Origin of the sequence: Alishewanella sp. WH16-1 (assembly GCF_001441695.1) — a bacterium.
Taxonomy (GTDB): domain Bacteria; phylum Pseudomonadota; class Gammaproteobacteria; order Enterobacterales; family Alteromonadaceae; genus Alishewanella; species Alishewanella agri.
Window position 1 is genome coordinate 1 of the sequence record NZ_LCWL01000075.1, and the last position, 46,435, is coordinate 46,435.

The 46,435-nt window shown below is 51.5% G+C and carries 41 protein-coding genes and 1 pseudogene; 21 read left to right on the forward strand and 21 right to left on the reverse strand.

Features of this window, described 5'->3' with window-relative positions; translation table 11 throughout:
• Positions 1–55: 55 nt before the first annotated feature.
• From argH to metB, 8 genes are all read right to left on the reverse strand, one after another.
• Entirely contained in the window at positions 56–1,441 is a 1,386-nt protein-coding gene (gene argH / locus AAY72_RS06500) for an argininosuccinate lyase (RefSeq protein WP_057786203.1), read from the reverse strand.
• Between the two features lie 3 nt (positions 1,442–1,444).
• Positions 1,445–2,659, reverse strand: a complete 1,215-nt coding sequence (locus AAY72_RS06505; protein ID WP_008609020.1) for an argininosuccinate synthase — start codon at positions 2,657–2,659, stop codon at positions 1,445–1,447.
• An 8-nt stretch (positions 2,660–2,667) separates the two neighbouring features.
• Positions 2,668–3,582: an ornithine carbamoyltransferase gene (locus AAY72_RS06510; protein WP_008985595.1), complete on the reverse strand. Its 915-nt coding sequence runs from the start codon at positions 3,580–3,582 to the stop codon at positions 2,668–2,670.
• Positions 3,583–3,642: 60 nt separating this feature from the next.
• Positions 3,643–4,407 (reverse strand): acetylglutamate kinase, encoded by a 765-nt coding sequence (gene argB, locus AAY72_RS06515; RefSeq protein ID WP_057786205.1) that lies wholly within the window; start codon positions 4,405–4,407, stop codon positions 3,643–3,645.
• Positions 4,404–5,432: an N-acetyl-gamma-glutamyl-phosphate reductase gene (gene argC / locus AAY72_RS06520; protein WP_057786207.1), complete on the reverse strand. Its 1,029-nt coding sequence runs from the start codon at positions 5,430–5,432 to the stop codon at positions 4,404–4,406. The genes argB and argC overlap by 4 nt, the downstream gene beginning before the upstream one ends.
• Before the next feature lie 113 nt (positions 5,433–5,545).
• Positions 5,546–8,452, reverse strand: coding sequence for a diguanylate cyclase (locus tag AAY72_RS06525; RefSeq protein ID WP_156411295.1), 2,907 nt, complete (start codon positions 8,450–8,452; stop codon positions 5,546–5,548).
• Between the two features lie 102 nt (positions 8,453–8,554).
• Positions 8,555–9,667, reverse strand: coding sequence for an aspartate kinase (locus AAY72_RS06530; RefSeq protein WP_057786209.1), 1,113 nt, complete (start codon positions 9,665–9,667; stop codon positions 8,555–8,557).
• On the reverse strand, positions 9,667–10,851 hold the full coding sequence (gene metB, locus AAY72_RS06535; RefSeq protein WP_008985590.1) for a cystathionine gamma-synthase: 1,185 nt from the start codon (positions 10,849–10,851) through the stop codon (positions 9,667–9,669). The genes AAY72_RS06530 and metB overlap by 1 nt, the downstream gene beginning before the upstream one ends.
• A 181-nt stretch (positions 10,852–11,032) precedes the next feature.
• Here metB and metJ point away from each other — a divergent pair, with 181 nt between their 5' ends.
• A complete protein-coding gene (metJ, locus tag AAY72_RS06540) occupies positions 11,033–11,368 on the forward strand; it encodes a met regulon transcriptional regulator MetJ (protein WP_008985589.1) in 336 nt (111 codons plus the stop codon).
• Between the two features lie 30 nt (positions 11,369–11,398).
• Here metJ and AAY72_RS06545 read toward each other — a convergent pair whose 3' ends face one another.
• Positions 11,399–12,643 carry a malic enzyme-like NAD(P)-binding protein gene (locus AAY72_RS06545; protein ID WP_057786211.1) on the reverse strand — a complete coding sequence of 415 codons (1,245 nt, stop codon included), beginning with the start codon at positions 12,641–12,643 and terminating at the stop codon, positions 11,399–11,401.
• A 414-nt stretch (positions 12,644–13,057) separates the two neighbouring features.
• Here AAY72_RS06545 and AAY72_RS06550 point away from each other — a divergent pair, with 414 nt between their 5' ends.
• Positions 13,058–13,963, forward strand: coding sequence for a tetratricopeptide repeat protein (locus AAY72_RS06550; protein ID WP_057786260.1), 906 nt, complete (start codon positions 13,058–13,060; stop codon positions 13,961–13,963).
• Positions 13,964–14,051: 88 nt separating this feature from the next.
• Here AAY72_RS06550 and rpmE read toward each other — a convergent pair whose 3' ends face one another.
• Entirely contained in the window at positions 14,052–14,264 is a 213-nt protein-coding gene (gene rpmE, locus AAY72_RS16510; protein WP_008985586.1) for a 50S ribosomal protein L31, read from the reverse strand.
• 198 nt (positions 14,265–14,462) lie between these two features.
• Here rpmE and priA point away from each other — a divergent pair, with 198 nt between their 5' ends.
• The 7 genes from priA to AAY72_RS06585 all read left to right on the forward strand — a co-directional run bounded on the left by priA (position 14,463) and on the right by AAY72_RS06585 (position 21,235).
• Positions 14,463–16,649 (forward strand): primosomal protein N', encoded by a 2,187-nt coding sequence (gene priA / locus AAY72_RS06555; protein ID WP_057786213.1) that lies wholly within the window; start codon positions 14,463–14,465, stop codon positions 16,647–16,649.
• 89 nt (positions 16,650–16,738) lie between these two features.
• Entirely contained in the window at positions 16,739–17,302 is a 564-nt protein-coding gene (locus AAY72_RS06560; RefSeq protein WP_057786215.1) for an SPOR domain-containing protein, read from the forward strand.
• A gap of 56 nt (positions 17,303–17,358) precedes the next feature.
• Entirely contained in the window at positions 17,359–17,877 is a 519-nt protein-coding gene (hslV, locus tag AAY72_RS06565) for an ATP-dependent protease subunit HslV (RefSeq protein WP_057786217.1), read from the forward strand.
• Between the two features lie 11 nt (positions 17,878–17,888).
• Positions 17,889–19,220, forward strand: coding sequence for an HslU--HslV peptidase ATPase subunit (hslU, locus tag AAY72_RS06570; RefSeq protein WP_057786219.1), 1,332 nt, complete (start codon positions 17,889–17,891; stop codon positions 19,218–19,220).
• Complete coding sequence (locus AAY72_RS06575) at positions 19,220–19,591, forward strand: gamma-butyrobetaine hydroxylase-like domain-containing protein (protein WP_057786221.1); 372 nt, start codon at positions 19,220–19,222, stop codon at positions 19,589–19,591. The genes hslU and AAY72_RS06575 overlap by 1 nt, the downstream gene beginning before the upstream one ends.
• 87 nt (positions 19,592–19,678) lie before the next feature.
• Positions 19,679–20,164, forward strand: coding sequence for a ribonuclease E activity regulator RraA (gene rraA, locus AAY72_RS06580; RefSeq protein WP_008985581.1), 486 nt, complete (start codon positions 19,679–19,681; stop codon positions 20,162–20,164).
• Positions 20,165–20,167: 3 nt separating this feature from the next.
• Positions 20,168–21,235, forward strand: coding sequence for a formimidoylglutamase (locus AAY72_RS06585; protein ID WP_057786223.1), 1,068 nt, complete (start codon positions 20,168–20,170; stop codon positions 21,233–21,235).
• A 10-nt stretch (positions 21,236–21,245) separates the two neighbouring features.
• On the opposite strand, the gene hutI is transcribed toward AAY72_RS06585, so the two are convergent.
• The gene (gene hutI / locus AAY72_RS06590; protein ID WP_057786225.1) at positions 21,246–22,469 is read right to left on the reverse strand and encodes an imidazolonepropionase; all 1,224 of its coding nucleotides are present in this window, start codon (positions 22,467–22,469) and stop codon (positions 21,246–21,248) included.
• A gap of 157 nt (positions 22,470–22,626) precedes the next feature.
• Here hutI and hutC point away from each other — a divergent pair, with 157 nt between their 5' ends.
• The 4 genes from hutC to AAY72_RS06610 all read left to right on the forward strand — a co-directional run bounded on the left by hutC (position 22,627) and on the right by AAY72_RS06610 (position 28,738).
• Positions 22,627–23,334: a histidine utilization repressor gene (hutC, locus tag AAY72_RS06595; RefSeq protein WP_008951163.1), complete on the forward strand. Its 708-nt coding sequence runs from the start codon at positions 22,627–22,629 to the stop codon at positions 23,332–23,334.
• An 11-nt stretch (positions 23,335–23,345) separates the two neighbouring features.
• Positions 23,346–25,022: a urocanate hydratase gene (gene hutU / locus AAY72_RS06600; RefSeq protein ID WP_057786227.1), complete on the forward strand. Its 1,677-nt coding sequence runs from the start codon at positions 23,346–23,348 to the stop codon at positions 25,020–25,022.
• 3 nt (positions 25,023–25,025) lie between these two features.
• Positions 25,026–26,561, forward strand: coding sequence for a histidine ammonia-lyase (gene hutH / locus AAY72_RS06605; protein WP_057786229.1), 1,536 nt, complete (start codon positions 25,026–25,028; stop codon positions 26,559–26,561).
• Between the two features lie 155 nt (positions 26,562–26,716).
• The gene (locus AAY72_RS06610; RefSeq protein WP_057786231.1) at positions 26,717–28,738 is read left to right on the forward strand and encodes a methyl-accepting chemotaxis protein; all 2,022 of its coding nucleotides are present in this window, start codon (positions 26,717–26,719) and stop codon (positions 28,736–28,738) included.
• Here the strand turns inward: AAY72_RS06610 and AAY72_RS06615 are convergent.
• The 4 genes from AAY72_RS06615 to AAY72_RS06630 are packed head-to-tail and all read right to left on the reverse strand — an operon-like array spanning position 28,735 to position 31,812.
• Positions 28,735–29,559 carry an NAD(P)H-binding protein gene (locus AAY72_RS06615; protein WP_057786233.1) on the reverse strand — a complete coding sequence of 275 codons (825 nt, stop codon included), beginning with the start codon at positions 29,557–29,559 and terminating at the stop codon, positions 28,735–28,737. The genes AAY72_RS06610 and AAY72_RS06615 overlap by 4 nt on opposite strands.
• A 4-nt stretch (positions 29,560–29,563) precedes the next feature.
• On the reverse strand, positions 29,564–30,466 hold the full coding sequence (locus tag AAY72_RS06620; protein WP_057786235.1) for a bifunctional GNAT family N-acetyltransferase/hotdog fold thioesterase: 903 nt from the start codon (positions 30,464–30,466) through the stop codon (positions 29,564–29,566).
• The gene (gene dtd, locus AAY72_RS06625; RefSeq protein ID WP_008985571.1) at positions 30,451–30,906 is read right to left on the reverse strand and encodes a D-aminoacyl-tRNA deacylase; all 456 of its coding nucleotides are present in this window, start codon (positions 30,904–30,906) and stop codon (positions 30,451–30,453) included. The genes AAY72_RS06620 and dtd overlap by 16 nt, the downstream gene beginning before the upstream one ends.
• Positions 30,907–30,909: 3 nt before the next feature.
• Complete coding sequence (locus tag AAY72_RS06630; protein WP_057786238.1) at positions 30,910–31,812, reverse strand: virulence factor BrkB family protein; 903 nt, start codon at positions 31,810–31,812, stop codon at positions 30,910–30,912.
• A 192-nt stretch (positions 31,813–32,004) separates the two neighbouring features.
• On the opposite strand from AAY72_RS06630, the gene AAY72_RS06635 reads away from it, so the two are divergent.
• Positions 32,005–32,286, forward strand: a complete 282-nt coding sequence (locus tag AAY72_RS06635; protein ID WP_008985569.1) for a hypothetical protein — start codon at positions 32,005–32,007, stop codon at positions 32,284–32,286.
• A 37-nt stretch (positions 32,287–32,323) separates the two neighbouring features.
• Here AAY72_RS06635 and AAY72_RS06640 read toward each other — a convergent pair whose 3' ends face one another.
• On the reverse strand, positions 32,324–33,172 hold the full coding sequence (locus AAY72_RS06640; protein WP_197408378.1) for a DMT family transporter: 849 nt from the start codon (positions 33,170–33,172) through the stop codon (positions 32,324–32,326).
• A 140-nt stretch (positions 33,173–33,312) separates the two neighbouring features.
• Here AAY72_RS06640 and AAY72_RS06645 point away from each other — a divergent pair, with 140 nt between their 5' ends.
• Positions 33,313–34,008 carry a pirin family protein gene (locus tag AAY72_RS06645; protein WP_057786242.1) on the forward strand — a complete coding sequence of 232 codons (696 nt, stop codon included), beginning with the start codon at positions 33,313–33,315 and terminating at the stop codon, positions 34,006–34,008.
• Positions 34,009–34,087: 79 nt separating this feature from the next.
• Here the strand turns inward: AAY72_RS06645 and AAY72_RS06650 are convergent, their stop codons facing one another.
• Positions 34,088–34,756 carry a PilZ domain-containing protein gene (locus AAY72_RS06650; protein ID WP_057786244.1) on the reverse strand — a complete coding sequence of 223 codons (669 nt, stop codon included), beginning with the start codon at positions 34,754–34,756 and terminating at the stop codon, positions 34,088–34,090.
• A gap of 220 nt (positions 34,757–34,976) precedes the next feature.
• Here AAY72_RS06650 and AAY72_RS06655 point away from each other — a divergent pair, with 220 nt between their 5' ends.
• The 3 genes from AAY72_RS06655 to AAY72_RS06665 are packed head-to-tail and all read left to right on the forward strand — an operon-like array spanning position 34,977 to position 37,298.
• Positions 34,977–35,426, forward strand: coding sequence for a DoxX family protein (locus AAY72_RS06655; protein WP_008985565.1), 450 nt, complete (start codon positions 34,977–34,979; stop codon positions 35,424–35,426).
• Between the two features lie 55 nt (positions 35,427–35,481).
• On the forward strand, positions 35,482–36,363 hold the full coding sequence (locus AAY72_RS06660; protein ID WP_008985564.1) for a LysR family transcriptional regulator: 882 nt from the start codon (positions 35,482–35,484) through the stop codon (positions 36,361–36,363).
• 20 nt (positions 36,364–36,383) lie between these two features.
• Positions 36,384–37,298, forward strand: coding sequence for a pirin family protein (locus AAY72_RS06665; protein ID WP_057786246.1), 915 nt, complete (start codon positions 36,384–36,386; stop codon positions 37,296–37,298).
• On the opposite strand, the gene AAY72_RS06670 is transcribed toward AAY72_RS06665, so the two are convergent.
• From AAY72_RS06670 to AAY72_RS06685, 4 genes are all read right to left on the reverse strand, one after another.
• Positions 37,287–38,669 carry an ATP-binding protein gene (locus tag AAY72_RS06670; RefSeq protein ID WP_057786248.1) on the reverse strand — a complete coding sequence of 461 codons (1,383 nt, stop codon included), beginning with the start codon at positions 38,667–38,669 and terminating at the stop codon, positions 37,287–37,289. The two genes, AAY72_RS06665 and AAY72_RS06670, sit on opposite strands and share 12 nt — an antisense overlap.
• A 6-nt stretch (positions 38,670–38,675) precedes the next feature.
• The gene (locus tag AAY72_RS06675) at positions 38,676–40,253 is read right to left on the reverse strand and encodes a methyl-accepting chemotaxis protein (RefSeq protein ID WP_057786250.1); all 1,578 of its coding nucleotides are present in this window, start codon (positions 40,251–40,253) and stop codon (positions 38,676–38,678) included.
• 113 nt (positions 40,254–40,366) lie between these two features.
• Entirely contained in the window at positions 40,367–42,274 is a 1,908-nt protein-coding gene (locus AAY72_RS06680) for an alkaline phosphatase D family protein (RefSeq protein WP_057786252.1), read from the reverse strand.
• On the reverse strand, positions 42,261–43,364 hold the full coding sequence (locus tag AAY72_RS06685) for an AI-2E family transporter (protein WP_057786254.1): 1,104 nt from the start codon (positions 43,362–43,364) through the stop codon (positions 42,261–42,263). The genes AAY72_RS06680 and AAY72_RS06685 overlap by 14 nt, the downstream gene beginning before the upstream one ends.
• A gap of 179 nt (positions 43,365–43,543) precedes the next feature.
• Here AAY72_RS06685 and AAY72_RS06690 point away from each other — a divergent pair, with 179 nt between their 5' ends.
• The 3 genes and pseudogenes from AAY72_RS06690 to AAY72_RS06700 all read left to right on the forward strand — a co-directional run.
• Positions 43,544–44,908, forward strand: coding sequence for a family 14 glycosylhydrolase (locus AAY72_RS06690; RefSeq protein WP_057786256.1), 1,365 nt, complete (start codon positions 43,544–43,546; stop codon positions 44,906–44,908).
• Positions 44,909–45,006: 98 nt separating this feature from the next.
• Positions 45,007–45,759, forward strand: coding sequence for an ABC transporter substrate-binding protein (locus tag AAY72_RS06695; RefSeq protein WP_057786262.1), 753 nt, complete (start codon positions 45,007–45,009; stop codon positions 45,757–45,759).
• Positions 45,760–46,007: 248 nt separating this feature from the next.
• Positions 46,008–46,435: pseudogene (locus tag AAY72_RS06700) on the forward strand (site-specific integrase); the annotation flags it as partial.

Genomic DNA, 46,435 nt, shown 5'->3' on the forward strand with positions numbered 1-46,435 from the left:
GCTTAACTGACCGGCATTACGGCTTTGCCGGTTTTTTTATTTAGTTGCGCTTTATTTAGTCGCTCAGCGCATCAAACCATTGTTGTGCCTGCTTTAACTGCCAGAGCACCTGCTGTGGTGCCGTGCCCCCCAGAGCGGCACGTTTGGCCAAACCGGCTTCAATGGTCAGCGCAGCGAAGACATCATCGGTAATCAGCGGGCTGACCTGCTGCATCTCAGTCAGTGGTAATGCTTCGAGCGCGACCTTGGCCGCTGAAGCTTTTAACACCAGCGCTCCCGACAGCTCATGCGCGTCACGGAACGGCACGCCCTTGGCTACCAGATAATCAGCCAGATCCGTCGCATTGCTATAACCCAGCTCGGCGGCCCGCCGGCATTGCTCTGTATTCACCGCTAAATGGGGTAATACCGTTGCTAACACCAGCAGAGATTGCTGCCAGGTTGCCATCAGGTCAAAAAAGCCCTGTTTATCTTCCTGCATATCTTTGTTATAGGCCAAAGGTAAGCCTTTCAGCACATGCAAAATCGCGACCAAATGTCCGAGTACACGGCCGGTTTTACCGCGCAGTAGCTCAAACACATCCGGGTTTTTCTTTTGCGGCATCAGCGAAGAACCGCTACTGATGGCGTCACCCAATTTAAAGAACGCCGCCTCACCCGAACAGAAGAAGATCACATCTTCCGACAACCGTGATAAGTGCGTCATACACAAGCTGGCGGCAGCAGAAAGCTCCACCACATAGTCACGATCTGATACCGCATCCAGACTATTGGCTGCTGCCTGGGCAAATCCCAGACGCTGTGCCAGTGTATGCCGATCCATCGCCACACCAGTACCGGCCAGTGCACCACAGCCCAGCGGGCACACATCTAAGCGTGCAACAGCGTCATCTAAGCGACTCAGGTCACGTTTAAACATCTCGACATAAGCCAGTGCCCAATGCGCGACTAAAACCGGCTGGGCGCGCTGTAGATGGGTAAAACCCGGCATCACGTCAGTACCGGCTCGCTCGGCAAATACCAGCAAGGCTCTTAGTACCGATAGTAGCGCCTGTCGCACATAGCCAGCATTTAGCCGGGTCCATAACCGTAGATCGGTGGCGACCAAATCATTACGGCTGCGTCCGGTATGTAACTTCTTCGCCACCGCGCCCAGTTTAGCGGTAAGCTGGGCTTCCACCCAGCTGTGAATATCCTCTTCCTGGGTTTGCAACGGTAATGTCGGATCCGCCTCAATCGCCACCGCTAAGTCAGCCAAACCGGCATCCAGCTGCTGTGCTTCCTGCTGATTGATAATACCGGCTTGCAACAAACCGGCGGCCCAGGCGCGCGACGCTGCGATATCCTGCAGCGCCAGTTGATAATCAAAACTCAGCGAATCGTTAAAATCGCGGAACTCAGCCAGTGTCGCTTCGGTAAAGCGACCACCCCACATCGCCATAACTTAATCCTTCTTCGCGTGCAGCGCCCGGATCCGGCTGGCCAGACTGTACAACCGGATAAAGCCTTCAGCGTCTTTCTGGTTATAGACTTCATCACCTTCAAAGGTGGCAAAGGCTTCAGAGTACAAACTATTCGGCGAGCGACGCTTGGCCACAGTGACATTACCTTTATACAGCTTGACCACTACATCACCGGTCAGCTGCGCGGCTAATGAGGTGGCGGCTGCCAGCAAGGCGTCTTTCAACGGTGTAAACCAACGGCCATCATAGACCAGCTGGGCAAACTCTAAACCTACTTCTTCCCGATATTTCAGTGAGGTGCGGTCATAAACCAGCGCTTCCAGGCCTTTTAGTGCCGCCAGAATAATGGTACCGCCCGGCGTTTCATAACAGCCACGGGACTTCATGCCAACTAACCGGTTTTCGACGATATCAATCCGGCCAACACCATGCTCAGAGCCAACGGCATTTAGCAGTTCAATGGCTGCCACACCATTCATGGCCTGACCATTGACCTTTTTCAGCTCACCGGCTTCGAAGCTCAGCTCAACATATTCGGCTTTGTCCGGCGCTTGCTCCGGAGATTTGGTCCACATCCAGATCTGGTCAGATGGTTCATTCCATGGATTTTCAATTTCGCCGCCTTCATGCGAAATATGCCACAGGTTAGCATCGCGGCTGTAGATTTTGGTGGCAGAAGCCGTGGTTGGGATCTTCTTCTCGGCCAGATAATTTAACAGCGATTGCCGGGAGTTAAACTCCCACTCCCGCCAGGGCGCGATAACTTTTAACTGCGGTGCCAGAGCAGCAAAAGCACCTTCAAACCGCACCTGATCATTACCTTTACCGGTACAACCATGACAGAGCGCATCGGCGCCCAGCTCCAGTGCCAGTTTGACCTGAGCACGGGCAATCACTGGCCGCGCCATTGAGGTGCCAAGCAAATACTGGCCTTCATAGACGGCGCCGGTTTTTAAAGTTGGGAAAATCACTTCGTTTACCAGCTCTTCGCGCAAGTCAACAACATAGCAGCTGCTGGCGCCAGAGTTAATGGCCTTCTGCTCTACGCCAGCCAGCTCTTCGTCGCCTTGGCCAACATTAGCGACGAAAGCGATGACTTCACAGTCATAGTTATCTTTTAACCAAGGTACAATGGCCGAGGTATCTAAACCGCCAGAATAAGCCAGTACCACTTTTTTTACGTTCTTTACGCTCATTACCAACCTCAACTAAATAAACTGACTAACACAGCATTTTGCGCATGCATCCGGTTTTCCGCCTGCTGCAATGCCAGAGAAAATTCACTGTCCAGCACTTCACTGGTCACTTCCTGACCACGATGTGCCGGCAAACAGTGCATAAAATGTTTTACTGCCAACCGTTGCATGGCAGCGGTATTAATTTGATAAGGTGCAAAAATACGTTGTACCTGCGCCGGATCGGCTTTATTCCCCATCGACACCCAGGTATCGGTATAGATCGCATCCGCACCTGCGGCTGACGACAAATGCTGACTGAGTGTCAGCTTGGCGCCACTGTGCTGCGCCAACTCCTGTGCTTTTAATAGCACATGAGCATCAGGACCAAAGCCCTGTGGCGTCACGACTGTCAGATCCATGCCCATAATGGCGGCGCCCAACATCAACGAATGACAGACATTATTGCCATCGCCAACAAAGGCCAGATGCACTTTATTCAGGTCACCATATTGCTCTTTTAAAGTCAGTAAATCGGCCAGTGCCTGGCATGGATGGTAAAGGTCACTTAGTGCGTTAATCACCGGTTTTTTACTGCTTAGCGCCAGCTGTACCAGCGTTTTTTGCGAGTAAACCCGTGCCACTATCGCATCGGTCCAGCACGCCAAATTGCTGCCAAAATCCTCTACCGACTCACGCACGCCCATAGCGCCGTTTTGCAAATCCAGATAGACACTGTGGCCACCGAGTTTGTAAATACCAACATCGAAACTGACGCGGGTGCGCAGCGAGGGCTTTTCAAACAACAGCGCAATGCTGCGGCCCTTTAATGCCTGCTGGTAATCCTGCGGGTTTTGTTTGATATTCAGCGCTAACTCGAGCAGCGCCTTAAGTTGTGTCTGATCCAGTTCAGCTAAACACAGCAGCTGGGTTAATTTACTCATAAAACACACGTATCCGCTAAGCGGTTTCCTTATATTTTGGCGCTAAGCTGCGCCCTGAGGTTAATACATAATGCAGGTGCCAACAGGCTTATCCTGCATCAGGTTTTGCAAATCTTCCGGATTCTGCCAGCCGGCAACGACGATATTACTTTGCAGTGCGGCAGCCGTTTCCAGCGCGGCATCCAGTTTGACTTTCATGCCGCCCTTGATCACTCCCTGCGTCACCAGCTCTGCCGCTTGTGCAGTGCTTAAGGTTGGGATCAGCTGCATCTGGGCATCTAAAATGCCCGGCACATCAGTCAGTAATACCAGTTGGCCCTTGACCAGCTGACAAATCGCCGCTGCAGCCAGATCCGCATTCACATTTAACAACTGCCCCTCTGCACCTATACCAATAGAGCTAAATACCGGGGTAAAACCTTGTTCTAATAACAGGTTAAGTAAGGTCGGCTCAGCCGGCTTTGCGATACCTACCGCGCCCAGTTTAGTGTTCACGCTAAACTGACAGCTATTACCTGCTGACAGATTCAGACCAACGGGGTTTAAACCCGCTAATATCGCCCGGCTGACCATTTCGGCATTGACCGCGCCGTCCAGCGCACCGGTTATCACTGGCATTTGCTCAGCCGGTGACACCCGCTGACCATCAATTTTTTCGGTATTAAAGCCAAATTTTGCCAGCCACTGGTCAACCTGGTCACCGCCGCCATGCACCAGTACCACTGGTCGCTGCTGTTTAATGTTGGCACACACTGCTAACAAGGCATCCAGCGCCGCTCTGTCTTGCAACAGGCGGCCGCCCATTTTTAATACCACTGGTTTCATGCGACGACTCCTGCAAATAAACCAGCCGTTTCCGGTTTGCCAAAACGTACGTTCGCAGCTTGCATAGCCTGCGCTGCCGCGCCTTTTAACAGGTTGTCGATCGCCGACATAATCACCAATTGCTCGCCATCCTGTTGCCAGTAAAGGTCACAGAACGGGGTGCCGGCAACGTCAGCGACATTAGGGGATTTATCAGTAAAACGGATCAGCGGCTTACCGGTATAGGCCTGGCTAAAAGCCGACTTGACCTGCTCCGCGCTGACACCAGGCTTCAGGTTCACCACACAGGTGGCCAGAATGCCACGTTTAAAATTACCCAGGTGAGGCGTGAATACCACTTTACGGCCAAGGTTCTGCTCAATCTCCGGCCGGTGCCGATGCTTGAAGAAACCATAGGCATTCAGACCCACTTCGCAGAAAGAGGTGGTCAGGCTGGCTTTACGGCCTGCGCCCGATACACCGCTGGTCGCACTGATCACCGGGATACAATCCGCCGCAACCAGACCGGCCTTTAACACCGGTAATAATGCCAGTGAACAGGCGGTAGGATAACAGCCGGGTACCGAGACCAGATCGCCCAGCGGCTCAGTTTGCCATTCCATTAACGAATAGACGGCTTGCTCGAGTAATTCCGGATGTTGATGGGCATAGCCATAGTACTGCGGATACAGCTCTGGCTGCTTTAAGCGAAAGGCGCCGGACAGGTCAAACACCTTAATCCCTTTGGCCAACAGTTTAGGCGCCACCTCTTCACTGGCCTCATGCGGCAGCGCCAGAAATGCCACCTCGATATCCAGCTCAGGGATCAGGCTGTCCTGCCAGGGCTCCACCAGAATATCGACTTGCCGGGCAAAACGCGGATATAAGCTAGCCAGCGGCTCAGGATCACGACCACCAGAGGCAAAAGCATAACTGAGTTCAAAATAAGGGTTTGCGCTTAACAAGGCGCAAAGCTCTGCGCCGCTGTAACCGGCAGCGCCTAATACCGCGCTACGAATTTTTGAGGATTTTGAAATATCAGACATGAAATACTCTTACTAACAAAAAACACAGGCTACCAGTTATAGCACAAACTGGCGCCTAGTGTAGTGGGAAGGACATGCACAATCAAGAATTATTATGCTGTTTTTTTGAATTATTATCCATTTTTATTTGGCTGACCCGCAATGACCAGCAGGTTACGACCATCTCGCTTGGCCTGATACAACGCCTGGTCGGCATGCAACAGCAATTGTGATAAATCGAGTTTATAGTTAGTCGTTAGGCCAATACTGATCGTGATGCGTAGATCCGGAGCAATATCGTTCAGGTCGAGCCGCTCTACTTTGTGTCTTAGTCGTTCACAAACTTCGGTCGCATCCTCAAGTGAGGTATCGGGTAACAGAATTGCAAACTCCTCTCCACCCCAGCGGGCTAACAAATCGATACTGCGGCTTTGTTGTTTTAGTACCGCCGCTACCCGCTTCAATACCTCATCACCGACGGCATGCGATAACTGATCATTGACCCGTTTAAAATGATCGACATCCAGTAAAGCCAGACACAGTGTCGTATGATAGCGCTGTGCCCGCTGATATTCATGCTGCAGGGCCTCATCAAATGCCCGCCGGTTAGCCAGACCGGTCAACGCATCTTGCCGGGCTAACAGTTGCAATTCTGCGGTTTGTTCGGCGACCAGCTTGCGCAGCCGCAATTCACTGCGCTGTAAACTGCCTAACCGCCAACGAATACCGAGAATTAACGAGCCAGCCAATATTGCCAGTAACAGTAACTGAAACCAGCCGCGTTGCCATAAATGCGGTAGCACAGTAAAGGTCAGCACAGCTTCATTTTTACTCCAATCGCCGCCCGGATAGGCAGCGGCGACCCGGAAGCGATAATCACCCGGCGGTAAGTTGGTATATTCAGCTAAAATGGACGAGCCACGATTTACCCATTGTAAATCGAAACCCTCCAGCAAGGTTCGATATTGGATGCGCTGCGACATCACGTAACCGAGCCCAGCATAGTGAATTTCTATCCGGTTGGTGCCTGCGGCCAGCACATACTCGTCCCCTAACGTCAGTTCATGGTCATCTGCCACAAACTTCTCAACTACCACTGGTGGGTTAATTCGGGAAAAGCGTTCCAATCGTTTAGGTTTCACATTACTTACGCCCATAGACGTTGCCACCCAAACCGAACCATCATGATGTAAAGTCGCCGCTTTCATCGAGCCTCCGTTAGCTTGAGCACTAGACATCCCATCACTTTCACCATAAAGCTCAATATCTACCCAACCGCGACGACCAGCAATCAAATCTAAAGCCACTTGCCGCTCTAGCCGTAACACGCCTCGGTTACTGCTAATCCAAAAGTGACCTTGTTGATCGAGTACCAACTGAAATAGCTTATCAAACGGCATCCCCTGTGCCCGGCCAATCATCCGGATTTGCTCACTCGCTAAATCATACGCGAGTAAACCACGGTCGGTGGTCATCCAAAGCAAACCTGCTTCGGCATCTTCGGCAAAACCAAAGGCATAGTCCGCATCGTCGAATGGTTGTAAGTTAAGTCGTTGTAAGCTTCCATCAGGCTTCAGCACTGCCACGCCCGCGCCACTGCCAATAAAGATCCGCTGATCGGCGCTTTGGTATAACGCCATAATAAAGGGGCTGGGCAGACCCTGCTCCCGGCTGAAATATTGCACGGTTCCGTTGTCGATATAAGCTGCACCAAGGGCGGTGCCGACCCAAATTTTGCCGTCAGCCAGTGGCAAAATGGCGCGAACCTCATTTGCCGGTAACAAATTCCCAGCATGGTAGTGCTGCACAACCTGTCCTTGTTTTAATTGAATCAAACCGTCTGCATAGGTACCGGCCCATAAACTGCCATCAGGTCCTTCAGCCAAGCTCAATACTGATTGACCGACACTGGCGGCACTCATGTCCAATCGCTTAAACTGGCCATTACAGAACTGATCTAAGCCTCGGCCACTACCTACGTAGATGCAACCGTCGGAGTGCGATAGCACGGCGCGAACAAAATTTCCAGCTAGCCCTTGTTCAGTTGTGTAAGTAGTAAAAGGAGCATCTCGTAATCGGAATACGCCACCGTTAGTACCAACCCATAAGCTTTTCTCGTTATCTTGCAATAATGCCAAAATACGATTATTTGGTAATCCTCTCCGTATATCCAACTGCTCAGTAACGCCGTGATATTGCCGCAATAATCCGCGATCGACAGTACCAATCCAAAGCAGATCACGACTTTCCTGCAGTAAGGCTGAAACCGGGACATTAGCAAGTAAGGTCTCTACTGCACTCGTCGGCGTTGCTATGCTGAACAGACCGCGCTCTGTGCCAACCAATAACTCATTTTCCCGCTCAGTTAATGCAAATACCGGGGTGCGGTGCAACTCCACCGCGGTGGGTTGCTGCAGCTGTAATTGCTGATCGAGAAATACCAAGCCATCGGACGTACCAATCCAAATCCGTCCTGCCTGGTCTTCAAGTAAGCTATGTACCTGATCTGAGGGCAGACCATCTGTTTGCTGCAGGACGATGCGGCTGCCATCAGGGTTTTGCCGATACAGCCCCTTGCCTTCGGTGGCTAGCCACAACCGATCCTGACTATCCAGTAACACCCGGTTAATCAGCACCCCTAACGGGGGGTGTGCTTGCCAGATACCGTCTTTGATTTTTACTAAACCACCACGAGAGCCTGCAACCCATAGCGCCTGATGCCGGTCCAGATGAAATGTTCTGACGCCAACATCTGGCAGACCAGTAAGCGGGCTGCGATCGTAAACTTGAAATTCGCGACCATTGTAGCGGGCAACGCCTTCCCAGGTGCCAAACCATAGGTAGCCATCTGGAGTTTGGGCAATGGCATTAATGGTGTTGTGCGGCAGACCATCACGGGTGTTCAGGCTTTCTTTGAAGTAGTTTTCTAAAGCTGGGATCGGCGCAGCGGCTTCTGCCAGGTGGCTATCTTGGGCCAACAGCGCAAGCGGAGTATAGAGACAACAGCACAGTATTAAGCGAAACCACGGCAACAATGACATGCAGATAATCCGTTAACCTCAGCAGCCAACAGGCTGCATATTAGATGCAGATTAACCGAGTTAACCGGCTTTTGCCAATATCCCGCTTAGTAAAAGCTCAACCTACCCAGCCAGCTTTGCGACCAGCTGTGCCAAATCGGCATGTAAGCCGCCGGCAGTAACAATGCTGCCGGCTCCCGGACCTTTTAGCACCAGCGGGTTATCACGATACCAGTTCGATTCAATCACAAAGATATTATCGCACGGCGCCAGTGCAGCTAAAGGTGCATCCAATGCCACCGCCTGTAAACTGACCTCAGCTTTAATTTCACCTGCTTGCAGTGACAGACTAGCCGAATAGCGCAGTACTTGCTGGTTAGCTTTAGCTTGTTGATAGAGCGCCAGCAATTGGCTGTCTAACCGCTCACGCTGTTGCCAGAAATCCTGCCACTCTCCTATTGCTAATTCGCTGGGTAGTAACGGGCTTAAACGGATATCGGCTAAATCCAATTTCAGTCCCAGCTCGCGTGCCAACACTAGTAACTTGCGTTGTACGTCTTTGCCGGATAAATCATCACGAGGATCCGGCTCGGTGTAACCCAGCTGCTGCGCTTCAAGTACAAACTCAGAAAACGGCTTACTGCCATCATATTGGCATAGTAGCCAGGATAAGGTACCGGAGAACACACCACTGATCCGTTGGATCTGATCACCACTTTGTAGTAATTCCTGGATAATCCGTTGTACCGGCAAACCGGCACCGACGGTAGTATTACTTAACCAGCACAACTTGTGCTGACGCAACTGCTGACGTAGTGCCTGATATTCTGCGTCCGGTAAGGTTACCCCTTGCTTATTAGCACTGATGATATGGCAACCAGCCTGAATCAAGGCCGGATACTGCCGGGCAAAACTCTGACTGGGCGTAATATCGATGACAACTTTAGGTCCTGCGAGGTCTTGCAGATACGCGACCAAGTCAGCCGCAGCATAACCTTTGCCAAACTGTTGAAAGTCGCGCTGCCAACTATCCGCCGCTAAATTCGACGCCAAAAGCGCATGCCGCGAGTTAACAATCCCCGCCAGTTGTAATGCAATTTTCCCGCTAAAGCGTTGTTGCTGTTTACTAAAACGGGTTAAAAATTCAGATCCCACATTGCCAGTTCCGGCGACGATTACTTGCAGCTCAGGTATAGCTTTGCTCTCTGCCAGCAGAGAATACGCCTTTGCGGTCATTATTCATCTCCCTGAGCAGCCAGGGCCGCTGCGACAACCGCCAGCGCCTGCGCTAAGTCAGCCAGCAGATCAGAAACCTCTTCGATACCTACGGATAACCGAATCAAGGTGTCGGTAATTCCGGCTGTCTTTTGCGCTGCGGCATCCATCGAGGCATGCGTCATACTCGCCGGGTGACAAATCAAGCTTTCGGTGCCACCTAACGACTGTGCCAAGGTAAAGTATCGTAGCGCGGCAAAAAAATCGGCCAGTAAGGCTGCCGGGGCTTTTAATTCAAAACTACACATTGCGCCAAAACCGGCTTGCTGGGCTTTTGCAACCTGATGACCGGGATGATCGGCTAAACCCGGATAGTAGACCCGGGCCACAAGCGGATGCTTAACCAAAAAGTCCACCACTGCTGCGGTATTGGCTTGCTGCGCCTTAAGCCGTAAGGGCAAAGTTCTTAACCCGCGCAGCGTTAAATAGGAATCCAGGGCACCGGCGGTTAAACCAAGACAATTCCCCCACCATTTCAGCTCATCGGCCACGCTTTGCTGTTTCGCAATCACCGCGCCACCAATAATATCACTATGACCGTTGATAAATTTGGTGGTGGAGTGCACCACGATATCCGCGCCAAGCGCCAGCGGCTGCTGTAACACTGGCGATAGAAAGGTGTTATCCACTACAACCAGCGCACCAAACTGCTGTGCCCGCTGGCATACACTAGCGATGTCAGTAATTTGCAGTAGCGGATTACTGGGCGTTTCCAGCCAAATCATCCTTGGGGTAGCGCCTTGCAACTGACTAACCCAGTCTGCTTGCTGAAAGTTAACGATAATCAACTTAAACGCCTGCTTTTTATAGGCTAAATTAGTAAACAGCCGATAACTGCCACCATAACAGTCGTGCGGAATAACCAGCGTATCTGCTGGCGTCAGCAGCTGCAACGCCAGTAAACAGGCTGACATACCGGTATTAGTGATGATCGCTTTAGCCCCACCTTCCAACTCGGCCAAGGCTTCGCCCAGAATATCCCGGGTTGGATTATTCGAGCGCGAATAATCATAAGCGCCGGCTTGACGAAAGGCCGGCAGCTGGTAAGTTGAGCTAAGATAAATCGGTGGAGTGACAGCCGCAAAGGCAGGATCTTCAGCTATACCGGCACGAACGGCGATGGTGGCAGAATGGCGCTTGGTCATAAATAAATTTCTTTTGGATGTTTAGACGTCTAAAAGTATAATCATTAAAAACTGGAAGTCAAACCATTTAGCCGTCTATAATCTTTATTTATTGCACACTATTTGACTGCCCGACAGAAAGCAGTAGAATTCGGGGTTTGCGCTAAATAGCAAAATTATAATTAACGACAAGGGATCCCCTATGGCTAAGTGGAATGGTGAATATATTCACCCCTACGCAGAACACGGTAAAAAGTCAGAACAAGTAAAAAAAATTACCGTTTCAATACCGCTGAATGTATTAAAAGTGTTAACTGACGAACGTACCCGCCGCCAGGTAAACAATTTACGGCACGCAACCAACAGTGAATTACTGTGTGAAGCTTTCCTGCATGCCTTTACCGGTCAGCCTTTGCCTGCCGATGAAGACTTGCGCAAAGACAATCCACACCAGATCCCGGCTGAGGTCAGACAAATCCTGACCAGCATGGGTAAAGAAATCCCGGTAATTATCGAAGCTGATAGCGACGAAGAATAAAAAAACCGCCTTTCGGCGGTTTTTTTATGATCAAGGCTGGAAGTAAGCCTCTGGCATCGGGATCCGGGCAACGCCGGATGCCACTGCTGCTTCCGCAACCGCGCGGGCAACCCGTGATAACAATCTGGGATCCATCGGTTTTGGAATGATATAGGCTTTACCAAACTCCAGGCTCGAAACCTTTGCGGCTTGCAGCACTTCCTGGGGAACTGGCTCTTTTGCAATCGCCCGAATCGCCTGTACCGCCGCCAGTTTCATGTCATCATTAATCACACTGGCCCGCACATCTAAAGCACCGCGGAAAATAAACGGAAAACACAGCACATTATTCACTTGATTCGGATAGTCGGAACGGCCGGTGGCCATAATTAAATCACTACGCTCAGCATGTGCTAATTCCGGTTTAATTTCCGGATCCGGATTCGAACAAGCAAAAATTACCGGCTTATCCGCCATCAGTTTTAGTGCTTCCGGTGGCAGCACGTCTGGGCCGGAAACACCAACAAACACATCCGCTCCGGCCAAGGCATCTTCCAGAGTGCGTTTATCGGTATTGTTAGCGAATAGTTGCTTATACTGATTTAAATCTTCACGCCGGGTATGAATAACGCCTTTGGTATCTAACATATAAATATGCTCACGCATGGCGCCACATTTAATCAGTAATTCCATACAGGCAATAGCGGCCGCGCCAGCGCCCATACAGACGATAATGGCTTTACTGATATCTTTGCCCTGGATCTCCAATGCATTCAGCAAACCAGCCGCTGTGACGATGGCAGTGCCATGCTGATCATCATGAAATACCGGGATATTGCAGCGTTTAATCAGTTCCTGTTCAATCTCAAAACACTCAGGCGCTTTGATATCCTCCAGATTAATGCCGCCAAAAGTATCAGCAATATTGGCTACGGTATTAATAAACTCTTCGGTAGTACGATGGCTGACTTCGATATCAATCGAGTCCAGATTAGCAAAACGCTTGAACAACAACGCCTTGCCTTCCATTACCGGTTTTGATGCCAAATGACCGAGATTACCCAGGCCCAAGATGGCGGTGCCATTAGAAATAACCGCCACTAAGTTGCCCTTAGCGGTATATTTGTAAATGTTTGTCGCATCCGCTGCTATTTCACGCACGGGTTCAGCTACACCCGGACTATAGGCCAGAGCCAGGTCGGTAACGGTTTCTGCTGGCTTGCTGATTTCGATACTGATTTTTCCAGGGCGAGGTTCTGCGTGATAACGCAGGGCTTGTTCTCTGAAATCGGACATTATTAAAGTTTCCTGATAATTTGAGCAGGTACAGAGTAAGGCTCGGGTTTAGGCTTTGTAGTTATACGTTTGGCCCGGTGTTGGCTCATTTTAATGAGCTCTGTTCTGGAAAAACACTGAAATCATGCTGGACGTACCAGAGCAGTGCTAATCCGTCTTTACGACTTTAGTAGGATTCGTATCTGTTATAACAAAGTTCCAAACAGACGCCAAGAGTGCTGGACATCTGTTTTGGCCAAAAATGTGGAATCTTTGCACGGCGCATTAATCGCACCCAGTTATAGTTAGTTATAACTCAGTTAACCATTTACAACAAAGAAACACTTTTTTACAGAATAAACGAGCTGATCACTTGACCAAAAGCAGTCATTGGCTAAAATCGGCACAATTAACTATTTTTTAACCAGAGGCGATATGAAAATTATTTCTGTAGCACTTATTATCGGCAGTCTGCTGACCTATCCTGTTACCGCTGAGGCCAATAGTAATAGTGAGCTACAGGCTGCTGAACGTATTTGTAGTGATAACGATTGTACTAAAGAGTTACGGCGCCTGATCAGATTAGCCCGAGGCGGTAGCGGCGATGCTGCCGCTTTCGTCGCGATGGCTTACGCCACAGGAGATGGTTTAGAACAAAATCACCAGCAAGCATTACGCTACCTGAGAATGGGTGTACGTCAACGTAACGCGATGGCGGTTTATCTGATGTCTGACTGGTTACGTAATGGCTTTGTTGCAGAGCAGGATGTCGCTGAAGCAGATCGCTTACTGCAGCTCGCGGTAGAATTAAACTATGGTCCGGCACAATATGCCCGGGCACTGCAATTGCTGCAGCAAGAGCAACCAGAGAGTTTGTCTCTTGCCATTGATTTGTTAGAACAGGCCTCAGCGCAACGCTTAGCCAGCGCCATGCTATTACTGGGGCAACTGAAACAACATGGCGTAGGTATGGAGCCGGATTTACCTGGCGCAGCAGAGCTATATAAAAGGCTAGTGTTATCCGGACAAACGTCAGCCCGAGCTTATTTACAACAGATCACTGAGCAGTTAGCTGAGGACCAACAACATCAATCGCTGGTAGCGGACCTGCGTGAAGTCGACAATATCGAAGTGATTCGGGTTTCAGGTCAGCAGCTGCAAGCGAGTAATATGCTGGAAGGCTTGGTGCGTCGCTTGTCACAATCCGGGCAGTACGATAGTCGTTCAGTGGGCACCCGGATCCGGGGCCTAAGCTGTGAGCAAACCGGCAGTAACTGTTCCAGTACCCGACCGGAGCGCGGTGCCAGCTCATTGAATGAAGTGCTTACAGGTAATCAGTAGTCGCCGATATAACAGCAAATGTCAGACCCAGACTAAAGCGCATAAAAAAACCGGAGGAAACTCCGGTTTTTTTAGTACAGACAGCAGATTAACGGCTGCCCAGTACCGAGAAACGCTTCTTGAAGCGGTCAACACGACCACCTACGTCTAACACTTTTTGCTTACCAGTGTAGAATGGGTGGCAAGCTGAGCACACGTCCAAGTGGATGTCTTTGCACAGTGCTGAACTGGTTTTGAATGAATTACCGCAAGTACAGGTTGCAGTAATTTCTTTGTATTCCGGGTGGATACCTGGTTTCATGGGTTACCTCGTTAGGCCGCATCGCTATCTGGTCGCATTTTTATCGCCAGACACCATACGTAATTACAGTTAATTTAGGGCGCGTAGCTTAATAGATAGCCATTAAAGTTGCAACCGTAAAACCGAAAAAGCCGACATTTTTGTTTTACTTGGCAAGCCGCTATCGCTTCCTTAAACTTGAGTCTTGTTTCTCTTGCTATGGAAGCTGTTGTGACCGCAATTCGCGTTGCCCTGCCCGTCCCTTTACGTCAGCATTTTGATTATCTGTTACCTGCTAACATGCAGGTACAGATCGGCTGTCGTGTCCGGGTGCCTTTTGGTAAACGTGAACTGATAGGTATTGTCTGGCAACTGGACGTTACTCCAGAGGTCGCGGCGGAGCAATTAAAACCGGTATTGGCCGTCATCGACCAAACAGCCGTGCTACCTAAGCTGCTGCGACAATTACTCAGTTTTGCTGCCGATTATTATCATCATCCGCTGGGCGAAGTCTTAACCGCGGCCTTGCCAGCATTGCTGCGTGAAGGTCGCGAGCTTAGCGCCTATCAGCCGACCAGCTATCGCTTAACGGCCGAAGGCGCTGCGGCTAAACTCAGTGATTTTAGTCGCTCTCCAAAACAAGCAGCACTGTGGCAGGCATTATCTGAGCAAGCCTTGTCAGAAACCACGCTAAAAACGCAATTTAGCAGTAGCACGCTAAAGCAATTAATCGATAAGGGCTTGATAACCCGCTTCCAAACCACACCAGAACCTTACCAGTTTCAAGGGTTGGCAGAACCCGCTTTGCAACTGACCGCAGATCAGGCGCTGGCTGTGACGGCACTCAATCAGGCACAGGGCAGTTTCAAATCTTTCTTACTCGAGGGGGTAACCGGCTCGGGTAAAACCGAGGTCTACCTGCAGTGTATTGCCCCGTTACTGCAAGCCGGCAAACAAGTGTTAGTGTTGTTACCAGAAATTGGTTTAACCCCGCAAACACTGTCCCGCTTTGCCCAGCGTTTTCAGGCGCCGATTCTGGTGTGGCATTCCAATCTCAGTGATGGTGAGCGATTACAATGCTGGCTGCAGGCAGCCAGTGGCGCAGCGGCAGTGATCATCGGCACCCGCTCGGCGCTGTTTCTGCCGTTTCGTCAGTTGGGGCTGATTATTATCGATGAGGAACATGATCTATCACTGAAACAACAGGATGGCTTTCGTTACCATGCCCGTGATCTGGCCATCAAGCGTGCCGCATTAGAGATATGCCCGATCCTGCTTGGTTCCGCAACACCCAGCCTGGAGTCACTGTACAATTGTCAGCAAGGCCGTTTTATTCATCTGCAACTCACTGCGCGTGCCAGTGGCCAGGCGTTACCCAAGGTAGAACTGATTGATTTAAAACAACAGGTACTACAGTACGGCCTGGCACAGCAAACCCTGCAGCAAATGCAACAACAGTTGCAGGCCGGCAAACAGGTGATGTTGTTTTTAAATCGCCGCGGTTTTGCGCCCGCTCTTAGCTGTCAGGAATGTGGCTGGTTAACTGAATGTCAGCGTTGTAGTGCCTTTACTACGTATCACAAGCATAGCCGACAGCTGGTGTGTCACCACTGTGGTGCGACCCGTGCCGTGCCGCGCCAATGTGGCGGCTGTGGCAGCCCACGGCTGGCACCCGTTGGTCAGGGAACCGAACAACTGGAAGAACATCTGACCACCCTATTTCCGGATATTCCGGTCACCAGACTGGATCGCGACAGCACCCGCCGCAAAGGTGCTTTTGCCAGCTTGTTATCCGAAATTGAACAAGCTGGCCCCAGATTGATTCTGGGTACCCAGATGTTGGCAAAAGGCCATCATTTTCCTTTTGTTACGCTAGTGGTCATCGTCGATGTAGACGGCGCTTTGTACAGTGCCGATTTTCGTGCACCCGAGCAACTCGGCCAACTGCTAACCCAAGTCGCCGGCCGTGCTGGTCGTGGCCATGATAAAGGTAAGGTGCTACTGCAAACCCAGCACCCGGAACATGCATTACTGCAGGATATTATTTTAAACGGTTATGCTGCCTTTGCCCGCAGTGCCTTGCTAGAGCGCCAGCAAACTTTTTTACCGCCTTGCCAGCATCTGGCGTTATTTCGGGCCGAGGCGCATCAGAGCGAGCCGTGTCAGCAACTATTACAGCAACTGGCCACGTTTTGTCAGCAATACCCCAGTGTACAATTGCTTGGCCCCTTGTTATCACCGTTAGAGCGCAAAGCGGGTAAATATCGCTGGCAGCTCCATTTATACGCCAAACATCGGCCGCAACTGCACCAGTTACTGAGCGCGTTATTAATTGAAATCCCGAAATGGCCGCTGAGTCGGAAAATAAAGTGGCAACTGGATGTCGATGCGCTAGATCTGAGCTAAGTCGCGGCAGATCGGCGCTGTGTGGTTTCCTTTTCTGTCGATCCGGGTAGAATACGGGTTGATCTAAAAACAGGTAATTAATTCGTCGTATGCCACAAAGAGATTATGTACGCGCCAGCCGTCCGAAAGCGCCAGCCAAAAAAGCCGGTGCAGCCAGGGGCGGTCGTGGTAAAGCGCCAGCAGCTGCGTCTAAACCCTGGCTGCTGATTGCCCTGACTTTACTGACGCTGAGCGTCTTTATTTACGGCTTATGGTTTTTACGGCAACAACCGGTCGTCACACCTGAGCCGGTCGCGGCGCCGGTGAAGGTTGCCCCAAAGGACGAATTACCACCCAAGCCACAAGCTGAGCCTTATCAGTATATTAAAGAGCTCGAAAATAAAGAGATTACCGTCGAGGTACCGCAGCAGCAACGTAGCGTACCAGCGGTATTGCAATGTGGCTCGTTCCGGCAGCAAAACCAGGCCGAACAAATGAAAGCGCAGATCGCCTTTGCTGGCATTGCAACTGATGTGCGCCGCACCGAGGGCAGCAATGGCGTTTGGTTTAGAGTTGTTGCCGGGCCCTATGAGTCGCGACGTGCCGCCACCGCCGATATGAACCGTTTACGCCAAATGGGGATAAATACTTGTCAGGTACGCAACGTCACTTGAAAAATGTGAGTTGCCCCCTTACTTAAGCCTTATGTTTCTGCCATAGGGCTTTTTTTATGACTACGATCGTCTCTGTTCGCCGCAATGGCCATGTTGCCATTGGTGGTGATGGCCAGGTTTCACTGGGCAATACCGTAATGAAGGGTAATGCCCGCAAGGTTCGCCGCCTTTATCATAATAAGGTACTGGCCGGTTTTGCCGGCGGCACCGCTGATGCCTTTACGCTGTTCGAACGCTTCGAAGCCAAGCTGGAAATGCATCAGGGCCACTTAATGCGCGCCGCCGTTGAACTGGCGAAAGACTGGCGTACCGATCGTATGCTGCGTAAGCTGGAAGCCCTGTTGGCGGTGGCCGATGCTAATACCTCACTGATTATCACCGGTAATGGTGATGTGCTGCAGCCAGAACATGATTTGATTGCCATTGGCAGTGGCGGCCCCTTTGCCCAGGCTGCCGCCACCGCTTTGTTACAAAATACTGAGCTCAGCGCCCGCGATATCGTGGAAAAAAGCCTGAAAATTGCCGGTGATATCTGTGTCTACACCAATCACCACCAGACTATTGAAGAATTGTAAGCAGGTAGCCCATGTCTGATATGACCCCAAGAGAAATAGTCCACGAACTGGATCGCCATATTATTGGCCAGAACAAAGCCAAACGGGCTGTCGCCATCGCGCTGCGTAATCGTTGGCGCCGCATGCAATTAGATCCGGCGCTGCGCCAGGAAGTGACGCCAAAAAATATTCTGATGATTGGCCCAACCGGTGTCGGTAAAACCGAAATTGCCCGCCGCCTGGCCAAGCTGGCGAACGCGCCCTTTATTAAAGTCGAAGCGACCAAGTTTACCGAAGTCGGCTATGTCGGTAAGGAAGTGGAAAGCATTATCCGTGATCTGACAGACAGCGCGGTGAAGATGTTTCGCGAACAGGCCATTGCCAAAAACCGCTTTCGGGCCGAAGAAGCCGCTGAAGAGCGGATCCTCGATGCGCTGTTACCCAAACCCAAAGACGCCTGGGGCGAGCCGGAAAAAGCCAGCACCGACTCCAATACCCGGCAGATCTTCCGTAAAAAACTGCGTGAAGGCCAGTTAGATGACAAAGAAATCGAACTGGAACTGTCGCAAGGGCCCATTGGCGTAGAAATTATGGCGCCGCCGGGGATGGAAGAGATGACCTCGCAATTGCAGAGCATGTTCCAGAGCCTGGGCAGTGAGAAAAAGAAAAAACGTAAGCTGAAAATTAAAGATGCTTTCAAGCAGCTGATTGAAGAGGAAGCCGCCAAACTGGTCAATCCGGAAGAGCTGAAAGCCGAAGCACTGGATGCGGTAGAGCAAAATGGCATCGTGTTTCTGGATGAAATTGACAAAATCTGTAAGCGCGGCGAAACCAGCGGCCCTGACGTATCGCGCGAAGGCGTACAGCGTGATCTGCTGCCATTAATCGAAGGCTGCACAGTAAATACCAAGCATGGTATGGTCAAGACCGACCATATCCTGTTTATCGCCTCAGGAGCCTTCCAGATGAGCAAGCCGTCGGATCTGGTGCCTGAACTACAGGGCCGGTTACCGATCCGCGTTGAGCTGGAAGCCTTAACCGCCGCCGATTTTGAGCGAATTCTGACGGAGCCTAAGGCGTCATTAACCGAGCAGGCGCGTGCCATGCTGGCGACTGAAGGTGTGAAAATTCAGTTTACCGAAGATGGCATTAAACGTATCGCTGCCGCGGCGTTTCAGGTTAATGAAACCACCGAAAATATCGGTGCCCGGCGGCTGTATACGGTGATGGAACGCTTACTGGAAGAGATTTCCTATGATGCCGCCGATCATGCCGGACAACAGATTGCGATTGATGCCGCCTATGTTGAGCAGCATCTGGGCAGCTTGGTGCAGGATGAAGATCTGAGCCGGTTTATCCTGTAATGACCACAGCTTTGGTAAAATTGCACTACCACCGGCAGCGCCGGATCCTGGATCTGGTGGCTGCCAATGGTGACTGTCGCAGCCTCAGCGCAGAATTTCTGCGGGTGCATTCACCATCCGCCGAAGTGCGTGGCCATGGTAACCCCAAATTAGTTGCCAATAAACGGGATGTTGCCATTACCGCCATTACCCCGGTAGGTCACTATGCGGTCAAACTCAGCTTTGATGACGGCCACGATACCGGTTTGTATAGTTTTGCCTATCTGCAACAACTCGCCAGTCAGCAAGAACCGTTATGGCAAGCTTATCTGGCAAAGCTTAAAGCGGCTAATGCCAGCCGAGAGCCTTTGATTAACATTAAATCGCTGTAATCTCAGCTTACAGACCGAACTTAAGCTTGAGGTTAAATGACAGCGGGTTATACTGATGGCAACCCTTAACATGGTATGGAGTTAACCGTGGAATATAATACTTCTGAGCTTTGCGATCTGTATGCCGATCAGGTTGATGTCGTGGAACCGATTTTTGCCAATTACGGCGGCCGGCGTTCTTTTGGTGGACAAATCCATACCGTAAAGTGTTTTGAAGACAATGGTTTGGTGCGTCAGGTACTGGCAGACAGTGGCATTGGCAAAGTATTGCTGATTGATGGCGGTGGCTCCTCACGCCGGGCACTGATTGATGCCGAACTGGCCTCGCTGGCGGCCACCAACGGTTGGGAAGGTATTGTTTGCTACGGCAGTGTACGCGATCTGGATGCCCTGGAAGACTTTGATATCGGTATTCAGGCAGTGAACGCCATTCCGATTGGCGCTGACGATAATGGCTTTGGTGAAACTGAGGTGCCTGTCAATTTTGCCGGCGTGACGTTTTTACCTGGCGATCATCTGTATGCCGACAGTACCGGCATTATTTTATCGCCGGAAGCGCTGGATATTGAGTAAGTGATGCCTGCGATTCAGTATCTTACAAAGGCGCAGTTAAGCGCCTTTTTTCAACCCCGTCCGGGTGAAAGCCGTCTGGCCGAACAATGCCAACTGCCGGATCCAGCATTGGACTTAGGTGCGAATTTAGCCCGCCATGCCGCAACGGGCGGCCAGTTTGTGTTGCTGGGGATTCCTGAGGATATCGGCCCGCGGGCCAACTGTGGCTTGCCCGGTACCACCTTGGGCTGGCAGGCATTTTTAAGCAAATTTCTCAATCTGCAGGCAAACAGCTTACTGGATGCGCAGCAGCTGTTAGTGCTGGGTGAAGTCAACTGTGCCGATTTACAGCAGCAGAGCAGCAACCTGAACGCCGCTCATGCCGCGGAGCTGATGCAGCTCCGGCAACTCTGTGCTGAGCTGGATGAGCGGGTTGATGCGGCGGTCGCGCCCATTTTTGCTGCCGGTCTTACCCCCATAGTGATCGGTGGCGGTCATAATAATGCGCTGCCGCTGTTGCAGGCGCTACACCGCCATACCGGTCAGGCTGTCAACTGTATCAATATTGATCCCCATGCCGATTTTCGTGCGCTGGAAGGTCGCCATAGCGGTAATGGTTTTAGCTATGCGATGGAGAAGCAGCTACTGCAGCATTATCTGGTACTGGGCCTACACCAGCAAAAAAATAATGCCGCCAGCCTGGCAGCATTGTCGGCCGCCGGTGCCGAGTTTATCAGCTACCAGCAGATTTTTGTGCGCCAACAACTTAGCTGGCAGCAAGCGCTGGATCTGGCTTGCGATAAAGTACTTAGCGCCCATACGCCGCTGGCACTGGAGCTGGATACTGATGCCATTACCGCCATGCCGGCCAGTGCGCTCAATTACAGTGGTATCAGCGTGGCGCAGGCAGAGCAGGCGGTGTATCAGCTTGCCCGCTTCCCTGCGACCGCCTACCTGCACCTGGCCGAAGCCGCGCCGGCGCAGCATCCGTCAGGCGTTAGTGCCGGCCTGAATCATTGTGGTCAGGTACTGAGCCAGCTGGTGCAGGCCTTTATTCTCGGCAAGCAACGCCAGGCCGCCATGGTAGAGTAATAAATACCTGTTATGGTAGCCGGCAAAGGCTGCCGGCTATCACCAGTTGTTTTAACGGCGATACCCCAAACTGATAGCACAGCTCAGCCGGCTGAGTTATCGCATAACAGCCAAAGTCTGCCCGCATACCCGCTTGCAGTTGCCCCCGATCTTTCAGCCCCAGCGCTGTTGCAGCATGGCGGGTGACGCCGAGCAGGGCTTCTTCCGGGGTTAAACGAAACAGCGTGCAGGCCATATTCAGCATCAACTGCAAAGAACAAAACGGTGAGGTGCCGGGATTCAGATCGCTGGCAACCGCCATCGGTACCTGATATTGCCGCAGCAGCGCCAGCGGCGGCAGCTGGGTTTCACGCAGAAAATAATAGGCCCCCGGCAACAATACCGCGACAGTACCGGCTTTCGCCATCGCCGCCACACCGGCTTCATCCAGATATTCAACATGATCGGCCGATAAACCGCCAAACTCAGCCACCAGCGCACTGCCACCCAAATTCGATAACTGCTCGGCATGGGCTTTTACCGGCAGACCTAACGCCGTTGCCGCTGCGAACACCTTGCGACTTTGCGCCACACTAAAACCAATGCCCTCACAGAAGATATCTACGGCATCTACTAAGCCGAGCTGCTGCAAAGTCGGCAACATCTGACACACCGCCTCGATATAGCCATCGGCATTATCTTTAAATTCCGGCGGTAACGCATGCGCGCCCAAAAAGGTTTTGATAATACTGGCCGGATGATGCTGCTCTAGCAAAGCCGCCACTTCTAACAGCTTTTGTTCACTGGCTAAATCCAGACCATAGCCGGATTTGATTTCAACCGTAGTCACCCCTTCACGCAGCAGCGCATTTAAACGATCTTTACCCAGCTTAAACAATTCTTCTTCACTGGCGTCGCGGGTTGCTCGAACGGTACTGGCAATGCCGCCGCCGGCCGCGGCAATTTGCTGATAACTGGCACCTTGCAGACGTAGTTCAAACTCATTGGCACGGTTACCGGCATACAGCAAATGGGTATGGCAATCGATCAGGCCAGGCAGCAGCCACTGCCCCTGCGCATCATAAAGTGGCGTCGTCAGGCTATCAAAAGGCGGCAGCTCGGCCTGAGGCCCGGCATAGGCAATCAGCCCATCCTTAACCGCCAATGCCCCCTGCTCAATAGCACCATAGGGGCTGCCGTTATCTGTCATCGTCGCCAGCTTCGCATTTAGCCATACCGCATCAAAGTCTGCCATTCTGTGCTCCTGTTTACCGCGGCTGTGTTCCATAGCCGGGGTGTTATGCTGTTTAACCACTTTGCAAATAGTCTAACTGAAAAACTTGTATATACAACTAAGATCCGCTATTTTTAGCACATCACTGTGTAACCCTTGCTAACAGGTCAGCCTCGCTATGGCAAAATTTGCCGAAATTAAAGAATTTATGCTGCGCCAGATCGAAAGCGGCGCCTGGCCGGAGCACAGCCGGGTGCCGTCCGAAAATGAGTTGGCAGAGCAGTTCTCCGTCAGCCGGATGACGGCCCGGCGCGCGTTACAGGAACTGACCGAACAGGGTATCCTGTACCGCACCCAGGGCGTCGGTAGCTTTGTCGCCGCGTTAAAATCGCAATCCTCGTTGCTGGAAATCCGCAATATTGCCGATGAGGTGCAAAGCAGTGGCCATGCCTACCGCGCTAAGTTGTTACAGCTCACCGAGCTGCCTTGCCCGACTATCGTGGCGACGGCTTTGGGGTTAAAACGCAATGAGCCGGTATTCTTCTCGCTGATCGTGCATTACTCCGATGCTCTGCCACTGCAACTGGAAGCGCGTTATGTCAACCCGAAACAGGTGCCGCTGTATACCCAACAGGATTTTCAGGAAATCACCCCGCATCTGTATTTAAGTCAGATCGCACCGCTGACCGAAGCCGAGCATATTGTTGAAGCTATCTGGCCGGATGATTTTACCTGTCAGCAGTTGCTGCTGAAAAAACCCGAACCCTGCCTGCGTCTGACCCGCCGCACCTTTAGCCGTGACGGCGCGGTCAGCCTGGCCTATTTAACCTCTCCCGGCAGTCGTTACCGGCTGGGAGGCCACCTTAACTTTGCCCTACCCCGCTAACCGAGGTTGCTATGAACGATAACCGCATTGATAAAAGCCGGGTGATCCGCGCCCCCCGAGGCAGCCAAATCACCGCTAAGAGCTGGCAAACCGAAGCCGCCAAACGCATGCTGATGAATAATCTGGATCCGGAAGTGGCCGAACATCCCCAAGCGCTGGTGGTGTACGGCGGTATTGGCCGTGCCGCCCGCAACTGGGCCTGCTTTGATAAAATCGTCGAAGTACTGGACCGGCTGGAAGATAACCAAACCCTGCTGGTACAAAGCGGGAAACCGGTTGGCGTGTTTCCGACGCATCCGGATGCGCCACGGGTACTGATCGCCAACTCGAATCTGGTGCCGGCCTGGGCCAACTGGCAGCACTTTAACGAGCTGGACCGCAAAGGCCTGATGATGTACGGCCAGATGACGGCCGGCTCCTGGATCTATATCGGTACTCAGGGCATTGTGCAGGGTACTTATGAGACCTTTGTCGCTATTGCCAAGCAACACTTTGCCGGCAAGGCAGCAGGCAAGTGGATCCTGACCGGCGGCCTCGGTGGCATGGGCGGCGCCCAGCCACTGGCCGCGACGATGGCGGGCTTTCATATGCTGGCCTGTGAAGTGGATGAGAGCCGCATCGATTTCCGGCTCAAGACCCGCTATCTGGATCAAAAAGCCTACTCGCTGGATGAAGCTTTGGCTATGTTAGAACAAGCCAAAGCCAGCGGTAAACCGACCTCAATCGGCTTGCTGGCCAATGCGGCCGATGTGTTTAGCGAGCTGGTGGCCCGCGGTATCACGCCGGATGTGGTCACCGATCAAACCTCGGCGCACGATCCACTGAATGGCTATCTGCCACAGGGCTGGACGCTGGAGCAGGCGAAAGCCAAACGTACGGAGGATGAAGATACCGTGGTCGCGGCCGCTAAAGCCTCAATGGCCGTACAGGTAAAAGCCATTTTGGCCATGCAGCAGCGCGGTGCAGTAGCAACGGACTATGGTAATAATATCCGCCAGATGGCAAAGGATGTCGGTGTAGCCAATGCCTTTGATTTCCCTGGCTTTGTACCCGCCTATATCCGGCCACTGTTTTGTCAGGGCATTGGCCCTTTCCGTTGGGTAGCACTGTCTGGCGATCCGCAAGATATCTATAAAACCGACGCCAAGGTAAAAGAGCTGATCCCGGACGATCCGCACCTGCATAACTGGCTGGATATGGCGCGTGAACGCATTCAGTTTCAGGGCTTGCCAGCACGGATTTGCTGGATCGGCTTAAAAGATCGCGCCCGCATTTCGCTGGCCTTTAATGAGATGGTGAAAAACGGCGAACTCTCAGCCCCCATTATTATTGGCCGCGATCATCTGGACTCCGGCTCCGTTGCCAGCCCGAACCGCGAAACCGAAGCCATGCTGGATGGCTCAGATGCAGTATCGGATTGGCCATTACTGAACGCCCTGCTTAATACCGCCGGTGGCGCCACCTGGGTATCGCTGCATCATGGGGGTGGTGTGGGCATGGGTTACAGCCAACACAGTGGTGTGGTGATCCTGGCTGATGGTACCGAGCAGGCTGCCGCCCGCTTAAGCCGGGTGCTGTGGAATGATCCGGGCACCGGTGTAATGCGCCATGCCGATGCCGGCTATCAGATTGCGGTGGACTGTGCTCACGAGCAGGGTCTTGACCTCCCTATGTTAAACAGAGACTAATTTATGCACTACGCCCTACAACTTACTCCCGGCCAACTGACACTGGCGCAGCTGCGTGCCGTGCAGCAAGGCCCGGTCACGGTGACACTGGATCCGGCTGCGATCCCGGCTATCGAAAAATCGGCTGCTTGTGTCGCCGATATTATTAAGCAAAACAAAGTGGTGTACGGTATTAATACCGGCTTTGGGCTGCTGGCCAATACCCGTATCAAGCACGAAGAGCTGGAGCTGTTACAGCGCTCCATCGTGTTATCGCATGCCGCCGGCTTTGGTCAGTTTATGGCCGACAGCACGGTACGGCTGATGATGGTACTGAAAATTAACTCCCTGGCGCGAGGCTTCTCCGGCATCCGTTTAAGCGTGATCCAGTTGCTAATTGACATGGTCAACGCCGGGCTTTATCCGTGCATTCCGGAAAAAGGCTCGGTCGGCGCCTCTGGTGATTTGGCGCCGCTGGCGCATATGGTGCTGCCGCTGATTGGCGAAGGTGAAATCTGTTATCAAGGCCAAATCTATGATGCAAAAGAAGCCTTAGCCCTGGTCGGCTTACAGCCACTGACGCTGGCGGCTAAAGAGGGCCTGGCACTGTTAAATGGTACCCAGGCTTCTACTGCCCTGGCATTGGAAGGTTTGTTCCGGGCCGAAGATTTGTTTGCCGCCGGCAGCGTGGTTGGCGCCTTAAGCGTGGAAGCCGCCCTGGGTAGCCGCGCGCCCTTTGACCCGCGTATTCATCTGGCACGCGGCCAGCAAGGGCAAATTGACGCGGCCGCCATTTACCGCCACCTGCTGCAAGATAGCTCAGAAGTCGGCCAATCACATAAAGATTGCGAAAAGGTGCAGGATCCCTACTCGCTGCGCTGTCAGCCACAGGTAATGGGCGCCTGCTTAACGCAAATACGCCAGGCGGCCGCGGTTTTAGTCGTCGAAGCCAATGGCGTCACCGACAACCCGCTGGTGTTTGCCGACGATGGCGATATCTTATCCGGCGGCAACTTCCATGCCGAGCCGGTAGCGATGGCCGCCGATAATCTGGCACTGGCAATTGCCGAAATTGGTGCCTTGTCGGAGCGGCGGATGGCGCTGTTAATTGATGCCAGCTTAAGTAAGCTACCGGCGTTTTTAGTGCCGAATGGCGGCGTGAATAGCGGCTTTATGATTGCGCAGGTCACAGCAGCGGCGTTGGCGTCAGAAAATAAATCGCTGGCGCATCCGGCCTCAGTGGATAGCCTGCCGACCTCAGCTAACCAGGAAGACCATGTGTCGATGGCCACCTTTGCCGCGCGCAGGCTAGCCGATATGGCCGAGAATACCACCGGTGTGCTGGCCGTAGAGTATCTGGCGGCAGCGCAAGGGCTGGAATTCCGTGCGCCGCTAAAAACCACGCCGCTGTTGGAACAGGCAAAAGCCATCCTACGCGAGCAGGTAGCGTTTTATGATCAGGACCGCTATTTCGGCCCGGATATCGAACAAAGCGCCAACTTACTCCGCGACGGAAAACTGAACCAGTTTATACCGCCGCAACTGCTCTGCAGCTTCTAACAGTCAGACCTACCTTTGCCCGGCTTTGCCGGGCATTTTCTATCTCATTGCTGGCTAGACCAGTATCTAAAAACCTGTTAACGTTAATCCAGCAGCCAGAGAGCAATTATCAAACTATAACTATACTGAAATCTGGCCAGACAGGGGCTTACGCTATGAAGTTAAAAGTTGCGCATAAAGTTATTATTGGCTTTGGTTTTATTACGCTGTTATTGCTAATTGCCAGCCTTTCTGCCCTAAGTAGCTTCCGCAGCATTACCAACGCTAATACCCAAGTAAACGAACTGGCGGTACCCGCACAACAACAAAGCAATCTGGCACAAATTCAGTTACTACGCCTTGCCAGACTAACAGCCTCAGGCTTTACTGCCGAACAGCTGTCCGAGATCCAACGCTACCAGCAGAACTTTTTACAAGAACAAGCACAATTTGGTCAACTGGTAGCAAACTTTCCGCAATTGAGCGCAGGTGGCGAGTTACAACAAAGTCTGGATAGTGCCACGCAACATGCGAATCAATCTATAGCCGCCACCACACAGATGTTTAATGCCCGCTTGCAAAGCCTCAATCATCAGTCCGAGCTAACCGAGGAGCTCGCTCAGTTGGAAGTTTTGCTGGACGAGGCCGGTGCAGTCTTGATTGAACTGAGCGAACTAGAGTTACCGCGTAACCGCCAAACTGCCGAGATTATCGCCGGTACCGCAGCCCGCCTCGATGGCCAACTCGTCGGGCTGGTTAACACACTTAGGGAAACCGCGGGTTATAGTGAATATGCGCAGTTTGAGCGCAACAAAGATAACATCAGCTTTGCCCTCAGCGATATGCAGGTTAACGTCGACTATCTGGCTCAATTAGCCGATGGTATTAACACCGATGGTTTGTGGCAGCAATTCGCTGAACAATGGCAGCAATTAACAACACAGCTGGCAAAAGACACTAATCTGGTACAGCTGAAACAGTTACAAATGGCGGAGCAACAACGCGCCAGAGCAGAGTTACAAAACGCCGAACAACAAGCCGAGCAGGCACTGGTGCTATTAGGTAAAGTGGTAGCGGCAGCAGACCAGCAATTTAATAGCTTACAACAGCAGCTTACCGGCGCCCTAAGCTCAGGTAGCCAGCGTACCTGGTTAATTATGCTGATACTAATTATTCTGGCTGCAACCACCGCTTACTTTACGATCAGTGCCATGCTCAAACCACTGGCTGGTATCAACCATGTGTTGGGCTATGCTGCTGAAGGCGATCTGACCCGCACCCTAAAAATTCAGCAACAAGATGAATTTGGCGCCCTGTCAGAAAAGGTCAATAGTCTGATCACAGCACTAAGCAGTCTGCTAACCAATATCCAGCAAAATGCGGCCGCACTGAATACTACATCTCATCGTTCCACTCAGGCGGTCAGTGAGATCAATCAGTCACTGCATTTACAACAACAGCAAATCAGTAGTGTTAATCAAATTACCGAACAACTTGCTACCAGTACTGCAGCAGTCGCCAACCATGCTGCTGACGCCGGCGAGGCGATGCAGCAAGCCTTGCAACAAAGCCAGCAAATTAGTCGCTTGGCGGCCGATAATAATCAGCGCATCAATAAACTCGCACAACAGCTGGTTAGTACCAGCGCCATTATGCACAAGGTCAATGACGAGTCGACCAATATTGGCGGCATCCTGACCACCATTAGCGCCATTGCCGAACAAACCAATTTACTGGCCTTGAATGCGGCTATTGAAGCGGCACGCGCCGGTGAGCAAGGACGTGGTTTTGCGGTGGTAGCCGATGAGGTCAGATCGCTGGCAGGCCGTACTCAGCAAGCAACCCGCGAGATCCGGCAAATGATTGAGCATTTGCAACAACAAAGTAGCCAAGCAGTTAGCGCCGTACTTAGCGGTAATAAAGATGCCGAAGACTGTGTACAAACGATGACAGCGTTAGTCGAGGCCTTAGGTCAGGTTACGGAAGCAATGAGCGCGACGCTGGAAATCAGTAGTGCCGTCAATCAGGCCAGCAGCAGTCAGCGCCAGCTTGGCCAGGCGATCAACGACAGTATGCACCAGATGGTTGGCCTGGCGCAGCAAAGCGCCAATCAGGCTGAACAAACGCTGAGCAATAGTGCTGAAGTCGCGACCCTGGCGACGCAACTTCAGAGTGCAGCTGCCCGCTTTAAAATTTAATCCGGGCAATAGGCTAACGCGGCTCTGGCATCGGCAAAGCGAAACGCAAAACCACTATCCTGACAAAAAGCGCTACTACTCACCTGCCGCGCCGGCTCGGTTGCGGGCCCGCTCAGGTCGATACTGTCTGCGACCTGGCCTAAACTGTTAGCTGCCGCCTGATAGAATTCTGTTTTAGTTACCCGCTGTGGTGAACTCAGGTTATAGCAGGCGTGGGGCAAGGGCCAGCGGCTGAGAATTTGTAACACGGCAGCCGCCACATCGGCACTATGCACCATATTGACCGGCTGCATCGCCCCGCTCATTACACGACCTTGGACAAAGCGACCAGGATGCCGGCCCGGCCCCATTAAACCGGATAAGCGCAACGTTAGCCAGTTATCCTGCTGTTGCAGCGCCTGCTCACCGGCTGCCAACAGGGCTACCCGTGGCTGAGTCAGTTGCAGCTCGCTCCGCTCGTTAACGACGCCACTGAGCCCCTGATAAATACCGGTTGAGCTAATATGGATCCCGCCCTTTATCCCTGCAGCCTGGGCTAACTGCGCCAGTTGTTGTAATACCTGCGGATAGTCCGACACTCCTCCTTGCCGAGCACCGGGCGGAATAGTGCAAATTAGCCAGGCATCCTGAAAAAGCGCCAACTGTGCAGCAGACCAGGGCGACTGAAAATCCAGGGCGATACCTTGGATCGGTGCCGGCAAAGTCTCTGCTGCCGCTTGCGTGCGCCGGCTGCCAAAAACCTGGTAACCCGCGGCAGCCAGCACCGGCGCAAGTTGTTGCCCCAACCAGCCACAGCCAATAATCAGTACTTTTTCTGCCATTAAGTTACTCCGGCAATACCGCATACAAGCCGCTAAACTCGGCGCAAAGCTCACCTTCGGCAAACAACTGTACAGTAATTTGCTGCTTCACTCTTTTGCCTTGAGCCAGTGGTCTGAGATCGCCATGCACGGCAGCAAGTTGACAGACTGCTGTCGGTTGGCGGCGTATAGGTTTCAGATAGCGGATATTAGCATCGGCCAACACTTGGGCGCCATGCAGGCCCAGACTTTGTAACTGTAAATACAGCATGCCCCAGCCGGTTAACGTCGCCAGCGTGTAGATACTGCCGGCAAACATGGTCTGATGCAGATTAATATTGGGTGGCAGCGGCGCCGTGCATTGCAGCTGATAACCATCACATTGTTCAATCTGCAGTTGCATATAGGCACTAAGCGGAATAGTACTATGCCAGGTTTGTTGCAGGGACTGGCACCACTGTTGCCATTCCGCCGCGCTGCCAGCCAGACACAGCTGCTTTTGCATCCGCTGATGCGTAATACCAAACTGGGTCGGCGCTGTTGCGACGACCCGATACCCTTGACGCTGATAAAATGCCAGCGCGCTGTCGCGGGCGTTTAGTACGATATATTTCGTCCCCAGCTGCACCGCCTGCTGCTCTAGTGCCTGTAAAATACGGCTACCGGCGCCTTTGCCCTGCCATGACTCGGCCACCGCCATATAGCGGACCTGAGCAGTGTCACTATCAACTTGATGTAAACGCCCGACAGCCGCGACCTGCCCTTGTGGATCCAGTAGCATCTGATGAAAGCTGCTTTGCTCCAACTCATCCCGCTCTGAACCCGGCGGTTGCTGCCAGGGTGCGCGCAGCACCTGCCAACGCAGCTGATAATAGGCCTGCCACTGTGCCGGAGTTTGCGGACTAGCCAGGGTTAAGGTTTTTGCCATGAGCGGCTCTCCAGCATAAAAGTAACGGGGCCGTCGTTGGTCAGACTAACCTGCATATCGGCAGCAAACTGGCCAGTTGCAACTTGAAGCCCCAGCTCACGGCAGTAAGTGCAAAATGCCTGATAATACTGCTGCGCCAATGCCGGTGCTGCTGCGGGTGTAAAGCTGGGACGCAGCCCGGATTGAGTATCCGCTGCCAGGGTAAATTGTGACACCACCAGTAAGGCACCACCAGCCTGCTGTACATTCAGGTTCATTTTACCGTTGTCATCACTAAATACCCGGTAACGGCAAACTTTCTCTGCCAATTTTCGCAGATCGGCTTCGCAATCCCCGGCTTCAACCGCCAATAACACCAATAAACCCCGTTCGATTGCGCCAACCCTAATGCCGGCGACCTCAACTTTGGCCTGACTGACTCTCTGAATTAATGCTTTCATTGACTACTCTGTTTCAGTTTCAACTGCGTTGACCGCACGTTCCGGTACCGGACAAACTTCATCTTCCCGACATTGCCCGCTCTCACGCTGTTGCAATAAGGCTGTGAGCTCTGCACCGAGTAATACCACCATCCACGACAAGTGTACCCAGACAAATAAGATCGGTAATAAAGCTAAAGCGCCATAAATGGTTTGATAGGCTGTGAAATGGGTTACATACAACGCAAAACCGTATTTGGAAAACTCAAACAATACCATCGCCAGTAAGGCGCCCCATAGTGCATGCTTAACACGAACTTTAAGATTTGGTACCACCAGATACAGGATAAAAAACGCTGCCAGCGACATCAGATAGGGAACCAGCTCCAGCACCAGCGTCGAAAAGCCGGGCGTATAATCGTCAGCAAAAGCACTTAAACGAACCAGATAAGAGGTTACGCCAATCGACAAACCAAATAAAATCGGCCCTAGTGTTAGGATCATCCAGTAAATTGAAAACGAAATCACCAGCCGAGGCCGGCTGGTCACCCGCCAGATTTTATTCAGGGTTTTATCAATATTATGGATCAGCAACAGCGCTAGTATCACCAACGCCAGAATACCGACTGCCGTCATGCTACCGGTATTACCGATAAACTGCGTGAGATAAGCCTGGATTTCATCTCCACGCGACGGAATGACATTGGCATAGATAAACTGCTCCATATTCGTGCGAAACTCCGCAAACATCGGAAAAGCACTGAGCATCGCAAACATCACTGTCACCAGCGGCACCAGCGATAGTAACGAAATATAGGTCAGATAACCGCCGATTACCTGGATCTGATCTTGTTGACAACGCTGCCAATAGGCTTTGATAAAGTCGATACTTTGTCGCCAATAGCCTTGCCAGCCAGAAAATTGCATAAAAACTCCATGCTCGTCGCTTTTCATCGCATAGCCCGAAATAAAAGGATACTGGAAAAGATCAGTGCAAACCAGCCACTCGCATTTGCTGTTTATTTGTAAAAAAATGTAACGAATCGGCTATTTTAGCTGCATCCAGCGGCAAGATCCGCTATCTTTGTACCCGGATTAACCCAAAAAAGGAAACCCAACATGAAATTAGCAACGCTGGCGTTAGCCGGTATCATGGCGCTGATGGTTGCTGGTTGTGCCTCAACGGACGAGAATCGCTCCGCTCGGAAATCAACCGGCCAGACCATCGTTAATGAGAATGGTGAAGTCACTCACATTTGTCACACTGAAAAACCAACAGGTTCGCGTATTGGTGAACGGGTTTGTCGTACCGTAGAGCAAATTGAGCGTGATCGCGAAGCGGCCCGGGCTGAAGCCGCCCGTATGCAGCGTAGCAGCATGACAGCACCAGTGGGCGGTTAAACATCGCCGGGGATGTGGCAGTTGCCGCTGCCACATCCTAGCTCCTGTTACGGTGTGCGCACAACAACACCAAGCCCAGCCCCGACAATACCAGCCCCCCCGCAACCAGCAACCTGCTGTGCATAGGCTCAGCAAGCAGAATGACCGCGAGTAATGCTGCAACAACTGGTACCGCTAATTGTACCGAAGCCGCCTGCATCGCCGATAATGCCGGCAACACCCGATACCAGATCGCATACCCAATACCTGAAGTTAATGCACCTGAAGCCACAGCCAGCAACACACCAGACAGATCCCACTGCCAATATTGCCAGCCAAGCAGAGTGATAACGCTAGCTAATGGCACGCTACGTACAAAATTACCCGCAGTAACTAATAATGCCGGCCCGCCGGTTCGCCCTAACAGCGAGTACAGGCCCCAGGCCATCCCGGCACCAATCATCAGTAATCCGGCACCGGCAGAAGGTGCCGCTGCACCTGGCAAGAGTAAATACACCATACCAGACAGGGCCATTAGTGCCCCCAACCATTGCCAGCGAGTAACCTGCTCACGCTGTCTGACACTATATAACAACATTGTCAGTTGTACGGCAGCAAACAAGATTAACGCACCGGTTGCCGTATCTAACTGCAGATACGCATACGAGAACAAGATGGCATAACCAAACAAACTGAGGGCACCGAGCCAGGACCCGGCGACGCGAAGCTGGCGCTGTTCCCACCAAACCAGGAACAGTAATGTCAGGGCGCCCGCTGTCAGACGCACCAGGGTAAAACTGTTCGCATCGATCTCGGTAAGCGTAAAGGCGGCCCGGCTTAATAAACTATTGCCGGCAAACGCCAGAATGGATAACGCAGTCAGAATCAGTATGCGCCAAAATGTCAAAGTGTGCCCCGCCATGTTCTATTTTAAAGAATTTATTATTGAATTTTATTCGATATATTCGTTTTATTCAGCCTGCTAGACTACCGCTGTTGATGCAGCTCACTGCTCGTTGTTCAGTATTATCACATCCGGAGGTACCGATGTTAGAGATTATTCGCGCTAATCAACGTGGCCGTGCCCACTTTGGCTGGCTGAAAAGCCAGCATACTTTTTCCTTTGGTGATTACTACAACCCACAGCAAATGGGGTTCTCAGCATTAAGGGTAATCAACGACGATGAGGTAGCACCCGGCGCCGGTTTTAGTACCCATGGTCACCGCAATATGGAAATTATCAGCTATGTGCTGCGCGGGAAAATTGCCCATAAAGATTCTGCCGGTAATGAAGAAATTTTGCCGGCCGGTGAATTCCAGTTAATGAGTGCCGGCAAAGGTATTTATCACAGCGAATATAATGCCAGCCAGACAGAGATCCTAAAATTTTTGCAAATCTGGATTGAGCCAAATCAGCGCGATGGTGAGCCAGGATATCAGCAAAAGGACTTTGGCAACCAGGCTGGCTTAACCTGGGTGATCACCCCCGATGGCCGTGATGGCACCTTGCGCATCAAGCAGGATGCCGCTTTGGCGCAGCTGCTGTTAACCAAAGAGCAAGTATTAGATTTTCCGGTACAAGCCGGTCGCGCTTACTATCTGCATCTGATTGAGGGAGAGCTGGCCTTAGCGAATGTAACATTGGCAGCAGGCGATGGTTTAAAGATCGCAGCTGTCGACAAGCTGCAGGGCGTGGTAACGCAGGGGCCGCTGCGAGCGCTATGGTTTGATTTACCGCTGTAACACGAGATTGCCTGTTAGCCCGACCTTAGCGGGCTAACACAGAGCTGCAGACACTGAGAGCGCGCCAGTAACCATAACGCTACTTGTCGTGACTGAGCTGCATCAAACGTTCAAAGCTGGCTAACGGCAGCGCCTGAGCAAACTCTAAGCCAAGCCGCACCGTACCGGTGGGTCGGGTACTGCGCTTCACCATGGCCGCGACCGTCGGCAAAGTGTCAGGTAACAACAGACTTAACTGCTCGCCGCGCCCTATTAACGGAGCCTCTTGGCTTAAGGCCAATAAGCCGCCTTTTACCGACAAATCTAACAATTCCGCCTCAATTTGCTCGCCGGCTGCCAGCTGGATCTTAACCGGGATGCGCACCGGGTTGCGCTTATCAGAGCGCAGTGATAAGTACTGCGCCACTTCCGGATAGCGAATAACCAACAACCGGTATGGATGGCTTATGACATTTAAAATTTCAGATTTAAAAGCATAAACTCTGCCCTGCTCAGCCTCTGCCACAAAACGGCATATCAACCCGGTTCGTTGTGACAACATGTTTTTTGGTAGTGCCGGTTCAGTCGCAGCGATTCTGAGCAACAGAAATTGTCGCTTTTCGAACCCCACTAACTCAGCCCGGATTCGAAACGCTGAGTTAACTAATAACTGGACTTCTAGCCGAAGCCCAAGATTAAACGCCTGCCAAAATGTTGCGTCCGGCTCCAACTCTGCTAGCGTCACCGAACCTTTACTTTCTATTTTCATCTATCAGCCTGGCATCCAGAAAGACTATTAGTGGATTCTAACAAAAGTTACAGATACCACCTATAAGACTTTGGCTTAGTCCAGCAGGACATTCTAAAAATAAGAACAAATAGATAAATTATATCCAATTTTAACAATCAATAATCTGCACTATAGTTACCTCATCGACAACAGTTAGTTCGACAACAGTAAAAAATTCACTTAATTTGAGGTTACCGATATGAATAAAGCAACAGCGTTAATTCAACAAATTACTACAACCCAAGCAGGCTGGGGTGCCTTAGCACTGCGGGTTCCGGTCGGCATTATTTTTGCGGCTCATGGCGCACAAAAACTATTCGGCTGGTTTGGCGGTTATGGTTTAGCGGGCACAGGCGCCTGGATGGACAGTATTGGCTTAACACCTGGTGTGGTAATGGCCTTTTTGGCGGGCGCGGCAGAGTTCTTTGGTGGTCTGGCGTTAATCCTCGGATTCTTAACCCGGCCTGCCGCGGCGGCACTGGCATTCGCCATGTTGGTTGCCATCTTTAGCGTACACTTTGAAAACGGTTTGTTTATGAGCAACAATGGCTACGAGTTTGGCTTAGCGTTATTAGCAGCCAGTGTCTCCTTGCTGTTCAGCGGGGCGGGTAAAGTATCTGTCGATGCGTTAATCAGCCGCAAGCACTAACTTCGCCAGGCAGTTTGCCTAAGCCGGCAAACTGCCTCTTTTGCAGGAGCGACAGATGGCACGTTCAACGTTGGAACAATGGCGGATGTTTAAAGCCGTCGCCGAACATGGTGGTTTCCATCAGGCAGCTGAAGTTGTCTATAAGAGCCAGTCTACGGTACACCACGCTGTGCACAAACTGGAACAAACTCTTGATGTCCAGCTGTTTCAGGTGGAAGGCCGGAAAACGACGCTTACCGCTGCCGGTGAACAATTATTACGCCGGATTAACTTTTTGCTGGCCGAAGCAGATCGGATGGAAAATGTCGCACTGAATTTAAAAGCCGGCGTAGAATCCAAACTGAGTATTGCCGTGGATGAGGCTTTCCCGCGCGATATTCTCTATCAGACCCTGGCCGCCGTTTCGGCGGAATACCCGCTGATCCGGATCGAATTACTGGAGACTATCTTGTCTGGTGCCAACGAGTTACTGAGCCAGGGTAAAGCAGAAATCGCGGTCTCACCTTTTACCTTGCCGGATAATCTGAATGAAGACCTGTGTCAAATCGAGTTTATTGCAGTAGCCGGGCCGCAACACCCCCTGACTCAGCCAAGACGGGAGCTGGCTTTGGAAGAGTTGAAACAATGCCGGCAAATCGTGTTACGTGATTCGGCACAGCATCAGAAGAAAGATGTCGGCTGGTTAGGATCAGAGCAACGCTGGACTGTAAGCCATGTTGCAACGTCAATTGAGTTATTACGTAAGAATTTGGGCTTCGCCTGGTTACCTAAGCATGCCGTACAACCCTTTTTGGATAATGGTGAACTCTTACCCTTACAACTCCCCCGTGGCAGCAGCCGTACCTTCACTTTTTATTTGAATTTTAATGATGCTGATACACTTGGCCCGGTAGCACGTAGCTTCTTAGGTCATTTACGCTACCTGAGTAATGATTAACAGACCATGGAGAGCAAATAATGAGTAATCAACAACCACAGATTGATGCGGATTGTGAACTGGGGCAAAGCTGCCCTGGCATCGCGATGATTATCGAACCTAAAGCCAAAGATCTCGGTGGTTTTACCGTGCGTCGTTGTCTACCCGTGAGGCAGCAGCGTAATGTCGGTCCCTGGATCTTCTTCGACGAAATGGGCCCGGCGCAGTTTGAGGCAGGTAGCGGGGTTAACGTCAGACCCCACCCTCATATCAACCTGGCAACAGTGACTTATCTGTTTGCCGGCGAAATTCTGCACCGCGACTCGCTGGGCAGTTATCAGGCAATTCAGCCAGGTGATATTAATTTAATGGTCGCTGGGCGTGGCATCGTGTACTCTGAACGTGAACGGCCCGAAGTGCACCAACAAGCACATCCTTTGCATGGCTTGCAGTTATGGCTGGCGCTGCCAGAAGCCGACGAAGAATGCGATCCTGGTTTCTATCATTATCCCTCTGACAGTATTCCAACCCTGGAGCTGGCTGGCGTGCCAGTTCGGGTGATGATTGGTCAGGCATACGGCGTGACCTCGCCAGTGAAAACCTTCTTCGAAACACTCTATCTGGAGGCTCGTTTACAGGCAGGGCAAACGTTGAAACTGCCACCAGCCGCTGAGCGGGCGCTGTATTTAACGCACGGCGAACTGACGCTGCGGGGAAGCCGCATTCAGGCACAACAACTGGTGGTATTAAGCGCTGAGACTGAGCTGGAAGTTTGCGCCAGCACTGACTGTCAGCTGGCGCTGATTGGCGGCGAGAGCATTGGCCAACGCTTTATCGAATGGAACTTTGTTTCCAGCAGTAAAGCACGGATTGAGCAGGCCAAAGCCGACTGGCAAGCCGGACGCTTTGCCAAAGTTCCTGGCGATGAGGAAGAGTTTATTCCGTTACCGGGCTAAGTCATCAAGCCGGACACTAAACCGGGTACCAATACCTGGTTTAGAGACCACACTGATCGCGCCGTGCAGATTTTTCTGCACAATGTTATACACTATTGATAGCCCAAGCCCCGTGCCGCCGCGACCGCGTCGGGTGGTAAAAAAGGGTTCGAAGATCCGCTGCTGTGCGTCTTTTGGGATGCCACAGCCATTATCGGTCACCCGGATTTGCACCCGATCTGCTGCCAGGGCTTCAGTTTCGATCACGACCAACGGCACCTTGTCAGCTGCTAAGTCTTCAAACGCATGGATACAGGCATTGGTGATAAGGTTAGTCAGCACCTGCGCAATCGCCCCGGGGTAAGAACTGAGCGTGACGCCACTATGCAGAGCCAGCTCAATCTGCACCTGATGCTGTTTACAAAAAGGCAGTAAGGTATTGACGACAGCCAGAATGTAATCATCAATCGCAAAACGATGCAGCTCGTAGTGTGACTGATCAACAGCACTCTGCTTAAATTGGCTGATTAACTCGGCTGCCCGTAACAGATTGCGTTCTACCAATTCAGCAGAGCTTTGTAATTCCGTCAACGTCTGCTGCAGTTGGCTTTTCCCCAAAGTGCCGGCGTTGATACTTTGCTGGACCGTGTTTAACAAATAATTGCAATGCGAAATCCCGGTTAAACCGATGCCAACCGGTGTGTTGACTTCATGTGCAATACCGGCAACCAAACTACCCAAGGAGGCCATTTTCTCGGATTCAATTAAATGTTGCTGGGTTTGTCTTAACTGATCCAATGTTTGCTGCAAATGCGCAGTGCGCTCTGACACCAGGCTTTCCAGACGCTCGTTGCTTTGTTCCAGTTGCTGCTGATAGCGCAAGCGCTCTGCCGCCGCTAGTATCCGACCATACAGATCAGATAAGGCGCCAACAAAGCCCGCATCCTCATCGGTCCACTGCCGCGGTGCACCGGTTTGCTCACAACAGATAATGCCGATAACTTCGCCCTGATAGCGCAGTGGCACATCCAACATCGACCAGATATCCTGCGGCAACAGGTAAGACTCGGTAAATTCCGACGTTGCCGGATCCGTTCGCGCCTTACTGGCATTGATTACCCGCTTTTTATCCAGCTCAGCAAAATAGCGCGGAAACTGCTGACGACTTAATACCGGCAAGGCATCGCTGATCCCGGCCTGCAAACAACAGATTTGCTGGCATTGGATAGCGTCACGCTGCGGGTTATATAACCAGATACTGGCCCGGCTAATTGCCAGCCCCTGCAAGCAACTTTGCAATAAACGTTGCTCTGCGCGCGCCTTATCACCGCTATCCAGCACGGGATCCATCGATAACGACAGCAGCAAGTTTTCCAGTAAATCGTTAAGCATCGGCGACTAGGCTACCCGGAAGCGTGCGGCGACTTGTTGTAAATCATTACCCAGCTGGCTTAGGTTGGTACTGGCCATCGCGGTCTGCTCACTGGCCTGTGCCGATTGCTCAGCAACATCGCGAATACTAAAAATACTGCGGTTAATCTGCTCTGCTACTGTACTTTGCTGCAGGGCGGCCGCAGCAATTTGCTGATTCATCGCCTGAATGCTCTGCACCGCCTTGCTGATGGTTTCAATTGCCTCGCTCACATTGTCGGCACTGCCCAAAGTATGCTCGGCCAGGCCGGCGCTTTTGGTCATATTAGTGACTGCCGCCTCTGCTTTATGCTGCAGGGCACTGATTAGCTGCTCGATTTGTCCGGTTGACTCCTGAGTCCGGAACGCCAAAGCCCGCACTTCGTCGGCCACCACAGAAAAACCGCGTCCGGCATCGCCGGCCCGCGCTGCCTCAATAGCCGCGTTCAGGGCCAGCAAATTCGTTTGATCGGCAATACTTTTAATCACATCTAACACTGCACCGATATTGCTGCTTTGTTGCTTTAATTCACTGATGGCCTGTGCGGAATTCGCAACTTCGTGCGCCAGGGTTTTAATATGTTGAATGGTTTGGCTAACTACCTGCTCACCCCGCTGCGCTTCAGTAGCCGATTCGGTAGCCGCACTGGATGCCTCCTCAGCATTCTTTGCAACATCCTGCACCGTTGCCGCCATTTCATTCATCGCCGTGGCCACTTGCTCCGTTTCTGCCTTTTGCTGGCTGACTCCAGCCGCATTTTGCTGCGAGATGGCCGCCATCTCCTCCGTGGCGGTGGCCAGCTGGGCGATGCCGGAGGTCAAATTGTGTAGCAGATCCCGTAAGCTGACCGTCATTTGTTGCATTGCCCGCATCAGTTGGCCAGGTTCGTCCAGGCGATCGGTAGGTAAGTTCGCCGTGAGATCACCGGCAGCAATTTTTTCCGCCACACCCACTACACGTTGCAACGGCACCACCACCATAGTAGTGATAGTAAAAGCCGCAGCTATCCCGATTAAGACTGCCAGTAATGCAGCAATAATCACGATGCGCTCAACCTCAGTCACTTGCTGCTCCAGATTACTTAATTGATTAGCAACAGAGTCAGTGCCCGCCTGATCAGCGGCTTGTGCCGCTTCAGTCATTTGCTGCTCGAGCGCATTAGCTGCGGCAGAACCAGACTCTGCAGTAGCTAGTTGCTGTAAAGCTTGTTGATATAAAGCAATGTGTTGCAACATCTGTTGCATTAATGCCCGACTACGCTCAGTGCTAAACTGCGTCAGACTTTTCTCTCCTAACGCTTTAGCATTGCCCGCCAGCTCTACCGCCCGGCGATAATACTGCGGGTCCTGGCGCAACAAAAAATTCTTTTCCTGTTGTCGCGCTTCACTGACCAACAAATTCGCCTCGCTAACGTCAGCTACCAGCTTAAAGCGGCTGTTTAACGTTTCCAGGGCGTTATAACTGATCACAGAGATCACAACCAGGATAAGCAGTACCAAACCAAAACCAGTTAGTAGTTTGGCCCGCACGCTGATATTTTGCAGCGATTTAGTGAATGCACCCATAGCAGCATATTCCTATCTGTTTGTTTTCTTTTAATTATTATTATAAGAAGCGAATTTAAACGCTTTATCAGTGTATAAGGTTTAACTGATTTGGCAAGTTGGAGCAGCACTGATTATTCCCAGCGCCCTTCCTCTTCACGTAACACAAAGCGAATCTTACGCCCATCGGCACACAGCTGCATGACCTCTCGTGGCGAACCATCAGCATTGAGGGTGACCAGCCCGACTCCAGAAGCGTTTAGTAACCGCTCGCCGGGATCGGCCGTTTCCGGTTTGTGAGGTATTACCTGCATCCGGCGGCGGCGGGTAAACCAGTTTAATGGCGAGCGTGGCGAGTACAGCCAACGGTTTAAGCGATCAAAAACATCGAGCAGTTTTTTGGGGAACTCATTCTTCAGGCCACTGCTGGTAATTTGCCACAAGTCAGGTCCACGTCTTTTACCCCTTAACCTGATATCGTAAACAAAGGAGTAGTGCACATCACCCGACAAAATAACAAAGTGCCGCGGCGTTTTCGGGTGCCGGAACAAATTGAGCATGGCATGGGCGGCACCCGGGTGAGCCATCCAGTTTTCTGCATCAACCAACAGCGGCTTACCACACCAGGCAAATACCCGCTGAATGCTTTCAATTAACTTTACACCAAAAATCGGCGCCGGCGAGACCAGAATCACTGCCTCTAACCCCAACAGGCGTTGCTGCAAATCGGTAATGGCTTCCCAATCCATCAACCCAGACGGACTCTCCAGTGAGCGCTCCGAGCGCCAGCGCTGAGTGCGGGTATCCAGCACTAGCAGTGGCGGCTCGGTCGGCCACTGGTATTGCCATTGGTTAAAACGAAATAACTGCTGCAGTAATTTATCGTGCAAGTCCTGCCCCGGCTGCGCCAGCACCTGCTGTACCTGTTGCAGCAAGTCCGCACTAAAGGCTTCAGGACAATTACCCCAACCTTGACACAACAGGTAGCCCAACAAGGCATTACCAATAATCCGTGCTGAAAAATCGTGGTTATAAGCAGCCTGCTCCCAGGCCGCCGTTAAATTCCAATCATCTGTAATATCATGATCGTCGAAAATCATCGCCACCGGTAAATGCGCCAAGGCTCTTCTCACCCGCGGCAATCCTTCAACAAATTGCTGCGATATCTGTTGCTGTTGCTGATATTGTTGTCGCTGCTGTGCGTCCAGTTCCGGTGCAGCTGGCCATACCCCGCTCGCCAGCACCTGTTGCCAGGGCTGCGGCGACCAAACCAATAAATACATTGCCAGCACTTCACCCAGACTAATCAGATGATTATGGGCTGAGTCTGAAGTAAATACCGGTTTACGTACTCCACCGAATACCTTAGTCACCATATCGCGGCTAAGTTTATTATCCGGCAACAAGGCTTCCCGCTTCAGATAGTAAGGCTGCAGCTGGTGCAGTTCGCCGGCACTGGCGACTTCACTGCAGGGTAGCGTTTCATCTGGCAAGCCCAGTTGCGGCAGTAAATGGTGGATGGCAACTAACATGGGTGTCGCCACATCATCAGCATAAATCTGATCGCCACTTAGCATTAACAGTGCCGGCCACTGCTCCGGCGTCGTCTCGGCCAGTAACTGCTCCACCTGCAGTAAACCATCAGCAGCAGGATGATGCGGTTTACGGCAGGAGCCGTGCAACAGTTGCCGCACATCAGGTTGTAAGACAAAAAATGGCTCAGGCTGATCGGTAAAGCACAGATCCGGCGCCCACTGCTGCCAGCTCTCACCGTTTAATAATAACTGGTAGTAAATTGGCTGCTGGGTTGGCAAGGCGGCTGGCAGTTGAAGATCCAGCAACTGAAAGTACAGCTTGGCACCGGCTTTAAGTTCGGTATGTCCGGCTTTTAAATGATCTTGCGAAAGTCTAATCGCTGCGCCATCTTGTGGTGTGAGCGTGAGATCTAGCCTTACCGGGGCATCGGTTGCCAGCCAAAACGTCAACCTCTCTGGCGTCAACCGCCTTAAAATGGGCCCGGCCCAAACCTTAACTGCTGCCATCCACCTCTACCCTGGAGTTTACCTCGGTTACCTCAGCGGCCGGCGGCACTTCCCGTAACCACTCACGCCACATTGCTACTAGCAGCGCCATTAGCACCGGACCAATAAATAAGCCGACCAGCCCCATCGTCTTTACCCCACCGATTAAACCAAAAAAAGTAGGTAAAAAAGGCAGCTTAATTGGCCCACCGACCAGAGTCGGCCGGATGGTTTTATCGACAATAAACAGCTCAATACTGCCCCATAAGAACAAGGCAATACCTGCCGTCAGATCGCCCGTTCCCACCAAATAAAGAGAAATCAGTGTAAACGCCAGCGGCGCCCCACCCGGGATCAACGCCATAAAGCCAGTGATCACGCCAAAAGCCACCGGCGACGGCACCCCGGCAATCCAGTAGGCGACACCTAGCACTATCCCCTCGCCAATCGCAATCACGGTCATGCCCAGCACCGTAGAGCTTACGGTGGCAGGCACCACCCGGGAGAAACGCTGCCAACGCGCAGGTAAAATTCTCTCCCCGACCGTATCTAACTGACCCGCAAATTTATCGCCATCTTTGTAAAGAAAGAACAGCGTGATCAGCATAAATAAAATGGTTAACAAAGCGCCGGCCGTTTGCCAGCCCAGATTTAATACAGTACGCGAGATCCCGCTCAGGTGTTCACCACTAATCACACTGACTGCATGCCCCAATTGATGAGGTTCACTTAAATAATCCTGCCAGATTTGCGCCAGCCAGCTTCCTACGCCGGGTAACGCGGCAATCCAATCGGGTACTGGCGCTCCCGATTGATTCGCTGCCAATAACCATTTCATCCAGAGCTTCATTTCTGCTATCGCATAACTAAACACCCAGGTTAGCGGTACCACCAGACACAATACAATCAGAATCAGCGCCAGCGTCGCGGCAAGGGTTGTATTATTACCACACTGCCTGACTAACCGCTGATATACCGGCCAACTGGCAAAACAAATAATCAGCGCCGCCAGCACCGGTACCAGAAAGCCAATAAAAAAATACACCCCTGCCGCCAGAATAAGGAGCAATAACGCTCTGCTAACGGCAACATTGCTGAAAATTTGTGACATAAGGATACCCGGATTAAGGTCTTACACTCTCAGTAACTACCATAACATGGCGTAGTTTCTGGAAAACAGAATTGATAATAACACAGTGCCAGACTCTGGCGAGGTTGGCAAAGTCGCCATTTTGACAGCAGGGACTTTTCGACCTAGAGTATCGGGTCTTTAGTTAACGGAAAGCTGTCATGCGTAAAGTGATGTTGTTCTGTTCACTGTTATTTTGTTTAACATGGCCGGTACAGGCACTACCAGAAATTAATGCCATGGCGCCCTTAATTGTCAGGGAGCGCAGTGAATTTCAGCATCAACTCAAGGTCGCAAAAAAACTTGGAATAACAGCAATCTCAGTAGATGTTTGGTGGGGGCTGGTGGAGCAAGCCGGAGACCAACAATTTGTCTGGCACTACTATGATGATGTTTTTTCAGATATTCGCGCTGCCGGACTAAAAATTATCCCCATTATGGCATTTCATCAATGCGGCGGTAATGTGGGTGACGACTGCGATATCCCGTTACCTGGCTGGATTTGGACACATTATCAAAGAAAGGGTATTGCGCCTGACGATTTACGCTATCAAAGCGAAGACGGTAATACGGCCAATGAAACCCTGTCACTATGGTCAGATGAACTGGTAAAAAACCAATATATTGAGTTTATGCAAGCTTTCGCAACGCGATATCAGACAATAGCCACAGACTTTGTTGAACTGAATATTTCTATGGGGCCAGCCGGTGAGTTACGCTACCCTTCATATAACAGCCATGATGGCGTCGCCGCGGCTTTTCCGTCACGCGGACGTTTTCAGGCCTACTCTTTATTGAGCAGAACTGACTTCCAACTCTGGCTGGAGCAACGCTATCAAAACATCGCCACACTCAACTCAGGCTGGGGCACTGCTTATCAAAACTTCACAGAGATCGCACTCCCACTGTCCTGGGACCAGGCGATAGCAAGCAACCAGCATCTGACCGAGCCATCCAGGCAAGACTTTTTGCAATGGTATCACCAAGCACTGGTGGCACACGGCGCCAGGATGTTGCGCTATGCAGAATACGCTTTCCAACAGCTACCAGCCGAAATTCCATTGGGTTTTAAAATCCCCGGTATTCATTGGACAATCAACTCTGACATTGGCGCTCGTACCGCAGAGTTAGCTGCCGGTATTATTGATGCGAATGCCGCCTTCAGTTCCACACCTGAGCCGGGTTATCAGCAAATAATCGCTCTGGCAGCTCCGAAAGCCAAACAACCGCGCAAAGTTGTAGTGCATTTTACCGCGCTCGAAATGTCTGATGAGCCAGAGGGTGAGGCAGGTTCTATGCCAAGCACACTGGTGAACTGGATTGGTGCAGAAGCACGTAGACAGGGTGTTATATTAAAAGGCGAAAATGCGCTCGCCGCAGGTCTCTATCATGCCGAGGGCTGGAGTAACCTGCAACAAGTGCTACGAAATGGCAATTATCAGGGACTGACGTTATTGCGCCTTAATGACATCGTCGAGAATCCGTTAGCTGTAGCTACCCTACAACAGCTGCAGCCGGGATTTTAGTCATGTTTTATTGAAATAGTTAGCCGAATTAGACTTCGCTTGTTTTTCGGATATAGCATGCTAAGTTAAAAGTGCGGCGGTATTCATCTGAGGTGTTGGTGCGCGGCTTGTTATTGATTAGTTCGTTGATATTAACCTCGGCGCCGGTCGTCGCCGATACCGGCTCACTGCGGGCTATTGTCAGTAGCTCTAACGCGCCCCCTTATGCACTGTTTGACGAGAGTGGCGATCTAGCTGGGGGGATCAGCAAAGATATTCTTGAAGCTCTTGCCAGCCGCAGCACACTTACCCTGAACTTTTTACCTTTACCCCGGGGACGGGTGGAACAATGGTTACTTCGTGACGAAGCTGACATCGCTTGCTTTCTGAGTCCGGCATGGGTTGAGCAGCCAGAGCTTTTGGCTTGGAGTCCCAGCCTCTTTACAACGCGCCAGGTTATCGTAAGACGCAGTCATAGCCCTTCTATCACCCAGCTCACTGATCTATTGGGTAAGCGGGTCGGCACCGACCGTGGTTTCAGCTACCCTGAATTTGATGCAGTCTTTTCACAGCGCCTGATTATTCGGGATGACGCCATCTCACTACAAAGCAATCTGATGCGGCTGCAAAAACAGCGACTTGATGCGGTACTGACTGTGGATCGGGCTTATGAATATCATCAGCAACAATTTAATAGTGAAGGCTTGCATGCAGACCCGCTTTGGACAGCACCAGATAACGTCTACTGCGCGATTAACCCTAATCGGCCAGAATTAGCAAGTCGGGTGCAGCAAACGCTGCAGTTAATGATAGATGATGGCACTATCCAGAGGATTTTGTTACGTTACCAACCAGCAGTTCGCAACGAGTAGTCGCTGCCTGATATAGCACCCTGAACGCTGATATGTGAATGCTCAACGACATTGTAAAAAATGAGAGTGGCGGTTATGTATGATTTGGTGCCTAGGGTCGGACTCGAACCGACACGGAGTTTCCCCCGGCGGATTTTGAATGAAATGACTATAAGATATTGTTGCTATAAATTCAGTAGCTTAACAATATAAATCCTCCACCTTTGAAAAAACTTCACAAAAGGTGTTCCGGATTTAGGAGTCATATCATGGCAAAAATCCTTGAGAAACACACACTTGCACCTAACCTAAAAATTTACAAACAATCGAACTGTTATAACTGGATTGTACGCTTAAAAGTGGACAAAACCTATATCATTCGATCCACTCAAACTCCTGATTTACCGCAGGCAATAGCTAAAGCACATCGTCTCTTGATTGAATTTGAAATTCGTTTTGAAACAAATAACTTTGTTGTTGAATCAAAGCGTTTTGCATTTATTGCCGAGAAAGTTATTGAGCAAATGAAAGTCGCAAAGGCAACAGGCACAGGTAAAGTCATTTACGATGACTACATTGGTGCGCTGAACAAGTATCACATCCCCTTCTTTGGCGATACTCATATAACTCGTATCAATGCCGATCAACTTGATGATTTTGACGTATGGCGAGTGAATGTTCGGCGACAATTAGGATG

What these genes read in the sequence shown, in the direction of transcription:
- argH (WP_057786203.1), bottom strand. Translation starts at nt 1,441, where the DNA reads ATGGCGATGTGGGGTGGTCGCTTTACCGAAGCGACACTGGCTGAGTTC.
- AAY72_RS06505 (WP_008609020.1), bottom strand. Translation starts at nt 2,659, where the DNA reads ATGAGCGTAAAGAACGTAAAAAAAGTGGTACTGGCTTATTCTGGCGGT.
- AAY72_RS06510 (WP_008985595.1), bottom strand. Translation starts at nt 3,582, where the DNA reads ATGAGTAAATTAACCCAGCTGCTGTGTTTAGCTGAACTGGATCAGACA.
- argB (WP_057786205.1), bottom strand. Translation starts at nt 4,407, where the DNA reads ATGAAACCAGTGGTATTAAAAATGGGCGGCCGCCTGTTGCAAGACAGA.
- argC (WP_057786207.1), bottom strand. Translation starts at nt 5,432, where the DNA reads ATGTCTGATATTTCAAAATCCTCAAAAATTCGTAGCGCGGTATTAGGC.
- AAY72_RS06525 (WP_156411295.1), bottom strand. Translation starts at nt 8,452, where the DNA reads ATGTCATTGTTGCCGTGGTTTCGCTTAATACTGTGCTGTTGTCTCTAT.
- AAY72_RS06530 (WP_057786209.1), bottom strand. Translation starts at nt 9,667, where the DNA reads ATGACCGCAAAGGCGTATTCTCTGCTGGCAGAGAGCAAAGCTATACCT.
- metB (WP_008985590.1), bottom strand. Translation starts at nt 10,851, where the DNA reads ATGACCAAGCGCCATTCTGCCACCATCGCCGTTCGTGCCGGTATAGCT.
- metJ (WP_008985589.1), top strand. Translation starts at nt 11,033, where the DNA reads ATGGCTAAGTGGAATGGTGAATATATTCACCCCTACGCAGAACACGGT.
- AAY72_RS06545 (WP_057786211.1), bottom strand. Translation starts at nt 12,643, where the DNA reads ATGTCCGATTTCAGAGAACAAGCCCTGCGTTATCACGCAGAACCTCGC.
- AAY72_RS06550 (WP_057786260.1), top strand. Translation starts at nt 13,058, where the DNA reads ATGAAAATTATTTCTGTAGCACTTATTATCGGCAGTCTGCTGACCTAT.
- rpmE (WP_008985586.1), bottom strand. Translation starts at nt 14,264, where the DNA reads ATGAAACCAGGTATCCACCCGGAATACAAAGAAATTACTGCAACCTGT.
- priA (WP_057786213.1), top strand. Translation starts at nt 14,463, where the DNA reads ATGGAAGCTGTTGTGACCGCAATTCGCGTTGCCCTGCCCGTCCCTTTA.
- AAY72_RS06560 (WP_057786215.1), top strand. Translation starts at nt 16,739, where the DNA reads ATGCCACAAAGAGATTATGTACGCGCCAGCCGTCCGAAAGCGCCAGCC.
- hslV (WP_057786217.1), top strand. Translation starts at nt 17,359, where the DNA reads ATGACTACGATCGTCTCTGTTCGCCGCAATGGCCATGTTGCCATTGGT.
- hslU (WP_057786219.1), top strand. Translation starts at nt 17,889, where the DNA reads ATGTCTGATATGACCCCAAGAGAAATAGTCCACGAACTGGATCGCCAT.
- AAY72_RS06575 (WP_057786221.1), top strand. Translation starts at nt 19,220, where the DNA reads ATGACCACAGCTTTGGTAAAATTGCACTACCACCGGCAGCGCCGGATC.
- AAY72_RS06585 (WP_057786223.1), top strand. Translation starts at nt 20,168, where the DNA reads ATGCCTGCGATTCAGTATCTTACAAAGGCGCAGTTAAGCGCCTTTTTT.
- hutI (WP_057786225.1), bottom strand. Translation starts at nt 22,469, where the DNA reads ATGGCAGACTTTGATGCGGTATGGCTAAATGCGAAGCTGGCGACGATG.
- hutC (WP_008951163.1), top strand. Translation starts at nt 22,627, where the DNA reads ATGGCAAAATTTGCCGAAATTAAAGAATTTATGCTGCGCCAGATCGAA.
- hutU (WP_057786227.1), top strand. Translation starts at nt 23,346, where the DNA reads ATGAACGATAACCGCATTGATAAAAGCCGGGTGATCCGCGCCCCCCGA.
- hutH (WP_057786229.1), top strand. Translation starts at nt 25,026, where the DNA reads ATGCACTACGCCCTACAACTTACTCCCGGCCAACTGACACTGGCGCAG.
- AAY72_RS06610 (WP_057786231.1), top strand. Translation starts at nt 26,717, where the DNA reads ATGAAGTTAAAAGTTGCGCATAAAGTTATTATTGGCTTTGGTTTTATT.
- AAY72_RS06615 (WP_057786233.1), bottom strand. Translation starts at nt 29,559, where the DNA reads ATGGCAGAAAAAGTACTGATTATTGGCTGTGGCTGGTTGGGGCAACAA.
- AAY72_RS06620 (WP_057786235.1), bottom strand. Translation starts at nt 30,466, where the DNA reads ATGGCAAAAACCTTAACCCTGGCTAGTCCGCAAACTCCGGCACAGTGG.
- dtd (WP_008985571.1), bottom strand. Translation starts at nt 30,906, where the DNA reads ATGAAAGCATTAATTCAGAGAGTCAGTCAGGCCAAAGTTGAGGTCGCC.
- AAY72_RS06630 (WP_057786238.1), bottom strand. Translation starts at nt 31,812, where the DNA reads ATGCAATTTTCTGGCTGGCAAGGCTATTGGCGACAAAGTATCGACTTT.
- AAY72_RS06635 (WP_008985569.1), top strand. Translation starts at nt 32,005, where the DNA reads ATGAAATTAGCAACGCTGGCGTTAGCCGGTATCATGGCGCTGATGGTT.
- AAY72_RS06645 (WP_057786242.1), top strand. Translation starts at nt 33,313, where the DNA reads ATGTTAGAGATTATTCGCGCTAATCAACGTGGCCGTGCCCACTTTGGC.
- AAY72_RS06650 (WP_057786244.1), bottom strand. Translation starts at nt 34,756, where the DNA reads ATGAAAATAGAAAGTAAAGGTTCGGTGACGCTAGCAGAGTTGGAGCCG.
- AAY72_RS06655 (WP_008985565.1), top strand. Translation starts at nt 34,977, where the DNA reads ATGAATAAAGCAACAGCGTTAATTCAACAAATTACTACAACCCAAGCA.
- AAY72_RS06660 (WP_008985564.1), top strand. Translation starts at nt 35,482, where the DNA reads ATGGCACGTTCAACGTTGGAACAATGGCGGATGTTTAAAGCCGTCGCC.
- AAY72_RS06665 (WP_057786246.1), top strand. Translation starts at nt 36,384, where the DNA reads ATGAGTAATCAACAACCACAGATTGATGCGGATTGTGAACTGGGGCAA.
- AAY72_RS06670 (WP_057786248.1), bottom strand. Translation starts at nt 38,669, where the DNA reads ATGCTTAACGATTTACTGGAAAACTTGCTGCTGTCGTTATCGATGGAT.
- AAY72_RS06675 (WP_057786250.1), bottom strand. Translation starts at nt 40,253, where the DNA reads ATGGGTGCATTCACTAAATCGCTGCAAAATATCAGCGTGCGGGCCAAA.
- AAY72_RS06680 (WP_057786252.1), bottom strand. Translation starts at nt 42,274, where the DNA reads ATGGCAGCAGTTAAGGTTTGGGCCGGGCCCATTTTAAGGCGGTTGACG.
- AAY72_RS06685 (WP_057786254.1), bottom strand. Translation starts at nt 43,364, where the DNA reads ATGTCACAAATTTTCAGCAATGTTGCCGTTAGCAGAGCGTTATTGCTC.
- AAY72_RS06690 (WP_057786256.1), top strand. Translation starts at nt 43,544, where the DNA reads ATGCGTAAAGTGATGTTGTTCTGTTCACTGTTATTTTGTTTAACATGG.